This is a genomic window from Vibrio sp. 10N.247.311.51, from assembly GCF_041467855.1.
Classification (GTDB): Bacteria; Pseudomonadota; Gammaproteobacteria; order Enterobacterales; family Vibrionaceae; genus Vibrio; species Vibrio coralliirubri.
In genome coordinates this window covers 57,672-115,342 of the sequence record NZ_JBFSVK010000019.1, presented here as the reverse complement: position 1 = coordinate 115,342, position 57,671 = coordinate 57,672, and the positions used below count along the sequence as shown (strand labels likewise).

The window sequence follows — 57,671 nt, the reverse complement described above, 5'->3', positions numbered from 1 at the left end:
GTTCACCGTCGATGAAGGTGCCGATGGCGTTGTGAAGTATGAACTGGTTGATGAAGATTTAGTCTTGACCGGTTTAACCTCCGATGGAGAAAGTTTAGAGTGGCTAGCTGTTTCACAAAGCGGCACAAAATTCACATACGTTGCTCAAACTGTGACCAGCAATGAAGCGGTGTTTGAGATTGTTTTCGATACCTCTGATAACAGCTATCAATTCGAATTATTTAAACCACTGAAGCACCCTGACGCTGAAAACGAGAATACGATAAATCTTGATTTCTCCATCGTTGCTGAAGATTTTGATCACGACCAATCGAATGCGATCGATCTGAAGATCACGGTGACGGATGATGTTCCATTAGTGACAACACAATCGATTACTCGTGTTGAAGGTCAGGGTTATCGCGGTTCTATAGTCGATATGTTTGCTGATGCCACTGATGTAGGCGCTGATGGGGCGGCTTTAAGTCGAATCGAAGGAATTACTGATAATGGAGTCAATATTGTTTTCCGCTCTGGAACTAGTGGGCCTTACAGTAGTGGTTTCGATCTAAATAGTGGAACTCAGGAGATTCGAGTATACGAGCAGAGCAATGGCGGCGTTGATACTCGTGAATTGGGTCGACTTCAAATAAACTCAAATGGTGAGATAGAATTTAGAGCCAATAATTACTTAGAGCACGTTGGCGATGAAATCAAATTCTCTATTAAAGTGATTGCGACCGATAGCGATTTAGATACCTCTGAAACACCGTTAGATATCACCATCACAGACCGAAATTCGTCGAAAATCGCGCTGAAAGTGACCACTTTCGAGGATGCGGGTAGAGACTCAACGATACCTTACACAACGGGCGATGAACCAGATCTTGAGAATGTTCAAGACAACCAAAGTGGTCTGCCTAATGCGCCAGCGCAAGTTGCATTGCAAGTTAACTTATACGACCAAGATAACAATGAATCTATAGGTCAGTTAACGATAAAAAGCCCGAACGGAGGTGATAGTCACCAAGGTACGTTCTATTACTTTGATGGTACCTCTTACCATGAGTTAGTACCTGAGCCAAATGGGAGCATTATATTTGGTCCTCCTGAACTTGAACAAAGCTTTGCTCCAAATCCGAATGAATCAAGACAAACTATTGCGACGATAGACAACCTATTCTTCGTCCCTGATCAACACGCTAGTTCAAATGAAACTGGTGGGCGCGTTCGTTATGAACTCGAAATTGATAACAATGGCATGCTTGACCACAAAGTAAACTCAAACTTCAAAATCGAGATTGAAGCGGTAGCGGATATTGCTACTTGGGATGATGGTAACAGCACTTATCAGTATCAAGTCAATGAAGATGAAGACAACGTCACGTTGCAGCTAAACGCAGTATCACAAGATAGTAGCCAAACTGAAACGATCACTTATGAGTTGAAAGTTGTTGAAGGTGACGGAAAGTTTGAGCTTCTTGATAAAGACGGCAATGTGCTTACGCTGACGGCGGGTGGTGTATATAAAATAGCGGCAGAAGACATTAACACCACCGTGGTTAACCCTATTGATAATTTCTCGGGTCAGATAGAGTTCGAAGCAACAGCGGTTACAGAGGAAACACTGAATCCTTATGAAGATACTGCTAACGGTGGGGCAAATGATAAAACTAAGGCTCGTTCTGTAGAGCAAAACATCATTATTGATGTCACTGCTGACGCTGACCCTGGAAAGTTCAGTGTAAATCGCATTCAAATCAACGAAGACAATATTGATAATCCCGACTACCTTGGGCCTTTGGATAACAAAGATGCATTCACGCTAGACGAAGTCATCACCATGACAGGATCGGTCGATACGGATGGCTCTGAAGAACTGTTTGTTCGTATCAGCAATATTACAGAAGGCGCAGTGCTTTACTTTGTGGGTACAACCACGGTAGTTCCTATTGTCAGTGGTACCAATTACCACGAAATAGCGTATTCCGATTTGGCTAACGTTGAGGTGGTTCCAACTAAACACAGCAATGTCGATTTCACTTTTGATGTTACAGGTGTAGTGAAGGACACTGCAAACCTGTCAACCAACCCACAACAAGTCGATGTAGAAATACTCGGTACTAAAACGGTTAACGTTGAAGTGAAAGGAGTTGCTGACACACCTTATGGTGGGACGAATGGTACCGATTGGACCGCAATTACAGATGGTACTGCAAGCGGTGTTCAAACGACGATTCAAGAGAGTCAAAACGGCGACAGCTTTGCTCTGCTTGACTTCACGGTATTGTCGGGTGAGAGAAAGCCTGACACCGGCACTACACCATTACCGGACGATGGTTCCGAATCAATAACGGTTATCTTATCGGGTATTCCTGATGGCGTTATAATCGAGGATGGTGACGGTACGGTTATTGATCTTAACTTTGTGGGTTACGAAACCGGACCGGGTGGTAGCCCTGATTTATCAAAACCTATCTACGAAGCTAATATTACGGAGGCGGGTACAACGTCAGGTATTCGTATTCGACCTGTCGACTCTTCGACCGAGAATATCCACATTCAAGGCAAAGTGATCGTAACGGAAAACGACGGTCACACACTTTCTTTTGATCAAGAAATTCGAGTGTTGGTTGAGCCTATCATCGATACCTCAACAACCTACGACAACGTCACAAACGGGAACGAAGATACGGCTATCAACATCGATTGGCATCCTGAAGGCGTTGACTATATCGACTCAGATGAGCATTTCACCTCAATTAAGATTTTCGGTATTCCACCGGGTGTCACACCCACCGTAAATGGTGATGTGACTGTTGTGAATGATGGTGCGGGTACGTTAACGATTACCCCTAAAGACGCGAATCAGACGCCGGAACAATTTACTCAAATTGCATTAGCGAATAACTTTATTCAAATGACTCCGCCAACTGACTCTAGCGTTGATTTCACATTGACGACAGAGGTAGACGTTGAGGAGCGTGATCACGAATATGTGGACTCTTCTAACCCAGGTGAGGGTATTGCGACTGCGACGGTTAAAGGTACGATCAATGTTATCGTAAGACCCGTTGTTGAGACTCATGATGGCATCGATAATCAGCTTATCGTCGACGACGTGGCTGGAACTGGTTCTTTGGGTACGGTGAGCGCCGATCCTTTGACTGGTGTACTCAAGTTTACAACCAACAGCGACAATCCGTCCGCCACGGATGAATTTGTTATTCGATATCAAGAAACCGATGCATCATCTGCTATTGAGGAAGTCGACCAACTGGTTATTCAATTAACGAATAATGACCCGAATAAGACTCCATTATCAGATGACGTATTGAATCAATTACTCGTTATTGGCGCGGCTTATGAAGGCGATGGTCGTTGGGTTGTGACGAATGAGGACTTGTTTAGTATCAGTGCTCCTAATGGTCTTGGTTTCCCTCCTATTTCTAATCTTCCAGACGTATTCAATGACATCAAGATGACTATCTTTAGTACGGTGGTTGATCGCGGTGATGGTGTTGAGGTTGAGTCATCTCCTGCCGTTATTCGGGAAGGCGAAGTGACATTATCATTTCCAGAAGTACTTGTCGGGGGAGGTGAGGTCGCAGCAGATATTACGATGACACCAAACAGTGTTGTCGATGCCATCGAGGACACACAGCTAGATTTGGGAGCTGCGCTAGATAGTTTGATCACTTTCTCTGGAGAAGACGCTTCGGTAGACCAAGTGACCATTATCATTGATGACTCCGTGACCATTAACCCAGGAGGCACTTTCCCAATTAGTTTAGCGGGAAGCAGTGAAGTCGATTTTGTTAATGGAAAATATGTATTCGAAACAACCGTTGAACAGGGCGTTCCAACTGATTTCTCAGGGCTGTTACTTAACTTGCCGGCAGACTACTCTGGTGACTTTAGATTACCACTAACCATAGTGACCAAAGATACGCTCTCTGGTGATGAGAAAACGTTAGTTACCGACGTCGTCATCAAAGTCGCGCCAGATGCAGAGACGGACCCTACGATTGAGGTGAATGTCGTCGGTTCGCTTGATGATGCCTTTAATCCTGTTGATAACGACGGTCAGGCTGGACAAGATCAGGTGGGTTACGAAGACACCTACATTCAACTCGACTTCAATTCGACTATTTCGGATCAGGTATCAGGCGTCGAAGGGGGGCAAGAGGCGTTTGCATCCATTACTTTGACGTTGGATGACCCTTCAATAGGGGCATTCTATGACAATACGGGCACCTCACTTGGTACCTCAGTCACGTTTAATCAAGCTGAAATCGCGGCGGGGGCGCTCGATAATGTCCTCTTTAGGGCGATAGAAAACTACCCAATTGGAAATGATATTAACCAAGTGCAGATTAATGTAAGTGGTACAGTTACAGATACCGCAACCTACAATGATTCTGCTTTTCCGGTAGGCACTGCAACCGACTCCGATACCTTCAATACAAGTGTTCGTTTTGATGTTGTTCCGGTTGTTGATGATGTACATGTCTCTGGGCCGGGTAGTGATCCTGATGTAATCGAGATTACCGGCAACGAAGACCAGCTTATTTCCTTGTCAGGTACAGGACCTGTATCGATTGCACTGACTGACCTTGATGGATCAGAACAGTTTGTATCGATTAAGTTCACTGATGTACCTGATGGCTTCCAGATGCGTGTAGATGCTGGTTCTGCTTACACTGTGAAAAACAACGGTGGCGGTGAGTGGAGTGTTCAATTGCCTCAAGCTTCTGGGCTTTCATTCGACTTAAGTGAAATTTCGATTTTACCGCCTAAAAACTTCAGTGGTACTGCTGAGTTTGGTGTTGAAGTGTTCACTCAAGAGTCGCTACTTGGTGTACCGACTGCGGCTGCAAACTTACCAAGCTTCAAACTGCATGTGGTGCCTGTTGGTGACGATGTTGATACCAATCCTACGGACTCTGTAACAGGCAACGAAGGGCAGAATATTGATATCGAAATCAATGCGACTATTTTAGATAAAGAGTTGTCGGCCACAGGAAGCGGAACGTATACCGAAAATGCACCCGAAACCCTTCGAGTCGAAGTGGCTGGTGTTCCTCAAGATGCTTCTATCTACTACCCTGACGGAACCACTATAGGTAGCTATGATCCAGCGACGCAACTCTGGACACTAAACGTCCCAGCTCAGTCGTTAGATAAGATCGTATTTAACTCTGGCGAACATAATAGTGATACAGGTAATGCTTTGGGTATTAATGGTCCACTGCAGATTACCGTTCGTTCTGTGGATACAGATGCTGATAACACGGAGCATTTAGGCACACCAACGAGTTTCAATGTTGATTTAGTGATTGATCCGATCAACGATCAACCGACCTTTGTCAATGTGACTAACCTTGAAACGACAGAAGACTCTACTGGCGTGGCAATCAACAACTTTAGTATCTACGATATCGACGCAAACTTTGATAATCCAGATGCACCGTATGTACTGACGCTAAAAGTTGACCAAACACTGCCGGGTGCACAGGGCGAGTTTGTACTCCCAAGCACTCAATCCAATGGTGTGACATTTGTATTGCAGGCTGATGGCTCACTTGTCATGACAGGTAAAGAAGCTGACATCAATGCAGCGCTAACTAATGGCGAGGTTACGTTCAAACCGGACCCGGATCAGAACTATCTCAATCTGGGTGGGTTAGTGACCATTAATGCTACGATCGATGACGGTGGTAATAACGGTTTGATTGATGCGGGTGATCCGAATACCGCTCAAACGAATCAAACTACCTTCACTATTAAAGTGACGGAATATAATGATGCTCCGATAGCGGCCAATGTTGATTTGGGCTCGATTCCGGAAGATGGCCAAATCGTGATTGTTGAGGGTGACTTGATTACGGCAAGCTCTGATATCGAAAATCATAACCTTACCGTAACAGATATCAGCCTTACTCAAAATCAAGGTCAAGGTCAGCTTCAGAGGTTTGAGAACATTGCTGGGGCGGATGACAATTCGATTAATGGTCCATACTGGGTGTTCACGGCAGCTGATGATTATAATGGAGACGTCAAATTCAATTACTCCATTATCGATGATGGTACAACCGACGGTTCGCCGGACTTCAAAGTGGGCAGTGCGGAAATCAGCCTTGTAGTTACAGAAGTTAATGACCAACCAGTGGCAACCGATATTGATTTGGGCACCATGCTTGAAGAAGGTCAGCTAATCATCAAAGCTGAAGACCTGATTACAGCGACGACAGACCCTGAGGGGCATGCCATTACGGTAACTAAGGTCGAAATCGATCAAGGTCAGGGGCAAATTCAGAAGTTTGAGAACGTTGGTGGGGCGGATGACAATTCGATTAATGGCCCATACTGGGTATTCACGGCAGCTGATGATTACAATGGCGATGTTACATTCACCTATACCGTAGAAGATAACGGTACAACCAATGGCTCAAATGATTTCTTAACGGATACCGCGGAAATCAGCGTTGTGGTGCAAGGTGTCAACGATACGCCTGTTGTTAATGGTGACAGTGTCACCTCTCTTGTCGACGAGGATGCCGGTCAGCTATTGAGTGGTATCAATGTCAGTGACCCAGATTATGTGGATGCATTTTCGAATGACCTAATGACAGTCACACTGACGGTGGATTACGGCACATTGAACGTAGCTCTCCCGGCAGGGACGACGGTGATGGTTAACGGGAACAACACCGGTTCGGTCATCTTAGTCGGTACTCTGAGCGATTTGAACGCACTGATTGATACGCCAACCAGTCCAACTGGCGTTTACCTCGATGCGAGCTTGTCTCAAACCAATAGTATTGGATTAGAAGTCATCGCTAAAGACAGCGGAAACCCTTCAGGTATCTCGATTGAAACTGCGCCAGTGGTGTATAACATCGCGGTGACACCTGTGGCGAATACGCCAACCTTGTCTATTGACCCGGCATTCAACTATGTGAGAAACATTACGACCAGCTCATCTGTGGTCGCTAATAGTGGAGTCGCTTTAGTCGGAATTGTCGCTGCATTGACGGATATTACTGAAGAGTTGACGTTGAAGCTCAGTGATATTCCGGACGGCGTTGACGTAACCAGTGATGCGGGTACGGTTTCGCTGGTGGGTGATACTTGGATAGCGACGGCTGATGCGATTGATAGTCTCAGACTCGTCGAGCAACCATCAGCTGGTAAGCCGTTAACTCCGGGTAATTACACGTTGAAGGTTGAGGCGGTATCTGAAGAAACGGACAATAACGATATTGCGATATCTCAAAACATTGATCTAAACCTCAATATAGTTGCGAACCCAATAGATCTCGATCTGTCTTCTGAAACAGACGATGTGCAACTTTTAGCGAGTAACTTTGATACTAACCTCACTGGCGGATCAGGAAATGACCGACTTGTGGGTGGATCGGGTGACGATACGCTGGTTGGCGGTGACGGTAACGACACCCTGATTGGCGGTGGAGGCTCAGACATTCTGACTGGTGGCGATGGTATGGACTCGTTCGTATGGCTTAACATCGAAGATGGTGTTGAAGATACGATTACCGACTTTGATTTGTCGGAAGGGGACAGTATTGATTTGAGAGAAGTGTTGCCGGAGCTTAAAAATACATCTCCAGACATGACCGCGTTGCTACAACAGATAGACGCGAAAGTGGACGGGGATGACATTGAGCTTACGATCAACCCGGATGGCTTAGGTACTACGGAACAGGTGATTGTGGTTGAAGACCTTGCGCCACAGCTAACCTTAAGTGGCACCATGCCTTCAGACATCCTAGATGCGCTAGTACAGCAAAATGTGATAACTCACGGTTAAGCGAACCATTAAACCATAACGAAAGAGGCCAGCATTGCTGGCCTCTTTTTTGTTACGGTATAAACTGAAAAAGACGTTACTTAAGAGAGTTGTGGATCAGGAACTCTTCTTCAACACCTTTCAACTTCATTTCATCCATAATGAAGTTCACCGTGTTCAACAAACGTTGTTCACCTTTAGGAATCAGGTAGCCGAACTGACTGTTGGTGAATGGAGTTTCGCAGCGTGCCGCTTCAAGACGTTCGTCAGTCACTTGATAGAACAGGCCTTCAGGGGTTTCTGTCACCATCACATCAACTTTGCCTTCTGCTACTGCTTTCGGTACGTCGAGGTTGTTCTCGTAACGTGTGAAGCTCGCGTTTTGCAAGTTCGCATCGGCAAAGATCTCGTTAGTGCCGCCAATATTCACGCCCACACGCACAGAAGAGAGGTTCACCTTCTCAATGCTGTCGTACTGTTCTGCTGTGCCTTTCGCAACCAAGAAACACTTACCAAAGGTCATGTAGCCTTGAGTTTGTTCCGCGTTTAACTGACGCTGCATTTTACGCGTAATGCCGCCCATCGCGATGTCGTACTTATCGTCTTCTAGATCGGCCAGTAGATCTTTCCATGTGGTACGAACAATCTTCAATTCAACGCCTAATTGCTCCGCGATGTGCTGTGCAACGTCGATATCGTAGCCAGAGTAGCTTTTACCATCGAAGTAAGAGAAAGGCTTGTAGTCGCCAGTAGTACCCACACGAAGCGTGCCTGATTTTTGAATGTCTTCTAGCTGGTCAGCTTGTGCGACGCCAGAAAGTGCCAGAGCAATGGAAGCAAGTAATAGTGATGTTTTTTTCATTGTAATTGTCTGTTGTGTTTGTGTTGTCATTCAAAGTAACAGAAACAATCAGAGAAAGAGATCAAACCATTGGAAAGGTGGGAAAAGAAGATAAAACGAGGGCAGGAGATAGGTATTTCTACGGTTTGTGAGCATTGATCGAGATGCGTTTCATATTCTATTTTGATAAACCGAAGACAAACAAAAAGCCCATGTTATCGAATAACATGGGCTTCATTTTGGTTTAACTTGTTAGCTGCTTATTTAGCTATTTAGCTATTTGGCAACAGACTCGTTGTTCATCTTAGCCGGAGCTTTAGATGCGTTAACCAGTAGGATACCAACGGTTAGTACCATCGAACCACATAGTAGGAACAACAAGCGTCCTGTTGGTTCGTTTGGAATCAGAGCCATTGCTAGGATACCGAAACCTGCTGTGCTGATAAGCTTACCAAGCATTGAACGCTGTTTAGTATCTAGGTTTTGTTGCTCTTCACCTTCCGCTACAAGCGGCGTGTTCCAGTTAGTGAATAGTTGGTCAACTTCTTTCTCACGCTCTGGCGATAGGCCTTTGTAGAAGCGAGAAGTCATGATGAAGTAACCACCTGTGAACACTACGTGAGCAGCTAAGCTAAGACCTACTTTCAAGTCGCTCCATTCACGGCCTGTAAGCGCTGTTTCTAGACCAAATAGGTTCTCGATGTCTTCTGCTTGAAGAGAGATACCGAAGATGTAAGAAACGAAACCACCAACCACTAGAGTAGACCAACCAGCCCAGTCAGGTGTCTTACGAATCCACATACCTAGTAGTACAGGGATAAGCATTGGGAAGCCAATCAACGCACCTACGTTCATTACGATATCGAACAAGCTTAAGTGACGCAGAGAGTTAATGAATAGACCAATCGCGATGATGATAATACCCATCATGATAGTCGTTAGCTTACTTACAATAACCAGCTCTTTCTGAGTCGCATTTTGACGAAGAATCGGGCTGTAGAAGTTCATTACAAAGATACCAGCGTTACGGTTCAAACCTGAATCCATAGAAGACATCGTTGCAGCGAACATTGCTGACATAAGAAGACCAACCATACCTGCTGGCATTACGTTTTGTACGAATGCTAGGTAAGCAGCATCACCGGCTTTGTCGCCCATTGATGTGTATTGCTCAGCGAACTCAGGCATGAATGCACTAACGTACCAAGGTGGTAGGAACCAAATTAGTGGACCAACAACCATAAGGATACATGCTAGGCCTGCCGCTTTACGTGCGTTTTCACTGTCTTTTGCACATAGGTAACGGTAAGCGTTGATGCTGTTGTTCATTACACCGAACTGCTTCACGAAGATGAATACAACCCAAAGGATGAAGATGCTCATGTAGTTTAGGTTGTTACCTAACATGAAGTCGCCGTCGAAGTTAGCAACGATGTTAGTTAAGCCGCCACCGTGGAAGTAAGCTGCTACCGCACAAGTGATTGTCACGGCCATGATTACAAGCATTTGCATGAAGTCAGAAGCAACAACCGCCCAAGAGCCGCCCGTTACTGCCATCAATACTAGAACCATACCCGTTACCACAATGGTAGCTTCCATTGGGATATTGAATACTGCTGCTACAAAGATCGCTAGACCGTTTAGCCAGATACCTGCAGAGATAAGGCTGTCCGGCATACCTGCCCATGTGAAGAACTGTTCAGACGTTTTACCAAAGCGCTGACGAATAGCTTCGATCGCCGTTACCACACGAAGTTGGCGGAACTTTGGAGCGAAGTACATATAGTTCATGAAGTAGCCAAAAGCATTGGCTAAGAATAGGATTACAATAACGAAACCGTCATTGAACGCGCGTCCTGCGGCACCTGTAAACGTCCATGCTGAAAATTGTGTCATGAAGGCAGTTGCACCAACCATCCACCACAACATTTTGCCGCCCCCTCTGAAGTAATCACTTGTAGAGGTGGTGAACTTACGGAACATCCAACCAATCGCGATTAAAAAGAAGAAGTAGGCGAGAACAACAAAAGTATCAATAGTCATCTTTTCAGCCTTTTAAATATCATAATTAACTGGGCTTAGATTAACGCGTCCCAAGGTTTATTTGTACTACAATATGTCTTTAGTATGATCTAGGTCGCATTGATTTTTCGGGCTCTAATGTGTTTTAATGTAAGCATTTGTTTTTATTGAATTTAAATGTGCGTGTATTTTGTTTGAGATTTAAAATAAATTGAGGCTTAAATGTTTATATGTATTACAATATAAACAAAAGCACTTACTTTGCCGTATCTATAAGATTTTAATTATAACCGTAACAAATGTGCTACAAATTGGTGTGTTGTGCGACGACATTCACGTTAATTTGGAACCCTATACTGAAAACTTTTGTATTGAGATTTCAAGTGTAGCTCATTGTTTTCACTTCGCTATTTTCTGTTTATCTACGGCTATGAAGCCTTTCTATGCTATTTATTCATTTTTTCGTGCCATAGAGGTGCGTATTTGGAATTTTTGTCACTGAGTGGGCGTTAAACTGGGCGACGAGACACATTTTGCGGCTCACTTTGTCTATTGTGGTCTTCAGTGCATGCGATGAGAGATGCTTGATGACGTATCGAAAAGGAACATTGCTGGATAAGAAGCTGGATAGGCGACAGGGGCCACCAGTAACGCTTCGTTAGATGCGTGCTGAAGTCGATTGAAAGCTTACATTACTTGTTATTGCCTGTCTTAGTCGCGGAGCTGTGCGAACCCATAGAGAGAAAGGCGATAAGGTGTGGGGAAACAGAACGTTGATTGAGCGTGTTTTACGGTTAGTCAGCGCAATAAACGCCAGATAACAAAAAGCCCCACCGAGGTGAGGCTTCATCACTAAATCTAAAATAGATTAAGCGTTAACGTGATCAACTGCGTCACGAACCAGCTTGCCTAGCTCGTCCCACTTACCTTCGTCGATAAGGTTAGTTGGAACCATCCAAGTACCGCCACACGCAAGTACAGAAGGGATCGATAGGTATTCATCAACATTCTTCAAGCTTACGCCACCAGTAGGCATAAATTTAACAGGGTAAACCGCTGTTAGTGCTTTAAGCATGCCAGTACCGCCAGAAGGCTCAGCAGGGAAGAACTTCAACGTGCGAAGGCCCATTTCCATTGCTTGCTCAACTAGGCTTGGGTTGTTAACACCCGGTACGATTGCAACACCCTTATCGATACAGTATTGAACAGTGCGCGGGTTGAAACCTGGGCTTACGATGAAATCAACGCCAGCTTCGATAGATGCGTCAACTTGCTCGTTAGTCAGTACAGTACCTGAACCGATTAGCATGTCTGGAAATTCTTTACGCATGATGCGAATCGCTTCGATTGCACATTCTGTACGTAGCGTGATTTCTGCACATGGCATGCCGTTTTCAACAAGTGCTTTACCTAGAGGGATAGCGTCTTCAGCACGGTTGATAGCGATTACAGGAATTACTTTTAGGTTTGCTAGTTGTTCATTTAATGTAGTCATGAATTCTTTCTCACGTTAAATGTGGGCTTGCTTTCAACTAAGCAAACCCTTGATTAATAGTTAAAGTGCGTAATTATAGAGACAGATCAGGCGTCGCTTCTAGAGGAATGATAGCACCTGGATGCTGAATCACAGTCCCTGCCACAATATGACCTGCTAACGCTGCATCACGTGCATTGCCACCGCTTAAGCGCTTAGCTAGGAAGCCCGCGCTGAACGAGTCGCCAGCCGCTGTAGTATCAACAATGTTGTCTACTGGGTTTGGAGCAACGTACTGAGCGCTTTGGCTCTCAACCACTAGGCAGTCTTTAGCACCACGTTTAATGATGATCTCTTTCACACCAGATTCAGACGTACGTGCAATACACTGTTCAATGCTTTCGTCGCCATACAACTCTTGCTCGTCATCGAACGTCAGTAGAGCCGTGTCAGTGTACTTAAGCATCTTCAAGTACCAAGAAATCGCTTCTTGTTGACTTTCCCAAAGTTTTGGACGGAAGTTATTGTCGAAGAATACTTGGCCGCCTTGCGCTTTAAATTTGTCTAAAAAGTTGAATAGTTGCGTGCGTCCATTCTCTGTCAAGATAGCAAGCGTAATACCACTTAGGTAAACCGCATCAAAAGAGAATAACTTGTCAAGTAGAGCAGGTGTGTCTTCCTGATCAAACATGAATTTTGCTGCAGCATCATTACGCCAGTAGTGGAAACTGCGTTCACCAGTTTCATCGGTCTCGATGTAGTAAAGCCCTGGTTGTTTGTGATCAAGCTGAGCAATTAAGCTAGTGTCGATACCTTCCGCTTGCCACTTTTCTAACATGTCGGTACTGAATGGGTCAGTGCCTAGTGCTGTTACGTAGCTCGTGTTGATATCTTGCTCTTTTGTTAAGCGAGACAAGTAAAGTGCAGTATTTAGTGTATCGCCACCGAAACTTTGCTTAAGCCCGTCTTGTTTCTTTTGTAGCTCAACCATGCACTCGCCAATGACCGCGATGTTTAATGATTTCATATGCTTACCTTAGCAACTGAGGTTGCGCTGTTTATTATTTTAGGAAATCTTCACGCGCAGGGTTGAAGATATCAAGAAGGATGCTGTCTTGCTCTAGTGCAACTGCACCGTGCATCATGTGTTTACGAGCGAAGTAAGCATCGCCTTCTTTAAGGACTTTCTTTTCGCCTTCAATCTCAGCTTCGAAGCTGCCACGAACTACGTAACCGATTTGGTCATGGATTTCGTGAGTATGAGGGTGGCCAATCGCGCCCTTATCAAAACATAGGTGTACTGCCATTAGATCGTCAGTGTAAGCAACGATTTTACGCTTAATGCCGCCACCAAGTTCTTCCCATGGGTTTTCATCTAGGATAAAGAAAGAGTTCATTGTGTATCTCCTAATCTGTTTAAATCTTTTAAGTGTTACTTAACTTGCATCCATCATAAGGGAATGAGTTCAATTGTAATACAATATATCTAAATTTGTGTGATATTGATCAAGCGATACTTTATATAGCGTAAATAAATCAACAACTTAATAAATGGCTGATATTTACCATTAATCAGCTACATCAATGACTTATGGCTAATTGTGTGACTCTACTCATCATTTGGCGACGAATAGGTATAATTAAAGCTCATATTGTATTACTTTATATGGAGTTTGAAAATTTAATCAAAGTTTAAGCAGATAAACTCTTTATTGAGGGTGACAAAGAATATGACGACTAAACCAGTATTGTTGACTGAAGCAGAAATCGAGCAGCTTCATCTTGAAGTGGGCCGTTCTAGCTTAATGGGCAAAACCATTGCAGCGAACGCGAAAGATCTAGAAGCATTCATGCGTTTACCTATTGATGTCCCAGGTCATGGTGAAGCTGGGGGTTACGAACATAACCGCCATAAGCAAAATTACACGTACATGAATCTAGCTGGTCGCATGTTCTTGATCACTAAAGAGCAAAAGTACGCTGACTTTGTTACAGAATTACTAGAAGAGTACGCAGACAAATACCTAACGTTTGATTACCACGTACAGAAAAACACTAACCCTACAGGTCGTTTGTTCCACCAAATCCTGAACGAACACTGCTGGTTAATGTTCTCAAGCTTAGCTTACTCTTGTGTTGCTTCAACTCTGACACAAGAACAACGCGACAATATTGAGTCTCGCATTTTTGAACCGATGTTAGAAATGTTCACGGTTAAATACGCACACGACTTCGACCGAATTCACAATCACGGTATTTGGGCAGTAGCGGCTGTCGGTATTTGTGGTCTTGCTCTTGGCAAGCGTGAGTACCTTGAAATGTCGGTGTACGGCATTGACCGTAACGACACTGGCGGCTTCCTAGCGCAAGTTTCTCAGCTGTTTGCACCGTCTGGCTACTACATGGAAGGGCCTTACTACCACCGTTACGCGATTCGCCCAACGTGTGTGTTCGCTGAAGTGATTCACCGTCATATGCCTGAAGTGGATATCTACAACTACAAGGGCGGCGTGATTGGTAACACCGTTCAAGCGATGCTTGCGACGGCTTACCCGAACGGTGAGTTCCCGGCTCTGAATGATGCTTCTCGTACGATGGGTATCACAGACATGGGTGTTCAGGTTGCGGTAAGTGTTTACAGCAAGCATTACTCTTCTGAAAACGGCGTAGATCAAAACATTCTTGGTATGGCGAAGATTCAAGACGCAGTTTGGATGCACCCATGCGGCCTTGAGCTATCTAAAGCCTACGAAGCGGCTTCTGCTGAGAAAGAAATCGGCATGCCTTTCTGGCCAAGTGTTGAGTTGAACGAAGGCCCTCAAGGTCACAACGGCGCGCAAGGCTTTATCCGTATGCAGGATAAGAAAGGCGACGTTTCTCAACTTGTTATGAACTACGGCCAACACGGTATGGGTCACGGCAACTTTGATACGCTGGGTATTTCTTTCTTCAACCGTGGTCAAGAAGTACTGCGTGAATACGGCTTCTGTCGTTGGGTGAACGTTGAGCCTAAATTCGGCGGCCGTTACCTAGACGAAAACAAATCTTACGCTCGTCAAACAATTGCACATAACGCAGTAACGATTGATGAAAAATGTCAGAACAACTTTGACGTTGAACGTGCAGATGCAGTACACGGCTTACCACACTTCTTCAAAGTAGAAGACGAGCAAATCAATGGCATGAGCGCATTTGCTAACGATCATTACGAAGGTTTTGACATGCAACGCAGCGTGTTCATGCTAAACCTTGAAGAATTAGAATCTCCGCTACTATTAGATCTTTACCGTTTAGATTCTGAGAAAGGCGGCGAAGGCGAGCATCAGTACGACTACTCACACCAATATCAAGGTCAGATTGTTCGCACTAACTTTGAATACCAAGCAAACAAAGAGCTGAACACGCTAGGTGAAGACTTCGGTTACCAACACCTATGGAACGTGGCAAGCGGTGATGTGAAGGGCACAGCACTGGTAAGCTGGCTACAGAACAACACCTACTACACGTGGCTAGGTGCAACGTCTAACGACAATGCTGAAGTTATCTTTACTCGCACTGGCGCTAACGACCCAAGCTTCAACCTACGTTCAGAGCCTGCGTTCATTCTACGCAGCAAAGGCGAAACAACATTGTTTGCTTCTGTTGTTGAAACGCATGGTTACTTCAACGAAGAATTCGAGCAATCAGTTAATGCACGTGGTGTTGTGAAAGACATCAAAGTAGTGGCTCACACGAATATAGGTTCGGTAGTTGAGATCACCACAGAGAAATCAAACGTGACAGTGATGATCAGCAACCAACTTGGCGCGACTGACAGCACTGAACACAAAGTAGAGCTGAACGGCAAAGTATACAGCTGGACAGGCTTCTACTCAGTAGAAACAACTTTAAACCCAGAATTAGCAGAGCAGGGGAAATAATAATGAGCTATCAACCACTTTTACTTAACTTTGATGAAGCAGCAGAGCTTCGTAAAGAACTTGGCAAGGATAGCCTTTTAGGTAAAGCACTGACTCGCGACATTAAACAAACTGACGCTTACATGGCGGAAGTTGGCATTGAAGTACCTGGTCACGGTGAAGGCGGCGGTTACGAGCACAACCGTCACAAGCAAAACTACATCCATATGGATCTAGCGGGCCGTTTGTTCCTTATCACTGAGGAAACAAAGTACCGTGATTACATCGTTGATATGCTAACAGCGTACGCGACGGTGTACCCAACACTTGAAAGCAACGTAAGCCGTGACTCTAACCCTCCGGGTAAGCTGTTCCACCAAACGTTGAACGAGAACATGTGGATGCTTTACGCTTCTTGTGCGTACAGCTGTGTTTACCACACCATCTCTGAAGAGCAAAAGCGTCTGATCGAAGACGACCTTCTTAAGCAGATGATCGAAATGTTCGTTGTGACTTACGCACACGACTTCGATATTGTACACAACCACGGCTTATGGGCAGTGGCAGCGGTAGGTATCTGTGGTTACGCAATCAACGATCAAGAGTCAGTAGACAAAGCGCTTTACGGCCTGAAACTAGACAAAGTAAGCGGCGGTTTCCTAGCGCAACTTGACCAACTGTTTTCGCCAGACGGCTACTACATGGAAGGTCCTTACTACCATCGTTTCTCGCTACGTCCAATCTACCTGTTCGCAGAAGCGATTGAACGTCGTCAGCCTGAAGTTGGTATCTATGAATTCAACGATTCAGTGATCAAGACAACCTCTTACTCTGTATTCAAAACAGCATTCCCAGACGGTACATTGCCAGCTCTAAACGATTCATCGAAGACAATCTCTATCAACGATGAAGGCGTTATCATGGCAACGTCTGTGTGTTACCACCGTTACGAGCAGACAGAAACTCTGCTTGGCATGGCTGATCACCAACAAAACGTTTGGGTTCATGCTTCAGGTAAAACACTGTCTGACGCGGTTGATGCAGCAGATGACATCAAAGCATTCAACTGGGGTAGCCTGTTTGTAACGGACGGCCCTGAAGGCGAAAAAGGCGGCGTAAGCATCCTTCGTCACCGTGACGAGAAAGACGACGACACAATGGCGTTGATCTGGTTTGGTCAGCACGGTTCAGACCACCAGTACCACTCTGCGCTAGACCACGGTCACTACGATGGCTTGCACCTAAGCGTATTCAACCGTGGCCACGAAGTGCTGCACGATTACGGCTTCGGTCGTTGGGTAAACGTTGAGCCTAAGTTTGGCGGTCGTTACATCCCAGAGAACAAGTCTTACTGTAAGCAGACGGTTGCTCACAACACAGTAACGGTTGATCAGAAAACACAGAACAACTTTAACACAGCATTGGCTGAGTCTAAGTTTGGTCAGAAGCACTTCTTCGTAGCAGACGACCAGTCTCTACAAGGCATGAGCGGCACAATTTCTGAATACTACACTGGCGTAGACATGCAGCGTAGTGTGATTCTTGCTGAGCTGCCTGAGTTCGAGAAGCCACTTGTAATTGATGTATACCGCATCGAAGCTGACGCTGAACACCAGTACGACCTACCAGTTCACCACTCTGGCCAGATCATCCGTACTGACTTTGATTACAACATGGAAACAACGCTTAAGCCGCTAGGTGAAGACAACGGTTACCAGCACTTGTGGAACGTGGCTTCGGGCAAAGTAAACGAAGAAGGTTCTTTAGTAAGCTGGCTACATGACAGCAGCTACTACAGCCTAGTAACCAGCGCGAATGCGGGCAGTGAAGTGATTTTTGCTCGCACTGGTGCTAACGATCCAGACTTCAACCTTAAGAGTGAACCTGCGTTCATCTTACGTCAGTCTGGTCAAAACCACGTGTTTGCTTCTGTACTAGAAACGCATGGTTACTTTAACGAGTCTATCGAAGCCTCTGTAGGCGCTCGTGGTCTGGTTAAATCAGTATCTGTTGTGGGCCATAACAGTGTCGGGACTGTTGTTCGCATTCAGACTACTTCTGGTAACACTTACCACTACGGTATTTCAAACCAAGCTGAAGACACGCAGCAAGCAACTCACACTGTTGAGTTCGCGGGCGAGACATACTCGTGGGAAGGATCATTTGCTCAACTGTAAATGATTAATACCAATCACAGTAAGTAAGTGAGCAGAAATAGCGCAGGAAAAAAGCTTGAGAACAAGGCAGAATTTTTCGATAAGTAGTTATTCTACAACCAAAAATTCTAACGAAGTTATCGAGCTTTTTAACAAGCTAGGGTGGCCAGTTATTTACTACGATTGGTATCACACGCAAGTTATTTAACGATGGCTTGTGTTGATGTGGTGCTTTGCGGGAACGAAGCATCACATTGAATTCAGTCGTGATTGCAGAATCGTTCGTTGATACCAACAACGACTGAATACATCGGGAATAAGTCAAACCGAGTAACTCACTGTGAGTTGCTCGGTTTTTTATGCGTGCTGCTTTTATAAGAAGGGGTGAAGAGGATAGGGCAACGGAGCTTCCCTTTTCCTTCGAATCTTACAGAGTGGACTAAAGTATAATTTAGGATAAAAAAATGAAGGGATTCAAGGATGAAGTGGTTATTGGCAATAGTTACGATATCTGGCGTCGCATTGGCGGCAGAAAATAACAATGTTGAGGTGAGCAGCGAGCATTTCGTCCGTTATCAATACCAAGACAAAGTCAGCTATGGAATGCTAGACAATGACGTTGTGTTACCGGTCAGCGGCGATATCTTTGGAGAATATTCGGTAGCAAAAAATTCGATCCCGTTAGAGTCGGTTGAGGTGTTACTGCCGACAAAACCAGAGAAAGTTTTCGCTGTCGGGATGAACTTCGCTAGCCACTTAGCCTCACCTGCCAATGCACCACCGCCGATGTTTCTTAAACTTCCTTCTTCTTTGATTCTCACGGGCGAAGTGATTCAAGTGCCACCAAAAGCAAGAAACGTTCATTTTGAAGGCGAGCTGGTGGTTGTGATTGGTAAAGAGCTCAGCCAAGCCAGTGAAGAAGAAGCCGAGCAAGCGATCTTTGGTGTCACGGTGGGCAACGATATTACGGAAAGAAGTTGGCAAGGTTCGGATTTACAATGGCTCCGAGCGAAAGCTTCCGATGGTTTTGGCCCGGTTGGCAACACAATTGTGCGCGGCATTGATTACAACAATGTTGAGTTGACCACTCGTGTTAACGGCAAGGTGGTCCAACAAGAAAATACTTCGTTCATGATTCACAAACCACGAAAAGTCGTGAGCTATTTGAGCCACTATTTTACCCTCAAACCGGGCGATCTTATTTTTATGGGAACGCCAGGTAGAACCTATGCTCTGTCCGACAAAGATCAAGTGAGTGTTACGATTGAAGGGGTAGGGACTGTGGTAAACGAAGTGCGGTTCTGATGGTGAAAAATGTTTATTACGTTTCAACAAACGAAAAGCCTACTCACTGAGTAGGCTTTGGTCCTAACTAACCGTCTATTTGACGTTGTTTTTAGTATTTAGATAAGGGCTTTTCTTGCTTTGGCTGCCACCCATTCGGAGAAGATGACCGTCACTAGAATCGCACAAAAAATCACAGTCACTTGAGGCCATGCCAGCATCGCCATCGATTCTTGTAATTTCAAGCCGATACCGCCAGCGCCGACCAAGCCTAAAACCGTAGACTCACGAATATTGATATCCCAACGGAACAAGCTCGTGCCGATGAAGCTTGGCATCACCTGCGGAAGAATGCCGTAGTTCAACACTTGCAGCGGAGAAGCTCCGGTCGATTGGATTGCTGACATCTGTGTTGCGTTCACTTCTTCAATCGCTTCGTACATTAACTTCGCCACGAAGCCAATTGAACGTAGTGCTATCGCAATGATACCAGCCAACAAACCTGGGCCGATGATTGCTACCAACAACAACGCCCAAATTAACGAGTTGATTGAACGACTTGCTGCGATGATGAACAGCGCGATAGGTCTGATAAACGTCATGCTTGGCGTTGTATTACGTGCCGCTAAGAACGCAACTGGAAACGCGAGTACGATCCCTAACAGTGTGCCAAGTGTCGCGATGTTAATGGTGTCCCACAACGGACTCCAAAGAGACTCTAAGTAGCTCCATCTTGGTGGCCACATACGTGAAGAGATATCAGAAAATTGGTTGGGTGAGTCAGTTACAAAGTACCAAATCGTATCTTTGTTCATGACTTGCCATGCGAATACTGTCAAAGCAACAAAGCAAAGCCAGCCTAGCCAAAGCATTAGGCTCTGTTTACTGTCGTAACGCTGCCATTGGGTACGATTGATGGCGCTTGTCGGTGTTTCATTTAGCGTGCTCATTGGTCGTTCCTTACTGCACATGCTTACGGATGATGGTTGATAGGTATTCACACAACATCACAATCACGATAATAATCAATAGAATAGCAGCCGCTGCGCTGTATTCGTAACGGTCCATTGCTGTGTTTAAAGTTGCGCCGATACCACCTGCGCCAACAATGCCAATCACGGCTGACTCACGAAAGTTGATGTCGAGTCGGTACATCGAAAGTCCGATGAAGCGCGGCATCACCTGTGCTTGAATTGCGTAATTCACCTGTTGTAACCAACTCGCGCCCGTTGCACGCATTGCGGTGAGTGGTGCTGGGTCAATGGCTTCAATTTCATCGGCAAACAGTTTTGCGAGAAAGCCGATGGTCGCGAAGGTGAGCGTGACAAAACCCGCAAACGTACCAAAGCCAAATAGAGCAACACACAGAATCGCTACGATGATTTCTTGTAAGCTACGAGCAACCGAAATAAACGCACGACAGAATAGGTAAACGGGAGTAGGGGCAAGGTTTTTCGCTGCGCCTAATCCGAATGGGATAGAAAGAAGGACACCCGCCACGGTCGATGTCAGGGTCATGGTTAAACTTTCAATCAAACCTTGTGAGATGTTGTTCCAACGGCCACCAAAATCTGGATTCATGAAAGCCAAAATGAACTGCCAGCCGCGTTCGCTGCCTTCGTAAATTCGAGTCCAGTTGACGTGTACCGATTGAGTCGCGAGGTACAAGTAAACCGCGACAATGATGATTAAGCTCCAGCGTAGCCATGGGCTAGAAATCAGTGGCGGCTTTGTCCACTGTGTCGGGTATTGTTTGGAATTCTGTTTTCCTGACTTTAAATGCTGCTGAACTTGATTTGGATATGGTTGAGTCATATTGTTGCCTCAGACAGGCGAGGGCTCGTGATGATGAGGTCATCGGACTCTTCTTCTGCTTGTTGACTCCAGTCTTCCTCACCGTAGATTTGCGTTAAAACATCTTCAGTGAGCAGATTTGGTTTGTCATCAAATACGACACAACCTGCATTCAAGCCGACAACACGGTCAACAAACTGCTTTGCTAATTGAACATCGTGAATATTGATGATGGCAGGGAGCTGTTGCTCTGAACAAATCTCACTGATCAGTCGCATGATTTGGCGCGCAGTACGTGGATCAAGTGCGGCCGTTGGTTCATCAATCAACAGTAATTTCGGTTTCTGCGCAAGGGCGCGTGCAATACCAACACGTTGACGCTGACCACCCGACAGAGCATCGGCTCTTTTATTGGCGTGTTCTAACAATCCAACACGGTCGAGTAGCGCATAAGCGGCTTGGATATCCGACTCCGGGAAACGACGAGTAAAGCTTTGCCAGAAATTCACGTAACCCAAACGTCCTGAAAGTACGTTTTCCATCACCGTCAAACGCTCAATCAGCGCGTACTCTTGGAAAATCATACCGATCTCACGGCGTGACTGTCTCAGTTGTCGCTTAGACAGCGTTTCCAGATTGGTATTGGAAAAGATCACTTCGCCGCTGGTGGGTTCGGTGAGCCGATTAATACAACGGATAAGCGTTGATTTACCCGCACCAGATGGACCAATTAAACCAACCACTTCACCGGCATTGACCGACAAGCTAACGTTGGTAAGGGCTTTATCAGAACTGGAGTAGTGCTTGGTAAGCCCTTTAAGGGTAAGAGTAGACATAGAATTCCTATAAGAGCGGTGTACTAAGAGTTCGCCTGAGACAGGCATGGAAAGTAAACCGGAAAGAGTGGTGAATAACTGCAGGCGATTACACCTGCAGTTAGTTTTATCGGTGTGTGATTGGCTTTTTAGTTCGGTTGAACTTAGCTACACGTGTAAGAGACTTTGTTTGCCGTATCGATAGTGCGGATCACTTCCCAGTGCTCTTTGTAAGTAATAGGAACAAACTGCGCTTCGCCGTTACGTTCAAATTCTTCTTGAAGCTTTGTGCCTTCCCAATCGAAAGTGAAGAACGCTTTTTGAATCTTCTCTTGTAGCTCTGGCGTTAGGTTGTGCGCTGTGCCGTAAGCGGTAGTCGGGAAGGTTTGAGATTTGTAGATGCTCTTGATTTGGTCTTCTTTCACAACATCGCGTGAAAGCATGCGGTTCAATACTGAGTTAGCAACTGCTGCAGCATCGTAATCTTTGTGCGCCACACCCAAAATAGAGTTGTCGTGTGCGCCAGAGAATGCTGGTTTGAAATCTCGGTCAGGTTGAAGTTGGTATTCAGCGTCCAAAATCGCAGAAGGTGCTTTGAAGCCAGAGTTAGACGTTTGTGATGTGAACGCTAGGTTCTTATCTTTTAGGTCTTCCACTTTCTCAATGCCAGAACCAGGGTAAGTGATGATTTCCATTTCGTAACCGAAAGATCCATCTTCTGCAGCCATCATTGTGAATGGGGCAAAGCCTGCACAGTTAACCGCTAGTGGTGTAGAACCTGTGTTGAAACCTGCGATATGTAGGCGACCTGAACGCATTGCTTCAATTTGAGCAGCGTTATTTTGAACAGGGAAGAAACGAACCGTCTTTTCCGTTGTTTTTTCAAGGTGGCTCAAAAACTCGCTCCACACATCAGCGTATACTGCAGGATCTTCAACTGGCGTATAAGCAAAAATTAGCGTGTTTGGGTCAACCCATTGTGATTCATCTTGAGGAACATCAGCAACCAAGTTGCCAGAGCGATCTTCGTATCGTGTATCCATTGCTAATGCAGAACCAGAAAAAATCAGCGCAGCAGTAATAGCGCTCTTAAGCGTGAGATTTGTTTTTGTCGGTTTCATTATTTCAGTCCAATTGAGTTATGTCTTGGGAAGGGAGTATAGAAATCGAGGATGACAGAACCGATGCGTTTTGATGACGGATTTATGAATGGTGTAACATAATGTTTCTAGCTGTGCGGAATTGGATGCTTTGTAAGTGTTTGATTCATTGAGTAAATTAATAGAGCACGACTCGTTGCTATTTAACTCAATTGGCGCTAGGTTGAAATCCTGTTATAGTGATCCTTAAATAATACATAAACATAACATATAAAATAAGTGAACTTATGGTTAGCACTTTTAATTCAATCTCGGGCTCGAAGCGCAGCCTGCACGTGCAAGTAGCGCGTGAAATCGCTCGTGGAATCTTGTCTGGTGAACTGCCACAAGGTTCTATTATTCCTGGTGAAATGGCGCTGTGTGAACAGTTTGGTATCAGCCGTACGGCACTTCGTGAAGCCGTTAAACTACTGACTTCTAAAGGTCTGTTAGAGTCCCGCCCGAAAATCGGTACTCGTGTAGTAGATCGCGCATACTGGAACTTTCTTGATCCTCAACTGATTGAATGGATGGATGGTCTAACCGACATAGACCAATTCTGTTCTCAGTTTTTAGGCCTTCGCCGTGCGATTGAACCTGAAGCGTGTGCATTAGCGGCAAAATTTGCGACTGCTGAGCAACGTATCGAGCTTTCAGAGATCTTCCAGAAGATGGTTGAAGTGGATGACGCAGAAGTGTTTGACCAAGAACGTTGGACAGACATCGATACTCGTTTCCACAGCTTGATCTTTAATGCGACAGGTAACGATTTCTACCTGCCATTTGGCAATATTCTGACTACCATGTTCGTTAACTTCATCGTGCACTCTTCTGAAGAGGGCAGCACATGTATCAATGAACACCGTAGAATCTATGAAGCGATTATGGCTGGCGATAGTGAAAAAGCTCGTACAATGTCAGCCGCTCACTTGCAAGATGCTAACCACCGTTTAGCTACAGCGTAATAGAAGTGATTTAAAGTGTATCTGAGCCATCTCACATTGAGATGAATAGCCCACGTTCAGAAAAACGACTTATAAAGGTATGCCAAGTGCATGCCTTTTTTATTGTCTGTTTTTTGCAGAAATTGATTATTTATTGTGTACTAAAAAGCCAGAGACGTAGGTCTCTGGCTTTAGTTTTTTAACGTTTAGGTCATAAGTTAAATGCGATGTCTTAACCGCTATCCATTGAGCAAACAGTCAACTATAGACATTGTTCAGTTTCCTTTTGTTTCTGCTTCTTCTTCATTTTTAACGTTGAATAAACAGAGAATATAGCCAACACGATAAACGCGAGTGCAATAGGGCGTTCATAAAGGAAAGACCAACTGCCATCGTACATCAACAGTGATTTCCTCAGGTTTGTTTCTGCCATTGGACCTAAAATGATCGCAAGCAGAATAGGCGAAGACGGAATATCCAATTTAGTTAAGATAAAGCCCAACAGACCGAAACCGATCGCAATACCCACATCAAACATCGAGTTGTTAATCGCGTAAGCACCAACGATCGACAAGAAGACAATAATTGGGATCATAATGATCTTGGGTACTTCAATGATGCGGCAGAAGAAACGAATACCAAGTAAACCAATCACTAACATCACAAGGTTAGCAACCAACATCGAGCTAAATACGCCATAAACCACTTCTGGGTTTTGGGCAAACAGTAGAGGTCCAGGTGTTAAACCTTGAACAATGAGTGCGCCTAAAAGAACCGCTGCCACAGCATCCCCTGGAACGCCAAGTGTTAACAATGGAACCAACGAACCACCCGTTACACCGTTGTTTCCAGATTCGGCCGCTGCTAGACCTCGTACTGATCCTTTACCAAACTCTTCGGGGTTTTTCGATGAACGTTTTGCTTCGTTGTAACAAACGAATGCTGAAATATCAGCACCTGCACCCGGTACAGAGCCGATGGTTGTTCCCATCAAACCACTTTTTATTGCGGTTGGTAGCATTTCTTTAAGGTCGCCTTTGCTCAACAGTTTATGGTCAAACTTCGGCGCGACGACTTTCTTCTCAGAGAACAGTTTTTCTAACTGGTTTAATGCTTCAGATAGAGCGAACAGACCAATCAAAACAGGGATGACATTGATTCCGCTATAGAGATCCATGATGTCAAAAGTAAACCTTGGCACACTGCTGATTGGGTCGAGCCCAACGGTCGATACCAATAGTCCAATCGTACCCGCAAGTAACCCTTTAAAGATGTTGTTCGAAGAAACGCTCGCAATGATAGTTAAACCAAACAGAGCAAGTGCGAAGTACTCTGGTGCATTAAAACGCAGTGCAAAGGTCGCCAGTTTAGGTGCAATTGCAATAAGGACGATAGTACTGAGTAACCCGCCAATAAATGAAGCAACAGCCGAAATACTTAATGCTCTTGCTGCTTGCCCTCTAACAGCCATGGTGTGGCCGTCGAGTACACTTGCTGCAGACGCTGGTGTCCCCGGTGTTTTAAGCAGTATTGCGGCAATTGAACCACCGTAAATGCCACCAATGTATACACCAATTAACATCACGAGGGCTGACGTCGGTTCCATGCCAAAGGTAAATGGCAGGAGAATCGCAACGCCCATCGTCGCCGTTAGGCCGGGTAGTGCGCCTAGAATTACGCCACCCAGTACGCCAAAAACAAGGACAGGAAGCACTGCAAAACTAACAGCTGTTGCGAGACCATCGATTAGATATTCAAACATTATGACCTCCTATGACCAGGTTGCTTCAGGAAGCGCGATGTAAAACACCTCGCCAAACAAATAGTAAACCGCAAACACAAAGACAACGGCGACAACGTAGTAAATTGGCTTCTTAACTTTGAAGTAAACGAGGTAGAACATAAATGCAATCAAACTCGCGTAAAGGTAGCCAACCACACTGATGAGTAATGCGTATCCGATAAGAAAGACAACGCCGAAGATAGACATCTTGCTTATCATCGCTTCTTGTTGTTCTGAGACGCCTTTGAGTTTGTGTTGAACGATGAGAACAATACAGATAGCAATTTGGGCAATCACAATCATCATCGGGAAGAATTTTGCATCAACACTTGCATCTTGATACATCGGACGATCAAACTGAGTAATCAACGCGAGTGCGATTACGCTCAATATGATGATTATGGAAGGGAAAACGACATTCCGATTTAAGTTGGCGTTAGACATAGAATTTACCCCTAAAAAGTAAAGCAAGGGAAAGATACAAACTAATAACAGAGGCACAACTGATAAAAGTTGTGCCTCCGAACAAAGGTTATTGAATTAATTGAGTCAGTGATTTTGTATCTTCTGCGACAAACTCAGTGAAGGCTTTGTCATCAAGGTTGTGAATCGTCATTGCACCTTTCTCCATGAAAGATTTGAACTCTTCACTTGCCATTGCTTCATCAAATGCAGCACCCAGCTTCTCGATTACTGCATCAGGTGTATCTTTTGGAGCACCAATACCGCGCCATGTACCTGTTACTACATCAATGCCTTGCTCTTTCAAAGTAGGAACATCTGGAATGTACTGAATACGTTCTTCAGACATGACACCTAATGCTTTTAGTTGGCCTGAACGAAGTTGAGCGATAGCTTCACCCGGTGTCACCATGGTTATGTCTGTGTGGTGGCCCAGTACTGCAGGAATCGCTTCAGATGCACCGTTATAAGGGATAGCGTTGAGTTTAATATCTTGGTCTTTTTCAAGAGACATTAAGTAGAAGTTTGGTGCAGCGGTTGAAGCAAATTTTACGCTACCAGGGTTTTCTTTGGCTTCTTTAATCAGATCATTAATGGTGTTGTATGGGCTATCGGCTGCAACTAATACGACCGCTGGGTCCAGGTTTACTAAGCGAATGAGTCTAAAATCGTCTGCCGTATGGCGCATCAAACCCATTTGAGGAAGCGAAGCGATTTCACGAGTGACCACTGTTAACGTGTAGCCATCAGCACGCTGCTGGGCACCAAAGCTCATTCCAACGGCGCCAGCTCCACCCGTACGGTTCATGATTGAAATGTTCTGCCCTAGAATGTCTTTCGCACTATTTGCAAGGGTACGGCCAACGGCATCTGTACCGCCGCCCGCGCCAAATGGGACAACTAAGCGAATGTTTTTGCTTGGGTAGTCTGCTGCAAACGACGTTGCAGAAACAAGTATGCCGGCAGCCAGCATGATGGATTTCAATAATTTACTCATATTAAGTTCCTTCTGTTTCTAATTATTAGCGATATGTTTTTGTAGGGTTTTCTGCTTTTTCTGTTTGGTATTCGTGCATTGCTAGCTGTTCAATAGCTACAGCTATCCAGCCACTGATCAGCATGTCATACCATTGTTGTACGCCACTGCAGGCAACAACCACGTTTCCGTAAACAAACGAACCATAAAACAGTAAGTCTTCGTCACGTAATGAAGATGGGTGTTGGGAATGAAGTGTTAGATTGCTTGTTGATTCTCGCCATGCTTGCTGAGCTTTCTTACGAGCAAGGTGATCAAACTTGATAGTCCAGTTAACAGGGGTTCCTAAAGACTCTTCATAAAGAATGGCGTCTTCAAAAGAGGCTTCCCAAGGCTTGAGGTGTGGATTCATAACGACAATATGCAGTTCTTTTCTATTGGTTCTTTCAAACAGTTTGTCGATAGAGGGTTTAACGATATCGATAGCGTCTTGAGTGATATCTTTCATTGAGCGCATGCCACATGTCCTTATGTCTGGTTAGATATATAGAATATTGTATGACAATAATTTTTCAATTAACGAAAGCTTGGAAGCGGGGAACGATCACAAGTGAAAGTCTTCTAACAAGACGTCGGTCTTGTTTTGACCATGTTATGTCGGAAATAGTGTGATTCTGGTCTTTTATTGAGCTGGATATACATGCACTCAGATCCAGTTATTTTGGCGTGATAACAGAGCACCCTATAAAACAATGGGATACATACGAATATGCTAGCGAGCTAATCGGTTTGTTTTTAGGAAGTGTGTTGCACTGTTTTGGTTCAATCATTTTCCCATATTTCTTAAGCTATTCGGGTTGCTCACTACCCCTAATCTTTGCACGTTCTCTTTATCACTAACAGAAACAGCATCTTAAATCTCCTCTCTTAACTCATCGGAAATGGTCAAAAGAATCATTCGATTTAGGCGGTTTTTCATCCATTTATATTTAGATCTAAAGATAAGAGCACTACACAAATTTGAATTGAATTCTAACTAGAACAACTTATCAATCTGTCAAAAAACACTGGTTTATTGTGTGATAAATGAGGATGGTTCAGATCTGATTTGGCTTTTATTATTTTTGAGAATTTTATATTTATATGTGTTTGGTTGTATTTGTTAATAAGTGTGCAAAGTCTCACTTTTTTGTAAGTCTTTGATTTTAATGGGTGTGATGTTCTTTGGTCTTGGTTTTTTGAGTTTTCACCTCAAACACCAATAATTTCCTTAATGGATTGGCCATATTCCATCCTATGTCATATATATAATTAACTTAATCAATCAAAATAAGATCGCCATCACTTATTTGGATTATTGTACTACAAATAAAGTTTGAGATTTCCTATAGTCCTCGTAACAAAATACAACGGACAAAGGATACACGATGGAACTCAACACGATTATTGTCGGCATTTATTTCCTATTCTTGATTGCGATAGGTTGGATGTTTAGAACATTTACAAGTACCACCAGTGACTACTTCCGCGGGGGCGGTAACATGTTGTGGTGGATGGTTGGTGCAACCGCCTTTATGACCCAGTTTAGTGCATGGACATTCACCGGTGCGGCAGGTAAAGCGTATAACGATGGTTTTGCAGTAGCGGTCATCTTCGTAGCCAACGCATTTGGTTACTTCATGAACTTCGCATACTTTGCTCCAAAGTTCCGTCAACTGCGTGTAGTAACGGTAATCGAAGCAATTCGTATGCGTTTCGGTGCGACTAACGAACAAGTATTCACTTGGTCTTCAATGCCAAACAGTGTTGTTTCTGCAGGTGTATGGTTAAACGCACTAGCAATCATCGCTTCTGGTATCTTCGGTTTCGACATGACAGCAACTATCTGGATTACCGGTTTGGTTGTATTGGCAATGTCTGTAACGGGTGGCTCATGGGCGGTAATCGCATCTGACTTTATGCAGATGGTTATCATCATGGCAGTAACCGTGACATGTGCTGTTGTTGCTGTTGTTCAAGGTGGCGGTGTTGGTGAAATCGTGAATAACTTCCCAGTAGCGGAAGGCGGTTCTTTCCTTTCTGGTAACAACATTAACTACTTAAGCATCTTCAGCATTTGGGCATTCTTCATCTTCGTGAAGCAGTTCTCTATTACTAACAACATGCTTAACTCTTACCGTTACCTAGCGGCTAAAGACTCAAAGAACGCGAAGAAAGCAGCGCTACTAGCGTGTGTGCTAATGCTTTGTGGTGTATTTATCTGGTTCATGCCTTCTTGGTACATTGCAGGTCAAGGTGTCGACCTAGCAGCAGCTTACCCAGATGCAGGTAAGAAAGCGGGTGACTTTGCCTACCTATACTTCGTACAAGAGTACATGCCAGCAGGTATGGTTGGCCTTCTAGTTGCGGCGATGTTTGCAGCGACAATGTCTTCAATGGATTCTGGTCTAAACCGTAACTCGGGTATCTTTGTTAAGAACTTCTATGAGCCAATCGTTCGTAAAGGTGCGGCTAGCGAAAAAGAGCTAGTAACTGTTTCTAAGATTACTTCTGCCGTGTTTGGTATTGCTATCATCCTTATTGCACAGTTCATCAACTCGCTTAAAGGTTTGAGCCTGTTCGATACCATGATGTATGTAGGCGCACTTATCGGCTTCCCAATGACAATTCCTGCATTCCTTGGCTTCTTTATTAAGAAGACTCCGGACTGGGCTGGTTGGGGTACGCTAGTAGTTGGTGGTTTTGTTTCTTACTACGTAGGTTTCGTTGTTAACGCTGAAATGGTGTCTTCAATCTTTGGTCTAGAAGAGCTAACAAGCCGTGAATGGTCTGATGTTAAGGTAGCTATCGGTCTGATTGCTCACATTACGTTGACAGGTGGTTTCTTCATCCTATCAACTCTGTTCTACAAGCCATTAACTGAGAAGCGTCAAGCAGACGTTGATAAGTTCTTCGGCAATCTGTCTACTCCATTAGTTGCGGAGTCAGCAGAACAGAAAGTACTGGATAACAAACAGCGTGAAATGCTTGGTAAACTGATTGCGGTAGCGGGTGTTGGTATCATGCTAATGGCTCTACTTACTAACCCAATGTGGGGGCGCCTAGTCTTCATCCTTTGTGGTGTGATTGTTGGTGGTGTTGGTGTGCTATTGGTTAAAGCGGTCGATGACGGCGGTAAGCAAGCGAAAGCAGTAACCGAAAGCTAATATAGAGAAAACGTTTATAATAGAATGCGACGACTCGAAAGGGCGTCGCATTTTTTGTTCTGCGAAACGGAAAAACTGTCAGGTGGAAGATATCTGACCTAAATCACGAAAACTGTACAAAATGGTTCAATCGAACCGAAATAGATTCAATTGTCCTACAATAAGACGTATATTGTTGCTAATTCCTTTCAATCAACTTGAAAAATAAGTGAGTTAGAATGAGCGACCAAAAATCTCTTGATGCAATCAGGAAGATGAAGCTGGAGAATGATACTTCAGCAGGTAATCTTGTAGACCTACTCCCTATCGAAGTACAGACACGTGACTTCGACCTATCATTCCTAGACAACTTGAGCGAAGCACGTCCACGTCTTCTTGTTCAAGCAGATCAGTTAGAAGAATTCAAAGCGAAAGTGAAAGCTGATGAAGCTCACTGCATGTTTGATGATTTCTACAATAACTCGACAGTTAAGTTCCTTGAGACTGCTCCTTTCGAAGAGCCTCAAGCGTACCCAGCTGAGACGGTAGGCAAAGCTTCTCTATGGCGTCCTTACTGGCGTCAAATGTACGTTGATTGCCAAATGGCATTGAACGCGACACGTAACCTAGCAATTGCTGGTGTTGTGAAAGAAGACGAAGCGCTAATTGCTAAAGCAAAAGCTTGGACTCTAAAACTGTCTACGTACGATCCAGAAGGCGTGACTTCTCGTGGCTATAACGATGAAGCGGCTTTCCGTGTTATCGCGGCTATGGCTTGGGGTTACGACTGGCTACACGGCTACTTTACAGATGAAGAACGTCAGCAAGTTCAAGATGCTTTGATTGAGCGTCTAGACGAAATCATGCACCACCTGAAAGTGACGGTTGATCTATTGAACAACCCACTGAACAGCCACGGTGTTCGTTCTATCTCTTCTGCTATCATCCCAACGTGTATCGCGCTTTACCACGATCACCCGAAAGCAGGCGAGTACATTGCATACGCTCTAGAATACTACGCAGTACACTACCCACCATGGGGCGGTGTAGACGGCGGTTGGGCTGAAGGTCCTGACTACTGGAACACACAAACTGCATTTCTAGGCGAAGCATTCGATCTATTGAAAGCATACTGTGGCGTAGACATGTTCAACAAAACATTCTACGAAAACACAGGTGATTTCCCGCTTTACTGCATGCCTGTTCACTCTAAGCGCGCGAGCTTCTGTGACCAGTCTTCAATCGGTGATTTCCCGGGCCTGAAACTGGCTTACAACATCAAGCATTACGCAGGTGTTAACCAGAAGCCTGAGTATGTTTGGTACTACAACCAACTGAAAGGCCGTGATACTGAAGCACACACCAAGTTCTACAACTTCGGTTGGTGGGACTTCGGCTACGACGATCTTCGTTTTAACTTCCTTTGGGATGCACCTGAAGAGAAGGCACCATCGAATGATCCACTGTTGAAAGTATTCCCAATCACAGGTTGGGCTGCATTCCACAACAAGATGACTGAGCGTGATAACCATATTCACATGGTATTCAAATGTTCTCCGTTTGGCTCAATCAGCCACTCTCACGGTGACCAAAACGCATTCACCTTGCATGCATTCGGTGAAACGCTAGCGTCAATCACTGGTTACTACGGTGGTTTCGGTGTTGATATGCACACGAAATGGCGTCGTCAAACGTTCTCTAAGAACCTTCCACTATTTGGCGGTAAAGGTCAGTACGGCGAGAACAAGAACACAGGCTACGAAAACCACCAAGATCGCTTCTGTATCGAAGCGGGCGGCAACATCTCTGACTTCGACACTGAATCTGATGTGAAGATGGTTGAAGGCGATGCAACAGCGTCTTACAAGTACTTCGTTCCTGAAATTGAATCTTACAAGCGTAAGGTCTGGTTTGTTCAAGGTAAAGTATTCGTAATGCAAGACAAGGCAACGCTTTCTGAAGAGAAAGACATGACTTGGCTAATGCACACTACTTTCGCAAACGAAGTGGCAGACAAGTCTTTCACTATCCGTGGCGAAGTTGCGCACCTAGACGTAAACTTCATCAACGAGTCTGCTGATAACATCACGTCAGTTAAGAACGTTGAAGGTTTTGGCGAAGTTGACCCATACGAGTTCAAAGATCTTGAAATCCACCGTCACGTTGAAGTGGAATTCAAGCCATCGAAAGAGCACAACATCCTGACCCTTCTTGTTCCGAATAAGAACGAAGGCGAGCAAGTTGAAGTGTCTCACAAGCTTGAAGGCAACACGCTAATGCTAAATGTTGACGGTGAAACGGTTTCAATCGAACTGTAATTCGCTGAAGCAACAGAAGCTAGATATTAAAAACTCCGAGTGAAAGCTCGGAGTTTTTTTGTTTTGTTAGCTAGCAAGTTGGATACTCAGTTAAATTGTATTAGTTGGCAAAGTTGGGAACCCCATCAGGTTGAAAGGAAACTAAATGGCCAAGAGATCAATCGCTTCTCGATGCCAAGCCAATAGCTCGATGGCTGAACCTGGAAGCTGATACACACAAAGGCTGGGCATGTACTTAGCCACGATGTTCAATGAAATGTGAATGAGTCGTATACGAGACTCGCATGTATCGCTTTGTTAGAAGAATAGGGCGCCAACCCCTTTTTCGTAAAAACTGATATGACTTACTTCTGCGTGAACAGTCTAATCACTGGCTGATTACGGGAATAGTGCACTATACATAGGTAAAGGCGTAGCTTGTGCTTACTAATCGTATGACATTTAACGTATGTTATTTCATCAATAGACGGTTTTTAAAGTGGCAAATAGTTCCTGTAAGTACAAAGCGTGACCCATATTTTCTCGTAAAGTGAACCCCCGTCACAACTTACGTCTAACCATTAAATCAATGCCCTAAAACTATTGCGTAACGAGAAAGACGTAGTTATTATAATGAGCATATAATCATACAATACTATATTTGGAGTTTGAACATGACTAAACCTGTAATCGGTTTCATTGGCCTAGGTCTTATGGGCGGCAACATGGTTGAAAACCTGCAAAAGCGCGGCTACCACGTAAACGTAATGGATCTAAGCGCTGAAGCTGTTGCTCGCGTTACAGATCGCGGCAACGCAACTGCATTCACTTCTGCTAAAGAACTAGCTGCTGCAAGTGATATCGTTCAGTTTTGTCTTACAACTTCTGCTGTTGTTGAAAAAATCGTTTACGGCGAAGATGGCGTTCTAGCAGGCATCAAAGAAGGCGCAGTACTAGTAGACTTCGGTACTTCTATCCCTGCTTCTACTAAGCAAATCGGCGCAGCTCTTGCTGAAAAAGGCGCGGGCATGATCGACGCACCTCTAGGTCGTACTCCTGCACACGCTAAAGATGGTCTTCTGAACATCATGGCTGCTGGCGACATGGAAACTTTCAACAAAGTTAAACCTGTTCTTGAAGAGCAAGGCGAAAACGTATTCCACCTAGGCGCTCTAGGTTCTGGTCACGTGACTAAGCTTGTAAACAACTTCATGGGTATGACAACTGTTGCGACTATGTCTCAAGCTTTCGCTGTTGCTCAACGCGCTGGTGTTGATGGCCAACAACTGTTTGACATCATGTCTGCAGGTCCATCTAACTCTCCGTTCATGCAATTCTGTAAGTTCTACGCAGTAGACGGTGAAGAGAAGCTAGGTTTCTCTGTTGCTAACGCAAACAAAGACCTTGGTTACTTCCTTGCTCTTTGTGAAGAGCTAGGTACTGAGTCTCTAATCGCTCAAGGTACTGCAACAAGCCTACAAGCTGCTGTTGATGCAGGCATGGGTAACAACGACGTACCAGTAATCTTCGACTACTTCGCTAAACTAGAGAAGTAATCGACGTACGACCTCGCTAGGGTATTGCCTGTCTTTTTAGGCGGCGATACCTCAGCGAGGTTCGTTTTTATCTGCCATATCCAAACCTTTGTTCCCTCGTTAAACTCTTCTACTTCAACTTCCTCAGCTACACCTACTCAAAACTCTGTTTGACTATTTTACTGCTTCAATTCCTATTTTTTCTATATCTATTTGTAAATTCAAAGCCTTCTAGCACCCACTCGTTCACTTACTTTTCTACGTAAACTTAAAACCAGTGCACTTACAGGATTGTTGGTGATGACTTAACACCGCTCGTGTATCGGGCCTGAAAAGAAAGTAAAAAAAAGCCCACACAGCTGGTGACTGTATGGGCATGTTCGGACGAGCCGTCTGGAAAAACAAATGATCAATAGCAAGTGAAAAAACGAATAACGAGATCCCCCGACAGTTTCTACGTTAAACGCGTTCAATGACCTTAAAGCGGCTGCTTCAATTATCACTTTGAATTGAACAAAAGCATCCAGAAAGAACTTAAGTTATGATTCAAATACATCATAACTTAAGGCTTATTGTATTACAAATAAATTTTAAGATTGAATGCCTTTAGTGAATGGTTAGTTGGTAGAAGTGTGAGTTGAGACTCACTTTTTTACTCAGCTGATTGAGAGGAAGAAGAAGAGTTTCCGAAAAAGTGCTATCGGAGAAATGATGAGCTAATTATCTAAAATCGATCTATTTGAATGCGTTATGCGTCAATGTTTAACTTCGAACAAAATCCAAACTCATAAATGATACCTATATCACAGGGCGATTTTAGCCAGTTTTAATATATCAAGATCGCTCACAGAATAGTTGGTCAATTAAACATACAATATTAATTAAATTGATGGTTGTGACGATGGATCGGCATGAACGGGTTTCACTTCCCGTATCTTCGAAAATGCAAAAAATAACCATTTCATTCGGATAAAAATAATAGACATAGGTTGATATGGATGATGAGTTTTATGAATTCAAAATTGTCTCTAGGGTTTAAAGGAAAATTGATTTTAATGGTAGCGATCGTCAGCTCTAGTGCTTTGGCATTTACGAACTGGTTTACGCTTAACTTGGCCACTGAACAGGTAAACCAAACGATTTATAACGAGATTGATCACTCGCTTACGATAGAAATCAATCAAATAGAAAATACCGTTCAACGCACCATTGATACCGTTAACTCTGTTGCACAAGAGTTCATGAAATCCCCATACCAAGTGCCGAATGAAGCACTCATGCATTATGCTGCAAAACTCGGTGGTATTGACAAGATTGTAGTGGGTTTTGACGACGGCCGTTCTTATACCTCTCGTCCTTCAGAGTCTTTCCCTAACGGTGTTGGGATAAAAGAAAAATACAACCCAACCACTCGACCTTGGTACCAACAAGCTAAATTGAAATCAGGCTTGTCTTTTAGTGATCTGTTTTTCACTAAGAGTACTCAAGTGCCTATGATCGGTGTGACCTACTCATACCAAGATCGTGTCATCATGGCCGATATACGTTTTGACGATTTGGAAACTCAGCTTGAACAGCTGGACAGCATCTACGAAGCCAAAGGCATTATCATCGACGAGAAGGGGATGGTAGTCGCTTCGACAATCGAAAACGTACTTCCGCAAAGCAATATATCTTCTGCAGATACTCAAATGAAACTCAACAGTGCCATTGAACAGCTTGATCAATTCATTGAGGGTGTGATTGATGGCAACCAGAGAATTTTGATGGCCAAGAAAGTGGATATTGGCAGCCAGAAAGAGTGGTACATGATCTCTAGTATTGACCCAGAGCTCGCACTCAATCAGTTGAATGGTGTGATGTCGAGTGCACGCATTCTTATTGTAGCTTGTGTGCTTGGCTCGGTGATATTGATGATTTTACTTCTGAATCGCTTCTACCGCCCAATCGTGTCACTGCGCAAAATCGTCCACGATCTATCTCAAGGTAACGGAGACCTGACTCAAAGGCTTGCTGAGAAGGGGAATGATGACTTAGGGCATATCGCCAAAGACATCAACTTGTTCATCATTGGCCTGCAAGAGATGGTTAAGGACGTCAAATTTAAGAACTCGGATCTCGATACTAAGGTACTGAGTATTCGTGAAGGTTGTAAAGAAACCAGCGATGTACTGAAAGTTCACACTGATGAAACGGTTCAAGTGGTCTCTGCAATTAACGGCTTATCTGAAGCATCAAACGAAGTCGAGAAGAGTTCTCAGTCGGCGGCAGAAGCAGCAAGAGAGGCAGCCGTGTTCAGTGATGAGACGAAACAGATTAACACGGTGACGGAAACCTATATCAATGATCTTGAGAAGCAAGTCTGCACCACTTCTGATGACATTCGCTCAATGGCGAATGAAACGCAGAGCATCCAGTCTATCGTGTCTGTGATTGGCGGCATTGCGGAACAAACTAATTTGTTGGCATTGAATGCGTCTATTGAAGCGGCGAGAGCGGGTGAGCATGGTCGAGGCTTCGCGGTGGTTGCTGATGAAGTCCGTGCGTTAGCCAACCGAACGCAAATCAGTACTTCTGAAATTGATGAAGCGCTGTCTGGCTTGCAGTCTAAATCAGATGGTTTGGTTAAATCGATTGAGTTGACTAAAAGCAACTGTGAAATGACTCGTGCTCAAGTGGTTCAAGCGGTAAATATGTTGGCGAAGCTAACGGAACAGATGGAAACGGTGAGTCGTTTTAACAATGACATTTCGGGTTCGTCTGTTGAGCAAAATGCACTTATTCAGAGCATCGCTAAGAACATGCATAAGATTGAAAGCTTTGTTGAGGAGCTTAATAAGCTAAGCCAAGATCAGTTGACTGAATCAGCAGAAATCAAAACACTTAACGGCAGCGTTAGTGAGTTGATGAGCAGCTTTAAGGTTTAAGTTTTTTAATATTTATATATAAAAATCAACACACTAAGTTTAGTTTGTGATCTGAGAGCCACTCAATAACTTGCGAGTTTAGAGTGGCCTTTCTGCGTTGTTCTTGAGTCTAACTCTACGTAATATCCGTTCATTTCACTTCATTTGCCGCATCTCATATTCTGATAAATAGGCAATTGACATAAAATAGTACAAATATACATTATCACTCTACTCTTATGGATAAGTGAGATAAATGTGAATAAACCAATCTTCGTCGTAGTACTCGCTTCGCTTACGTATGGCTGCGGTGGAAGCAGTTCCAGTAACTCAAGTGACAGTAGTGATCCTTCTGATACCAATAACCCAGGAACGTCTTATGGTGTTGTTGCTCCCTATGATATTGCCAAGTATCAAAACATCCTTTCTAGCTCAGATCTTCAGGTATCTGATCCTAATGGAGAGGAGGGCAATAAAACCTCGGAAGTCAAAGATGGTAACTTCGATGGTTATGTCAGTGATTATTTTTATGCTGACGAAGAGACGGAGAATCTTATCTTCAAAATGGCGAACTACAAGATGCGCTCTGAAGTTCGTGAGGGAGAAAACTTCGATATCAATGAAGCTGGCGTAAGACACAGTCTACATGCGGAAATAAGCCTGCCTGATATTGAGCATGCAATGGCGAGTTCTCCCGCTGATCATGATGAAGTGACCGTGCTACAGATCCACAACAAAGGCACAGACGAGAGTGGTACGGGTTATATCCCTCATCCACTATTACGTGTGGTTTGGGAGCAAGAACGAGATGGGCTCACAGGTCACTACTGGGCAGTCATGAAAAACAATACCATTGACTGTAGCAGTGCCGCTGACTCTTCGGATTGTTATGCCACTTCATATAATCGCTACGATTTGGGAGAGGCGGATCTCGATAGCTTCACCAAGTTTGATCTTTCTGTTTATGAAAACACCCTTTCGATCAAAGTGAACGATGAAGTTAAAGTCGACGAAGACATTACCTACTGGCAGCACCTACTGAGTTACTTTAAAGCGGGTATCTATAATCAATTTGAAAATGGTGAAGCCACGGCTCACTTTCAGGCACTGCGATACACCACCACACAAGTCAACGGCTCAAACGATTGGGATATTAGCGATTGGAAGTTGACGATTCCTGCGAGCAAAGACACTTGGTATGGAAGTGGCGGTGACAGTGCTGCTGAACTAGAACCTGAGCGCTGCGAATCGAGCAAAGACCTTCTCGCCAACGACAGTGATGTCTACGACAGCGATATTGGTCTTTCTTATTTCAATACCGATGAAGGAAGAATGCACTTTAGAGCTGATATGGGTTATGGCACTAGTACACAAAACTCTAACTATATTCGCTCTGAGTTAAGGGAGTTGTATCAAAGCAGTACTCAGCCGGACTGCAGCACCAGCGATGAAGACACAAGTTGGTATTTGAACGATACAAGAACCAATAAAACTAACCATCAGCTCATCGCTACCTTGCGAGTTGAAGATTACCCGAACATCAACAATCAAGATCCAAAAGTGGTACTTGGACAAATCCATGGTTGGAAGATCAATCAAGCATTGGTGAAACTATTATGGGAAGGAGAGAGCAAGCCAGTAAGAGTGATACTGAACTCTGATTTTGAGCGCAACAACCAAGACTGTAATCATTGTGACCCGTTCAGTGTCGAGTTAGGGACTTATTCGGCAAGCGAAGAGTGGCGATATACGATTCGTGCCAATCAAGACGGTATCTACTTGGCGACTCATGATTTAGATGGAACCAACACCGTTTTTCATTTAATCCCTTGGGGACAAGATTACACAGATAAAAATGGGGACACGGTCTCGTTAACATCAGATTGGACATCGACAGACATCGCTTTCTATTTCAAAGCGGGCATCTACCCACAATTTAAGCCTGATAGCGACTATGCGGGTGAAGTGTTTGATGTGAGCTTTAGTTCTCTTAGAGCCGAACATTATTGAGTTAGCTGACGTTTGAGTAACAACAATGACTGCTTTAAAGACCATATTGATTCCTAACAATGTGGTCTTTTTTTAACTGCTGCGACACTGGTGAATGAGATGTTCTGAACGACAAATGCTCTGTTCGAGTGATGCAAATTCTCACCATTACCGCTCGGGTTTTTCGCCCTTGATAGCCCATTTCGCATTCTAAATTTTTATATATTGTCTTTTATCAATAGGAAGTGTGATCCAGTTAAAGTATGGAAAAAGCGGAAAGTGTTCCCAGTCTCATTTATTCAACGAAGTGTTTTATTTGTATTATAAGATTACGTAATATTTTTATGTTGTCGCAAATGCTGAGAGAAGAAACGCCTTATAGCTCGTGTTTGCCAATTTTGCTTTCACTTACAAACGCTGCCTTTGTAATATAATAATGGATTAAATATGAAACAAATCACTCTAAAAACCTTACTCGCTTCTTCTATTCTACTTGCGGTTGGTTGTGCGAGCACGAGCACGCCTACTGCTGATTTTCCAAATAACAAAGAAACTGGTGAAGCGCTTCTAACGCCAGTTGCGGTTACCGCTAGTAGCCATGATGGTAACGGACCTGATCGTCTCATTGACCAAGACCTTACAACACGTTGGTCATCTGCGGGTGACGGTGAGTGGGCAACACTAGACTATGGTTCAGTGCAAGAATTTGATGCGGTTCAAGCATCTTTCAGCAAAGGTAACGAGCGCCAATCTAAATTTGATATTCAAGTGAGTGTTGATGGCGAAAGCTGGACAACCGTACTTGAAAATCAACTGAGCTCAGGTAAAGCGATTGGCCTAGAGCGTTTCCAATTCGAGCCAGCAGTGCAAGCACGCTACGTAAGATACGTTGGTCACGGTAACACCAAAAATGGTTGGAACAGTGTGACCGGGTTAGCTGCGGTTAACTGTAACATTAACGCTTGTCCTGCTAGCCATATCATTACTTCAGACGTGGTCGCTGCAGAAGCGGCAATGATCGCTGAAATGAAAGCGGCGGAAAAAGCACGCAAAGATGCGCGCAAAGATCTTCGTTCTGGTAACTTCGGTGTAGCAGCGGTTTACCCTTGTGAGACCTCAGTTGAATGTGACACACGCAGTGCACTGCCAGTTCCGACAGGCCTGCCAGCAACACCGGTTGCAGGTAATGCACCGAGCGAAAACTTTGACATGACGCATTGGTACCTATCTCAACCATTCGACCATGACAAAAATGGTAAGCCTGATGACGTTTCTGAGTGGAACCTTGCAAACGGTTACCAACACCCAGAGATCTTCTACACAGCTGACGATGGTGGCCTAGTATTCAAAGCTTACGTGAAAGGTGTTCGTACCTCTAAAAATACTAAGTATGCGCGTACAGAGCTTCGTGAAATGATGCGCCGTGGTGACCAGTCTATTAGCACTAAAGGTGTTAACAAGAACAACTGGGTATTCTCAAGCGCGCCTGAATCTGACTTAGAAGCAGCAGCTGGTATTGATGGCGTTTTAGAAGCAACGTTGAAAATCGATCACGCAACAACGACAGGTAATGCGAACGAAGTAGGCCGCTTTATCATTGGTCAGATCCACGATCAAAACGATGAACCAATTCGTTTGTACTACCGTAAACTGCCAAACCAAGCAACGGGTGCGGTTTACTTCGCACACGAAAGCCAAGATGCAACTAAAGAGGACTTCTACCCTCTAGTGGGTGATATGACGGCTGAAGTGGGTGAAGATGGTATCGCACTTGGCGAAGTGTTCAGCTACCGTATTGACGTTAAAGGCAACACGATGACTGTGACGCTAATGCGTGAAGGCAAAGACGACGTTGTACAAGTGGTTGATATGAGCAACAGTGGCTACGATGCAGGCGGCAAGTACATGTACTTCAAGGCCGGTGTTTACAACCAAAACATCAGCGGCGACCTAGATGATTACTCACAAGCGACTTTCTACCAACTAGATGTATCGCACGATCAGTACCAAGGTAAATAACTCGCAGAGATTATTATTAAACAACATAATCTAATAATGAATGGCCGGTAAATTAATAGAGTAATAATATTACTTTGTTAATTTACCGGCTATTTTTTTATTAATGTCGCTACCATATTAAAAAATTAGTTTGATTATATATTAGTTAACCACAAAGTATATGAGCTTAGTTTTGTATTGCTTTGTATTAATTAAAAGTATTCTGAACTAAAGGAGGGACTAGTTTTTTCTATCACTTGATTTGAGCTCCAGAGATACTTAATCTGAAGTGTTTTTGTGAGTTAATAATCATATTATATACTTTCTATTGGCTAGCATAAATGGAAAATAAAACGTCAAATTTAAATATTAATGTGATGTATGCATTAGTTCTCTAACCTAAATGGCGGTGACTGTGAGAGAGGTCATCATATTAAATATCCATGATTGCTGATTAAGCCCTTTTGTCTGACAATATCATTTAAGGGATTAATGATTAATGTGAAAGAGAGTAAATTATGCAAATTTCTAAAATTGCACTTGCAGTAACTATGTCTACAGGTTTGTTGTTCGGTTGTGACACAGATGTTGAATTCATTCCAGAGGATGTAGCAACACCACCTGCACCTACATCACCTCTTGATGGTGGTATGTGGGAAATAGGTACAGCGACGGTCAGCACCAGTGCGTTGCCTGCAGCAATGTCTACCGACCTACCCAATGTCTATGTATTTGCTGATGGCACACAAAAATATTACTACGATGATGCTGTCCCAGGTACGTACGAAATTAAAACCGCAACGTATGCAGAAGATCTAGACGCTGAAACAATCTCGTTTACCTATTACGGCGCAGATGCTAATGGTGCAGTTGTTGATGGTGGTTACTCTGTAACGAATGGCGAATTAGTGGTTGATACTGCAACTGAAGGTGAATTAGTAGGGGTTGATGAAGCGACTAATACATCTGTAAGTGACGCTGTTAAAGATGCGAATGAAGAGTCTGGTGTGAACAACTATGTTCAAATTATTGATACTTCAACTTCTGACACAGGTGAACTTAGATTAAAGCTTTCTGATAATAACCTTGATAACATTACTTCAGGTCGCTTAACAGTAGATCTTGTTTACCAACTAGATGAAGACTCTGTTGGTGATGATAACAGCAAAAATGCGTATGTTTCGGTTTACGCTTCTGATACATCAACAGCAAACTTACATGGTGAAATCGCTTTTGAAGCAGGTGTTATTAAATACCGTGATAGCGCAAAACAACTGAATGCTATCGATGGCAGTTATACTGAAGGTGAAACATTAACAGTAGAAGCAACTTGGAGTGATGGTGTATTTAGCTTCAAAGTAAATGATGTTGAACATTCTTACCTAGCCGATGAGATCCCAGAAAGTGGTCCTGTCCAAGTGATTGCATTAAGATTGGGTGATAACGGCAGTACGAATAACTTTGAGTTACTTGCCGATAACCTAAAAGTATATTCAAGTGATAGTGGTTCTGAAGAGTTAGTATTTGAAGATGACTTCAATGGTTACACTATTGGTAAAGTATTAAATACAACGCCTTACAACAGCAGTAGCTCTGAAGCAACGGTAGCTGGTGATGGAGACACTCCAACAGATCCAGATCCAACAGGCAATCAAGTTGCGGCAATTACGGACCAAGATGATAGCGACACAGGCGAATTGCGTTACAAGTTTGCACAAGGCATGACTACTGGTACACATAAAGTATCTATGTACTACGATGCTGCAGAAACAGAGTCAGCTTACGTTTCTCTTTTTGATACTAAAAACTCAACATCATCTTTGATTGGTGAATTGAAAATTGATGAAGGTGCAATCACGCTACGCGGTGAAGACGAGCAAGTAACAACGTTTACCCCTGGTACTTGGATTGACCTTGAAATGTCTTGGAATACATCTTCGACGACTGAAACTGGTACTTATACAGTTAAAGTCGATGGTGTGGAGTTTGGTCCTTATGACTCTCAGAACGCAGGTAATGACGCAAATCACTCAGATTCTAGTGTTCCAGTAACGGCAACTACCATTAAGTTCTCTTCAAATAGCGGAATGGCAGAAACAACATTATACGTTGATGACTATGAAGTTTATTCTGATGAAGCGGGTCAAGAAGAAGTCTTTATTGATGATTTTGACTCTCGTTCTATCGGGGATGTGTTAGGTGGTGTGGATTACAATTCAAGTACATTCTCTGTAGTTGTTGCAGCAGACCCAATGGACAAATAATCTTACTTACCTAAAAGTAACTCATACATACAAAACGAAAATCTAGCGCCGTTCATTGACTGAACGGCGCTTTTTTTGTGACGCATTCAGGCCATTCTTGAGCGCTTAGTAATAGGTACCCATGTATATTGATACCCATAGAAACAACTATTAATCTAAATATCTATGTAAAAGGGTTTATATAAACCCTTTTACCGTTCCTTTATGCAAGAGGCGTTTAATACCTCTGTTAATCAACTATGAAGCTGTTTAACGGCTCTTTATATATCTGCTAGTCAATGTAGCCTTTACTTCAATGTCACCCTAGAGAGGCCGGTACATAAGCTACTCAAATCTCTTAATTCGTGTATAGAAGCCTTCTTGCTAGTTTAATAATATAGCGCTTTTGTAATCTCTTTTAAGTACAGGCTTGTTGACGAGTGTTTAACAGGTTAAAGGGCATTCATCCTTTTAAACGGACATACACGTCTTAAAAAGACCATAATCTCAATGGTACGAGTGGAAGTAATGCGTTATCAAGATAGCGGTCATTGAGGGTTAATAAAGTTAGATTGAAGTTAAATAATGGTTTCTCAATACGCAGGCCGCGGTTGTCTACGAAACCTTTGGAGCGGTAACCAAACCACTAGTATTGATCATTCACTTCAGGGTGCAGCAAGCGGAAGCTGTCTACAAAGCCCCAGTCCATCGGTGTTTTTAACCATCCGTGCTCTTCTGGTTGGAAAAAACATTTACCTGTTTTTAGCCTACGATCTTTCTAGATAACAAAAAAGGCTTAGCGCAGTGCTAAGCCTTTTTTAACCAAGTCTAATAATACTTAGAAGCTGTATTTAAGACCAAAACGTGTTTTTAGTTGACGTTCATTCTCAGCAGATGAACCATAGTCAGATGACCAGAATTCCATATAAGGAGTGAAGTCACCCATTTTATAGCCAACCTTAAGACCAAGATCCCATTCCCAGTTCTTATCGTTTGCGAGACGAACATCATCATAGTTCACGTTGTAGTTTGCTTCGTAACTAAGCTTTAGGTTTTTCCAAGCTTCGTCACTAAACTTGTATGAACCAGTCAGCGTTACTTTACCTTGTTGCAGAGTTTTGCCATCACGCACAATACTACCGCCGCCCGCTGCGCTTGTTGTGCCCGTGCCAGTTTCAAACGTTTGTAGCTCATGACGATAGCGTAAAGCAGTAGTTAGACCGAAATCAGCTTTGTAGCCAACGCGGAACTGAGGTTTATACGTTGTTTTAGTTTCGGCAAAAGTAATCGGCATACCAGGTTGGATGTACCACTTATCATTTAGACTGTAAGTCACGTCCCAGCTAAACTCAGAATCGCCGCGAACCACTTCTTTCCAAAAATCTGTTTGATCACTACTTTGGAATTTTTGTTCTACACCAAAAGAAAGTTTCGCTTGGTCATCAAGAATTTTAGTATTTGCACCAATTTTAATACGGTGCGCGTACTTTTCGTCTTCATGCTTGTACTCGCCACGGTAATCAATGGTAGCGGCAGCGGCAGTGCCCGCCAAAAGTGTGGTTGTAACGAATAGTGCAATTTTTGTTACTGGTTTCATACTTATCATCTCGCTATGATTTATAATTATGGATACATCCTTAGTACCCTTTTTTTTCATCAAACAACAACAATGTTATTGAATTAATGTATGACAAATATGGTATGTATTATCGTGTTTATATTCTGTGATACCAATCAAAAAGTTCCTATCAACCCGCCTTAATTATAACTAAACGTTATGATTGTCTCATTTTTCGTAAAGTGTTGAGCTCTAAGCTTGATGATGATCTCATTACTCAAAATGTTACTTTATTTGCTTGTTGTAAAGTAATACAAATGTTGTTGTGTCATGAAGATAAGATCAACTTGGTCTACTCTCTAGATAGAAATTACTGATCACGCATATTTCTTTGGTGTGTGGGCATTGGTAAGTATTAGTATGCCTTGATGTGTATATCTCTGATTGTTTTTATTGTGTTAATAGTATGTTGTCTCCTATGGTTTTCTGGCATATGGATATGACTATGAGTACGAATATATGTACAGATAACGGGCTAGTTAAATATTTAATGAATTATTTAAAAATAGTTTCTATAGAGTTATTTGAAAAATTGACGTCGAGGTAAATATGCATTACATGATAAAGACGACCTTATTATCATTGGCCGCTTCAACTGCGTATGCGTCCGATTTAGGAGTCCCTACTAATTCCTCTCAATTCAAAGAGATTTTGAAAGTTTCTAAGCTGCAGATGTCTGACCCTAGGGGGAAGCCCGGGAATAAAACGGACTATGCGAGTAAAGGTGAGTTCGATGGGCTGGCGTTTATAACCAATTTAAGAATGGTGAAAGCGAAGCTCATTTCTACAAGTTAGCTTATTCAATAAAAAATAAACCTGTTATTACAGATTAGGGTAGTACTGCCTAGTTTAATATTAATGGGTCTACAAATACTCGTTTGTTATTAAGGATAATTTGGATGTTCAAAAAAAATATGCTTGCTGTAGCTTTGCTATCAGCAGTACCTATTGTGTCGTTTGCAAATAATGGTGTGTCTTACCCCGTACCTGCCGATAAATTCGATATGCATAATTGGAAAATAACCATACCTTCAGATATTAATGAAGATGGTCGCGTTGATGAAATAGAAGGGGTCGCTATGATGAGCTACTCACACAGTGATTTCTTCCATCTTGATAAAGACGGCAACCTTGTATTTGAAGTGCAGAACCAAGCGATTACGACGAAAAACTCGAAAAACGCGCGTTCTGAGTTACGCCAGATGCCACGTGGTGCTGACTTCTCTATCGATACTGCTGACAAAGGTAACCAATGGGCATTGTCTAGCCATCCATCAGCAAGCGAATACAGTGCGGTTGGCGGCACACTAGAAGCGACACTAAAAGTGAATCACGTTGCGATTAACGCTAAGTACCCAGAAAAGTACCCAGCTCACTCGGTGGTTGTTGGTCAGATTCACGCTAAAAAACATAATGAGCTAATCAAAGCTGGAACTGGTTACGGGCATGGTAATGAACCACTAAAGATCTTCTATAAGAAGTTTCCTGACCAAGAAATGGGTTCAGTATTTTGGAACTATGAGCGTAACCTAGAGAAAAAAGATCCTAACCGTGCCGACATCGCTTACCCTGTGTGGGGTAACACTTGGGAAAACCCAGCGGAACCGGGTGAAGCGGGTATTGCTCTTGGTGAAGAGTTTAGCTACAAAGTGGAAGTGAAAGGCACCATGATGTACCTAACGTTTGAAACAGAACGTCACGATACGGTTAAGTATGAAATCGATCTGAGCAAGGGCATTGATGAGCTTGACTCACCAACGGGTTATGCTGAAGATGATTTCTATTATAAAGCGGGAGCATACGGCCAATGTAGTGTAAGCGATTCTCACCCTGTATGGGGCCCAGGTTGTGGCGGTACTGGCGATTTCGCTGTCGATAAAAAGAATGGCGACTACAACAGTGTGACTTTCTCGGCACTTAAGTTGAACGGCAAATAGTATATAGCTAGTAGTCTAGCTAGACACAGCCCTTAAGGAGTGTTTTCGAAGACCACATTAACTGAATGTTGAGTGGTCTTTTTGTTTATTTAAAAGCACGGGGATCGAAGTGCTTCTTATATGACTTTAAATATTTCATCCAGAGAGAGTCGTGCTTTTGGTAGCCCGTGGTTGTAGTCTTCGCCCTCTAAGAAGTAACCCATTGCCAACGCAACTTCACAGATGTGCCCATCAAGCTCTTCGCTAAATTCTTGTCCGATTAAGTCCATATCGACTCCTTCCATCGGTGTAGAACCTATTTCAAGCCTCGCAAGAACGTGTAGGGCGTTACCTAGCGCTAGGTAAAGTTGCGCTTTGGTCCAGTTACCATTAAAGCCGTTATCATCAGTATTGAGGTCTGCAAAAGCGTAACCGCCATTGAGCATGTTGTCGTACATTTCTGCAGGTAAGTGACCAGATTCAACTTCAACATCCACGCGGTGAGCGTATTTGTCTTTGGTGTAGTTTGGGTCGTAGGCAAAAAGAATGATGTGCGATGACTCAATTGCGTGATGTTGATTGAACTGGAACTTGATAGCGAAAGTGTCGTGGAAGCGTTGCTTGGCTTCTTCGCTCTCTATCAGAATGAATTTCCACGGTTGTGAATTAATAGAAGAAGCAGAAAGGCGGATAGCTTCTTTGATGATCTCTATTTTTTCAGAAGAAATTCGTTTGCTAGGATCGTATTTTTTGACTGTGTAGCGCTTGTGAAGATCTTGAATAATGTCATGCATAGTGTGTTCACCCAATTCTCTTAACGATTAATCTAAGCTGGATTGATGAGTCTTTTGTTGCTGAGATGTGTTAGCCACTGACCCAATAAATGCCTACCTTCAAAGTAGTACAACCTTGCCAAAGGACAAGGTTGTATTTTGGAGATTTTGTGCGAACTCTCTTTATTTCAAAAGCTTAGTGTTAAATGTGATGTCTGGACTCATCCAAAATGATTTTGGACTTAGTCATACATCAACTCTTTGGCTTTATCGGCATCAAACTCTTTAAGAGACTTACGAGCTAAGTGACGGAATGGGAAAGCTTTAACGACTTCTTCGAATGGTTGGATAGCAAAGGCCCAAAAGATAGAGCCATCTAAACCAAAGATGATCAATGCACACAATGGAATTGAAATTACCCATTGACCAGTAAAGTTGATTTTGAAGACTGCGGTCGTTTTTCCTAGTGCTCTTAGTACATTCCCATGAACCGTGTTGTAGCCACGAACAATTGGCAAGAAAATGTAGAGTGGGGCGATAACGGCCAATGCTTGATAGGTAGACTCATCCAAGTTCGGGTAAATGTCACCAATGACCAGACTTAATCCTGCGAACAAGAGTGCACAAACGAAAGAAATGACGACTGCAATATCGATACTGGTATCGACGTTTTTGACTAGGTCATCCATCTTTTTGGAGCCAATCGCTTGGCTGATAGTAATCGCGGAAGAGTGAGCCCAAGCGGTAATAAATTGAGAGACAGCCCTGATCCAAGGCATCACCAAAGTAATCGCTACGTAAGCGTTGATGTTAAGTTGCGAATACAACAATTGATATATCGTTGCGCCAATCAAAAGCATGGTCACGTTCGCTGCTACGGGGAATATTTCGATAAAGTGACGGCGAACGTTAGTAAAGAATTCAGATCGCTGAGCGTCTAATTTGAGTGAAATCGCAGAGCTTAAATGCACGCACAAAACCAAATACAGCAAGCGGATCGTTATTGCAATAATGCTGCCTAATGCAGCACCTTGTACTCCAATCCCTTCAAAATTAGAAAAGCCATGAATCAGCACATACGAGAGTACAGCATTGATAGGCAGTTCAATTAAGTAACCTTTGAATGGGACTTTAGTTCTGCCTAGTGCATTAAATAAAGCAATGATCACCTGCGTTAACGCGGTAAAAATAACGATGTATTTCGAGATATCTAGATAGCGGCTGATTTCTAAGTGAAGGGAAGCGTCGTCTGTTAATGCTTGAATCAAGGGTTGTTCGAAAAAAGTAAGTAGAAGCCAAAACAGTGTTGCTACGCCAAGGTTGATAAATAACCCTGCCCAAAATGCTTTAGATAATGACGCGGCGATGCCAGAGCCCACTGCGCGGCTTAATACTAACTGAGTACCGTTTGCCAACGCCATTTGAATTCCCAGTACAAAGGCAACGATAGTCGTCGCAATCCCCATTGCAGCTAAAGGGATTTCACCAAGAGGAGATACAAGCAGTGTGTCGATCATCAACATCGACTGCATTAAGATACCGTTTAAGGCGAGGGGCCAGGCGAGAGAGAAATTTTTCCTTACGTACGATTGCGAAGACACAAACAACACCTTATGTGTATAACCGTAAGCTTTCTCTGAGGTGACGGAGTAGAGCGTTTAAAGAAAACACTACGGTAGTTGATGGTTAAAAAATGGGTGCTAAAACAAGACTGACTTGTGTCTTTGAAACACAAGTCAGTTTGGTTAATCTCAGTTATGCGATGGCTAATTCAACCCTAGAGAGTTTTTGGTTCTCATCGTCTAGCAGGACTTGAGAAGCAATTCGAGCTTGCTTGGCATCGCCTGACATTATCGAGTCGTAAATCGCTTTGTGTTGTTCTAAACAGAAGCGACCGCCTTCAGCGGAGTGGTCGATAAACTGCTTGAAGATAGTCGACAGAATATTGGCGAATGGAATGTAAAACTGATTACCTGTTGATAAGAAAATCGTTTGGTGAAACAGGTGATCGTTGGTCGTCCACTCTTCATAATCGAAGTTATTTGCCGCGATGGTCATTTTCTGGAAAAGAATCGAAAGCTCTTTGCGTTGCTCAACGGTTGCATTGGTTGCAGCGAGTGCACACGCTTCCGGGTCAATCGCTTTTCTTAAGCCTAAAAACTGAGACAAGAACGGCTTGGTATCTTCTAAATCTTGAATCCAGTACAGCAATTGCGGGTCCAAGAAGTGCCACTGTGTTCTCGGCTTGATACGAGTGCCCACTTTTGGCTTCGACTCGATTAAACCTTTTGCCGAAAGTAGCTTAGTTGATTCTCGAAGGGCAGTTCTGCTCACTCCAAAGATATCGCACAGCTCCATTTCGCTGGGTAACTTTTGATTTTCTTCTAACTCGCCTGACAAGATCTTGCGAGCAATTTGTCTCGCCACTTGAACATGAATTCGGCGGCTTGAATCTTCCACCAATGTAAATATTGACATTTAAACCACCTGAAATTGAAACTTTGAAAACACCAAAAACCAGACGAATCTGGCGTTTAGTGTCAGTGTATACGTCGAATTTAGCGTGAGGTTTTCCCTCATCTACTCGGGTCTGTTGACCTTATATAGTGTGGCGAACTTAAATCGCTGAGATAGCTTATAAAAACCAGCTAACTAAGGCGTTATTTGTCCGCCATTAACATCTAGGATTTGACCTGTGATGTAACCGCTGCAAGCGTGCGATGCAAAGAAAGCAAATGAAGGAGCAACTTCATCAATATTGCCAAAGCGTCCCATTGGAATGTTGTTAGCAATGGTCGCTTTCAAATCGTCGCTCTTGTCATCGTGAAATACGGTGTCGATAGTGCCCGGAGAAACAATGTTGAAACGGATATTGTCTTGCGCGAACTCTTTCACCCAATTACGGTGAATGTCGTGTAACCAAGCTTTAGATGCGGCATAGATGCCAGCACCAACACCACCGCCTTCGCGAGCGGCAATAGATCCTGTGCTAATCACACAAGATGTTTGCCCGGACTCAGCAGCAGAGGCGCGTAAGTGCGGGATAGAGAACTTAGTTGTCATCAGTGCAGAGCGAACATTAAGGTTCATTACGCGCTCATAAAACTCATCATCGATATTTTCTAGATTGGCGCGACCACCAAGGCCACCGGCGTTGTTAATCAACACGTCCATGCCACCAAAATGATCAGTAAACTCTTTGACTAACCTTTCGCACTCTAATGTGTCCATTAGGTTTGCAGGGAAAAAAGCAACATCGCCACCCAGTGCGGTAAGTTCAGATAGAACGTCATCGACTTTTGGGCTGAAAGCACGACTATTGATGCCGATTTTTGCGCCGTATTTTGCAAAGACACGTGCGGTAGCTAAACCCATACCGGCAGTAGAGCCAGTAATTAGAATGCGTTTGCCTTTTAAATCGTTAAACATCAGAGCCGCCTATATTGTAGATTATTTACATCAATAAATCATACAATAACACTTGCTATATTCAAGGGTGTTCATCTAAAAACGGGTTATTACCGACATAAATAGTGAGAGTAAGGGTGGTTTTGTGAGTTCACGCATACATTGAAATTGTAAATGAGAACTATTTGTATGAATTAATGGGTTGAATTGGTTTTATAAACCTAAAGATGAGCAGGTTTGTGAAATATTGCTCCAGCCTTTATTGGTAGTGACCTCACGTTATTCTGATGCTGTGTTGGTGAAGATATAAATCAGTGCTATAGTCCGGGTTAAATAATACATATCTAATAAGTAAGTAGACACATGGCTGGCTCTTTCAATTCTATTTCAGGCTCTAAGCGAAGCCTTCATGTGCAAGTTGCACGTGAAATCGCCCGTGGTATTTTGTCGGGCAATTTGCCTCAAGGTTCTATTATCCCTGGTGAAATGGCTCTGTGTGAGCAATTTGGTATCAGTAGAACAGCATTTAAGAGAAGCGGTTAAGCTTCTGACTTCAAAAGGCCTATTAGAATCTCGTCCTAAGATCGGTACTCGCGTTGTTAACCGCGCGTTCTGGAACTTCTTAGATCCACAATTGATCGAATGGATGGACGGTTTGGCCGATACAGACCAATTCTGTCATCAGTTCTTGGGATTACGCCGCGCGATTGAACCAGAAGCGTGTGCTTTAGCTGCTCAGTTCGCGAGTGCAGAACAACGCATTGAGCTCTCTGGTATTTTCCAACAAATGGTAGAAATCTCTAGCGAAGAAACGCTTGATCAAGAGCGTTGGTTAGATATCGATATGAAGTTCCATAGCCTGATCTTCAATGCAACAGGTAACGACTTCTACCTTCCATTTGGTAACATCTTAACGACCATGTTTGTTAACTTTATTTCTCACTCTTCTGAAGAGGGAAGTACTTGTATTAACGAACACCGCCAGATTTATGAAGCAATCATGGCAGGTAATAGTGACAAAGCACGCCACGCGTCAGCAAGTCATCTGTTAGAAACAAACCACAGATTACCAGCCGCTAGTTAATTGTTTTCACTGTTATTTTAGCTTTGATCGTTTTGCATTATCGACGAGAGGTCATTCTCGTAAAACTAGGGTAGTCAAAGTTAAAATTACGGTTGTACAGAAGCTCACTTCAGTAGCGACCTCTAAAAAGCACGTTTCATACGTGCTTTTTTTGCATCCAAATTTGATGAAAACCTGACTGGTGTCCAATATTTAATCTATTATTTGCTGTTTCGTTAAAAGCACTAGTAACCAGTATTTTAAGTTATATAATAATACTAATTAAATTATTGTGAGTGTGATTATGCCCCAGTCTCTACTGCCAAATATTCTTCAATTCATAGGTCAAATCGACCCATTCGATAAGATCCCTAAACAAGCACTTCGCGAACTTGCCTCTAACGTTCAAATTACTTATCTCGGCAAGGGAGATGTGGTTGATTTGTGTGAGTCGGGGAAAGAAAAATCGCTCTATATCATTCGAACGGGCTCTATGGAGCAACGAAAATCTGATGGTGTGCTTCGTGCTCGCCTAGGCAGTGAAGATTTGTTCGGCTTTACGTTCTTAGATTCTGAAGTCAACGATGAAAAAGGCTACAGAGCTGTCGCAATAGAAAACACCTTACTTTATGTGATTCCACACTCGGCACTTCAAACGCTTTTCAAAGCCTTTCCAAGTTGCGCAGAACACTTTGCTTCACAGGCGCAGGTTCGCTTGAAGTCGGCACTGGATGTGGTTTGGTCAAATAAAGAGAAAGGCCTATTCATTCGTAAAGTCGAAGAAGTAGCAAGCGGGCAGGTTGCGATTGTTAAGTCTGAGCAAACCATCCAGTCGGTTGCGGTTGAAATGCTTCATCAACGCTCACCTTGTGCCGTGATCTATGAAGGTGAAACCATTGTTGGTCTGATCACCGACCGAGACATGACGAAGCGAGTGATCGCCCACGGCGTGAGTACTGATAGTTTGATCTCTGAGGTCATGACGCACTCTCCACTTACAGTAAAACCGGATGATTTAGTGCTACATGCGGCCTCTATCATGATGCAATTTAATATCCGTAACTTGCCCGTTGTGAAAGAGAATAAGGTTGTTGGTCTTCTTACTACGTCTCATTTGGTTCAAAACCACCGTGTTCAAGCGATATTCTTGATCGAGAAAATCAAATACGCGGGCAGCGTGAAAACCATGTCTTCGTTCACCTCAGAGCGACAAGCTATTTTTGAAGCGCTGGTGGAAGGTAAAGTGGCGCCTGAAACCGTCGGCAAGGTAATGACCATGATTATGGACGCCTACACCCGTCGATTGATTCAAATAGCGATTGATAAGTTAGGCCCACCACCGTGTGATTTCTCTTGGATCGTAGCCGGATCGCACGCGCGTAATGAAGTGCACATGCTATCGGACCAAGACAGTGCGATTGTTCTGGCTGACGATGCAACAGACAGTGACCGTATTTACTTCAAGCACTTAGCGATGATGGTGACCAACGGCTTAGCAAGCTGCCACTATCCACTATGTCCAGGTAAATTCATGGCCGCGACGCCGAAATGGTGTCAGCCACTCAGTGTTTGGAAGCACTACTACAAGAAGTGGGTGGCTAACCCAGAGTATGAACGCTTACTTAACATCAGTGTGTTCCTAGAAATTCGTACTATCTACGGCAACAGTGAGTTCGAAGGCATTCTTCGCGATGAGCTGCATAGCAATATTCGCGGTAACCGTGAGTTTTTAAGCACGTTAGTGAAAGACGCGGTTAATACCAATCCACCACTTGGTATTTTCAATAGCTTAGTGTTAGAGAAGTCAGGTGAGAATAAGAAAACGTTGAACGTGAAGAAGTACGCGATCAACTTGATTATCGACTTAGCGCGTATCTATGGCCTTGCTGTGGAGTGCGATTTGTCGGCGACTGACGAACGTTTCGCTGCTGCCAATGAAAAAGGTATGCTGAGCGACGACGCATTCAAGAACATTCTGGGTGCTTACCAGTTCATTCTCTCTTTCCGTTTTGGTCATCAACTTGAAGCGCTGAAGAACGGGGATGTGCCTGACAACAACATCAACCCAGATAGCTTTGGTAGCTTTGAGCGTAAACACTTGAAAGATGCCTTTAGGATCATTGCTGACCTTCAAGAAGCGGCGAAAATTCGTTTCGGAGCACGTTAATGAAAGCCTTGTTAAACTATTTTCACCCGCTTGAGCGAATTAAACGTAAACGTAAGCAATATTTGGGAACGGTTAAGTTGCCAGAGGCGTTACATGATCTCGTAGAGCAGCCTTGTCCTGAAATGACGGACTTGGCCAAAGACAGCGAATACATTATTTTAGATCTCGAAACCACGGGCTTAGACAGCGAGCAAGACCTTATCTTATCTATGGGGTGGGTCGATGTGGTTAAAGGGAGAATCGATTTAGCGTCAGCCAAACATATTTATCTGAATAACGATTCGCAGATCAACGCTGAAACCGCTGTTATCAACCATATTACGCCGCAAATGTTGGAAGAGGGCGCGTCTATTCATGATGCGATGCTGACATTTTTCGAAGCAGCAAAAGGCAAGATCATTGTCGCGCACGCTTGTGTGGTCGAAGAGAAGTTCATTAGCCAATACCTTCTTCGCTGCTACGGTTTACGAGCGATTCCTCTGCTTTGGCTTGATACCTTGTGTATTGAGAAAAGCATGGAGAAAGCGATCAGCAATCATGAAGAAGTCGATTTAACTCTGGCAGGGACTCGCGAAAGGTATGGGCTTCCTGAGTACAACAGCCACAATGCATTAGCCGATGCCGTTTCGACAGCGGAATTGTTTTTGGCTCAGCAGAAGCGAGTTGTGCCTAACGATAATGTGACCGTTGCCTTTCTCTATCGGATCAGTCACTAGGAAAAAGAGCTGCAAGTGCGCGGCTCTTGTTTTGCTGATTTTAAAGGAAAAAAAGCCAGCGATTAAGCTGGCTTTTGTTTAGGTCTTAGAAAATTAGGACAGTAATTATCTTAGATCATTCATATAGCTATCGATTAGAAGCTGTAAGTTAGACCAACACGGCTACGCAGTTCACGAGTCGCTTTAGTTGATGAAGTGCTCACATCACCAAACTCTACATATGGTGCCCATTGACCCATAATATGGCGAATGCTTGCGTTTAACTCGTAGTTAGTATCATCGTTGTCGTAGATATCGTAGCCATCAGCTTTGTAGTAGTTACCTTCAAAACCAAAGCGCCAGTTGTCCATTGAGTAGTTAACGTTTGCCGTTAGACGGTGACGACGTTGGTTTTCAATGTTTTTCTCAACACCGACAATTTCACCATCACCGTCGATCTCGTACTCAGTTGTGCTAGTGTTCTGTCTCATATCGTAACGGTAACGAGCACTTAGGCTTAGGCCATCAACGCTATCCACTTTGTATGTTGCACGAACTTGAGGCTTGTATGTAACGCCAGATTCACGACCTTCAATTGGCATACCGTAAGTCATTGTCCAGTTATCGTTTAGTACATGACGGTAATTTAGACCAAGCTCCCAACCATTGTTCTTCAAATCTTCCATGAATTTACCGTCTTCTCCCTTGAATTTCGCTTCGATATCTACAAGGAAGTTGCCAATGCTATCGCCAAGTTTTACACGAGTAGCGTGTTGATCTGTATGACTCTTGTATTCGTGTCTCATATCGAAAGACGCAGCAGATACAGAGCCAGCAGCGAGTACAGATGCCACAGCAATCACGATTTTAGTTTTATTCATGGTATTAATTCCATATTTATAGGTTGAGTATTGGCCATAATTACGAGCCAAATAGAGTAGTTCTTGTCTTCAATGCATTTTGTTTTTGAAATTATTTCTTGGTTATTTCAAACTTGTTTTGCATTTAAATAATACAAATATGATAACGATCCGAAGCGTGATGATCTGTGAATTTGATCGTGTTGTTAGGACAAAACCACTATTTACAAAGGGTTACAAAGTTGAGTTGTTTCATTAAGTTGATGATTTTTAGTGATTTATTTGGCTGTTAATAATGATTTTGAAGAGTTTTGTTCGTCAATAAATGTGCGCTACAGCAAAAAATTGAACCTTTAGATATCATTTTTATTTGTAATACATTATTATTTACTAACTTTCTGTAGCAACACATAACTTTGCTGTGTTGATTGGATACACTGACGGTGTGAAGCCGAATAAGTAAGAATGTTCTTGAAGCTAAATGGATTAAATCCAATCGCTTTAAGAACATGAGACATTTACTTGAGGTGATTTAAAGCTCAATCAGAGAAGGTTTGAAATGTAGTAGGCAAGGCCGTGACATAGCCTGCTATATGAGTACGAACTTGATAGGAATGAACAGGGTTCGAATAGTTACCCGTTGTTCTCATCAGCGACAAAGAAGAAATCGTTGAAGTGCTTGCGAAAGCATTTTGATTATTGCTCCCAACTATTCTAATTATAACTTCTGCTTTCGTTTAGAAAGGTAGGAGACGGTAGTCGAAGATCTGCCCTTGCGCTCATGTTGATACAGGCAACATGAGCGTTTTTTTATCTGAAATTTGAGTAGAGAGTCGTTTGAGGCTCAATAAGCGTGTAAACCACGGCTTAATAGCTAGGCTTTTAGGTTGATGACAGCGCGTTCAAGTGAGTCTGTTTGCTCTACGACTGAAGTTGCAGAAGCTGCGTTTTTTGAAGCACTTTTCACATTGGTCATTGTCAGCTGTTTGATGGCGTCTACGTTTTCGATGATCTCTGATGTGACCTCACTTTGCTCCTTCATGGCATTGGATACCTCTAAACTGTTATTTAGAATGGTTTCCATATCTGCGATAACCGATGTGATTCTTGAATGTGCCTTCTCACAAGAGTCGACACTGGTATTCCCTTTGTCACAGCAATTTTGAATCGTGTTAACCACCATTTGGGTCTGGTCTTGCACCCCTTGAATAATGGTTGATATCTCTTCGGTTGAAAGTTGTGTTCTGCCTGCCAAGGTTCTCACCTCATCCGCAACAACCGCAAAACCACGACCTTGCTCTCCAGCGCGCGCTGCTTCAATGGCGGCATTCAAAGCGAGTAGGTTGGTTTGTTCAGCAATGTCTTTAATCACCTCTAGCACGGTATTGATCTTCTCGGAATGAACAGAAAGACGATTCACTTCTTCACTCGCGCTAACGAGATCGGTTGAAAGGGTATTGATTGTGTCTCTGGTGAAGGCTACATCGTTCAGGCCATCATTCGCGGTGGCGAAACTGGTTTGTGCATTTGATGACGCGTTTTCACTATTGGTAGCCACATTTTGGATATTGCTGCCCATCTGGTTTATCGCGGTCGCAATATTCTCTGTTTGTTGTTGCTGCTTGTTCAACGCGCCT

General features: G+C 43.6%; 35 protein-coding genes and 2 pseudogenes (2 of these 37 cut by a window edge). 16 read left to right on the top strand and 21 right to left on the bottom strand.

Annotated elements, in window-relative coordinates:
* Positions 1-7,813: part of a cadherin-like domain-containing protein coding region (locus AB6E85_RS17040; RefSeq protein WP_372143327.1), annotated on the top strand (this coding region is incomplete at its 5' end). Its footprint begins 1,609 nt before the window's first position; the window shows 7,813 of its 9,422 annotated nt.
* A 76-nt stretch (positions 7,814-7,889) separates the two neighbouring features.
* On the opposite strand, the gene AB6E85_RS17035 is transcribed toward AB6E85_RS17040, so the two are convergent.
* The 5 genes from AB6E85_RS17035 to AB6E85_RS17015 form a co-directional block, all read right to left on the bottom strand.
* Positions 7,890-8,654, bottom strand: a complete 765-nt coding sequence (locus AB6E85_RS17035) for a transporter substrate-binding domain-containing protein (RefSeq protein WP_061039640.1) — start codon at positions 8,652-8,654, stop codon at positions 7,890-7,892.
* Between the two features lie 255 nt (positions 8,655-8,909).
* On the bottom strand, positions 8,910-10,676 hold the full coding sequence (locus AB6E85_RS17030; RefSeq protein ID WP_048613936.1) for a sodium:solute symporter family transporter: 1,767 nt from the start codon (positions 10,674-10,676) through the stop codon (positions 8,910-8,912).
* Between the two features lie 847 nt (positions 10,677-11,523).
* Positions 11,524-12,150 (bottom strand): bifunctional 4-hydroxy-2-oxoglutarate aldolase/2-dehydro-3-deoxy-phosphogluconate aldolase, encoded by a 627-nt coding sequence (locus AB6E85_RS17025; protein WP_017069898.1) that lies wholly within the window; start codon positions 12,148-12,150, stop codon positions 11,524-11,526.
* A gap of 73 nt (positions 12,151-12,223) precedes the next feature.
* Positions 12,224-13,156 carry a sugar kinase gene (locus AB6E85_RS17020; RefSeq protein ID WP_017061485.1) on the bottom strand — a complete coding sequence of 311 codons (933 nt, stop codon included), beginning with the start codon at positions 13,154-13,156 and terminating at the stop codon, positions 12,224-12,226.
* Between the two features lie 34 nt (positions 13,157-13,190).
* A complete protein-coding gene (locus AB6E85_RS17015) occupies positions 13,191-13,526 on the bottom strand; it encodes a cupin domain-containing protein (RefSeq protein WP_009846518.1) in 336 nt (111 codons plus the stop codon).
* A 333-nt stretch (positions 13,527-13,859) separates the two neighbouring features.
* Between AB6E85_RS17015 and AB6E85_RS17010 the strand changes: the two genes are divergently transcribed.
* The 3 genes from AB6E85_RS17010 to AB6E85_RS17000 all read left to right on the top strand — a co-directional run bounded on the left by AB6E85_RS17010 (position 13,860) and on the right by AB6E85_RS17000 (position 19,489).
* Positions 13,860-16,049: a heparinase II/III family protein gene (locus AB6E85_RS17010; RefSeq protein ID WP_086969640.1), complete on the top strand. Its 2,190-nt coding sequence runs from the start codon at positions 13,860-13,862 to the stop codon at positions 16,047-16,049.
* A 2-nt stretch (positions 16,050-16,051) separates the two neighbouring features.
* Positions 16,052-18,205 carry a heparinase II/III family protein gene (locus AB6E85_RS17005; protein WP_372143325.1) on the top strand — a complete coding sequence of 718 codons (2,154 nt, stop codon included), beginning with the start codon at positions 16,052-16,054 and terminating at the stop codon, positions 18,203-18,205.
* A gap of 459 nt (positions 18,206-18,664) precedes the next feature.
* The gene (locus tag AB6E85_RS17000) at positions 18,665-19,489 is read left to right on the top strand and encodes a fumarylacetoacetate hydrolase family protein (protein ID WP_372143324.1); all 825 of its coding nucleotides are present in this window, start codon (positions 18,665-18,667) and stop codon (positions 19,487-19,489) included.
* 98 nt (positions 19,490-19,587) lie between these two features.
* Here AB6E85_RS17000 and phnE (AB6E85_RS16995) read toward each other — a convergent pair whose 3' ends face one another.
* From phnE (AB6E85_RS16995) to phnD, 4 genes are all read right to left on the bottom strand, one after another.
* Entirely contained in the window at positions 19,588-20,418 is an 831-nt protein-coding gene (gene phnE, locus AB6E85_RS16995) for a phosphonate ABC transporter, permease protein PhnE (protein WP_050644757.1), read from the bottom strand.
* Between the two features lie 10 nt (positions 20,419-20,428).
* On the bottom strand, positions 20,429-21,283 hold the full coding sequence (phnE, locus tag AB6E85_RS16990) for a phosphonate ABC transporter, permease protein PhnE (RefSeq protein ID WP_052878558.1): 855 nt from the start codon (positions 21,281-21,283) through the stop codon (positions 20,429-20,431).
* Positions 21,280-22,098 carry a phosphonate ABC transporter ATP-binding protein gene (phnC, locus tag AB6E85_RS16985; protein ID WP_372078816.1) on the bottom strand — a complete coding sequence of 273 codons (819 nt, stop codon included), beginning with the start codon at positions 22,096-22,098 and terminating at the stop codon, positions 21,280-21,282. Before phnC ends, phnE (AB6E85_RS16990) begins: the two co-directional genes overlap by 4 nt.
* Before the next feature lie 143 nt (positions 22,099-22,241).
* A complete protein-coding gene (phnD, locus tag AB6E85_RS16980; protein ID WP_048607068.1) occupies positions 22,242-23,198 on the bottom strand; it encodes a phosphate/phosphite/phosphonate ABC transporter substrate-binding protein in 957 nt (318 codons plus the stop codon).
* Between the two features lie 266 nt (positions 23,199-23,464).
* Here phnD and AB6E85_RS16975 point away from each other — a divergent pair, with 266 nt between their 5' ends.
* Entirely contained in the window at positions 23,465-24,181 is a 717-nt protein-coding gene (locus AB6E85_RS16975; RefSeq protein ID WP_122081665.1) for a FadR/GntR family transcriptional regulator, read from the top strand.
* 241 nt (positions 24,182-24,422) lie between these two features.
* Here AB6E85_RS16975 and AB6E85_RS16970 read toward each other — a convergent pair whose 3' ends face one another.
* From AB6E85_RS16970 to AB6E85_RS16955, 4 genes are all read right to left on the bottom strand, one after another.
* Positions 24,423-25,922, bottom strand: coding sequence for a tripartite tricarboxylate transporter permease (locus tag AB6E85_RS16970; protein ID WP_122081664.1), 1,500 nt, complete (start codon positions 25,920-25,922; stop codon positions 24,423-24,425).
* Positions 25,923-25,931: 9 nt separating this feature from the next.
* The gene (locus AB6E85_RS16965; RefSeq protein WP_372143322.1) at positions 25,932-26,387 is read right to left on the bottom strand and encodes a tripartite tricarboxylate transporter TctB family protein; all 456 of its coding nucleotides are present in this window, start codon (positions 26,385-26,387) and stop codon (positions 25,932-25,934) included.
* Positions 26,388-26,475: 88 nt separating this feature from the next.
* Positions 26,476-27,402, bottom strand: coding sequence for a tripartite tricarboxylate transporter substrate binding protein (locus tag AB6E85_RS16960; RefSeq protein WP_372143321.1), 927 nt, complete (start codon positions 27,400-27,402; stop codon positions 26,476-26,478).
* A gap of 25 nt (positions 27,403-27,427) precedes the next feature.
* Positions 27,428-27,898 (bottom strand): hypothetical protein, encoded by a 471-nt coding sequence (locus AB6E85_RS16955; protein ID WP_059020525.1) that lies wholly within the window; start codon positions 27,896-27,898, stop codon positions 27,428-27,430.
* A 910-nt stretch (positions 27,899-28,808) separates the two neighbouring features.
* Between AB6E85_RS16955 and AB6E85_RS16950 the strand changes: the two genes are divergently transcribed.
* The 7 genes from AB6E85_RS16950 to AB6E85_RS16920 all read left to right on the top strand — a co-directional run bounded on the left by AB6E85_RS16950 (position 28,809) and on the right by AB6E85_RS16920 (position 43,555).
* Positions 28,809-30,587, top strand: coding sequence for a sodium:solute symporter family transporter (locus AB6E85_RS16950; RefSeq protein WP_048613949.1), 1,779 nt, complete (start codon positions 28,809-28,811; stop codon positions 30,585-30,587).
* Positions 30,588-30,805: 218 nt separating this feature from the next.
* Positions 30,806-32,884, top strand: a complete 2,079-nt coding sequence (locus AB6E85_RS16945; RefSeq protein WP_048616501.1) for a DUF4962 domain-containing protein — start codon at positions 30,806-30,808, stop codon at positions 32,882-32,884.
* Positions 32,885-33,537: 653 nt separating this feature from the next.
* Positions 33,538-34,419 (top strand): NAD(P)-dependent oxidoreductase, encoded by an 882-nt coding sequence (locus tag AB6E85_RS16940; protein WP_048607064.1) that lies wholly within the window; start codon positions 33,538-33,540, stop codon positions 34,417-34,419.
* 1,034 nt (positions 34,420-35,453) lie between these two features.
* Positions 35,454-37,325, top strand: a complete 1,872-nt coding sequence (locus AB6E85_RS16935) for a methyl-accepting chemotaxis protein (RefSeq protein WP_372143319.1) — start codon at positions 35,454-35,456, stop codon at positions 37,323-37,325.
* A gap of 237 nt (positions 37,326-37,562) precedes the next feature.
* On the top strand, positions 37,563-39,314 hold the full coding sequence (locus AB6E85_RS16930; RefSeq protein WP_372143318.1) for a polysaccharide lyase family 7 protein: 1,752 nt from the start codon (positions 37,563-37,565) through the stop codon (positions 39,312-39,314).
* Between the two features lie 426 nt (positions 39,315-39,740).
* Complete coding sequence (locus AB6E85_RS16925) at positions 39,741-41,312, top strand: polysaccharide lyase family 7 protein (protein ID WP_372143317.1); 1,572 nt, start codon at positions 39,741-39,743, stop codon at positions 41,310-41,312.
* A gap of 497 nt (positions 41,313-41,809) precedes the next feature.
* Entirely contained in the window at positions 41,810-43,555 is a 1,746-nt protein-coding gene (locus AB6E85_RS16920; protein WP_372143316.1) for a hypothetical protein, read from the top strand.
* Between the two features lie 628 nt (positions 43,556-44,183).
* Here AB6E85_RS16920 and AB6E85_RS16915 read toward each other — a convergent pair.
* A pseudogene (locus tag AB6E85_RS16915) lies at positions 44,184-44,306 on the bottom strand (exodeoxyribonuclease III); the annotation flags it as partial.
* Positions 44,307-44,372: 66 nt separating this feature from the next.
* Positions 44,373-45,131, bottom strand: coding sequence for an oligogalacturonate-specific porin KdgM family protein (locus AB6E85_RS16910; protein ID WP_248639751.1), 759 nt, complete (start codon positions 45,129-45,131; stop codon positions 44,373-44,375).
* Between the two features lie 920 nt (positions 45,132-46,051).
* Between AB6E85_RS16910 and AB6E85_RS16905 the strand changes: the two genes are divergently transcribed.
* Positions 46,052-47,089: a polysaccharide lyase family 7 protein gene (locus tag AB6E85_RS16905; protein ID WP_372143315.1), complete on the top strand. Its 1,038-nt coding sequence runs from the start codon at positions 46,052-46,054 to the stop codon at positions 47,087-47,089.
* Positions 47,090-47,205: 116 nt separating this feature from the next.
* Here the strand turns inward: AB6E85_RS16905 and AB6E85_RS16900 are convergent, their stop codons facing one another.
* The 4 genes from AB6E85_RS16900 to AB6E85_RS16885 form a co-directional block, all read right to left on the bottom strand.
* Complete coding sequence (locus AB6E85_RS16900) at positions 47,206-47,862, bottom strand: nitroreductase family protein (protein ID WP_372143314.1); 657 nt, start codon at positions 47,860-47,862, stop codon at positions 47,206-47,208.
* A 221-nt stretch (positions 47,863-48,083) separates the two neighbouring features.
* Entirely contained in the window at positions 48,084-49,451 is a 1,368-nt protein-coding gene (locus AB6E85_RS16895; RefSeq protein ID WP_081322222.1) for an MATE family efflux transporter, read from the bottom strand.
* A gap of 145 nt (positions 49,452-49,596) precedes the next feature.
* Positions 49,597-50,319: a FadR/GntR family transcriptional regulator gene (locus tag AB6E85_RS16890; RefSeq protein WP_372143313.1), complete on the bottom strand. Its 723-nt coding sequence runs from the start codon at positions 50,317-50,319 to the stop codon at positions 49,597-49,599.
* A 174-nt stretch (positions 50,320-50,493) separates the two neighbouring features.
* Positions 50,494-51,270 carry an SDR family NAD(P)-dependent oxidoreductase gene (locus tag AB6E85_RS16885; RefSeq protein WP_372143311.1) on the bottom strand — a complete coding sequence of 259 codons (777 nt, stop codon included), beginning with the start codon at positions 51,268-51,270 and terminating at the stop codon, positions 50,494-50,496.
* A gap of 342 nt (positions 51,271-51,612) precedes the next feature.
* Between AB6E85_RS16885 and AB6E85_RS16880 the strand changes: the two are divergent.
* From AB6E85_RS16880 to AB6E85_RS16870, 3 genes and pseudogenes are all read left to right on the top strand, one after another.
* Positions 51,613-52,333, top strand: a pseudogene (locus AB6E85_RS16880) (FadR/GntR family transcriptional regulator).
* Between the two features lie 283 nt (positions 52,334-52,616).
* A complete protein-coding gene (locus AB6E85_RS16875; RefSeq protein WP_017069961.1) occupies positions 52,617-54,479 on the top strand; it encodes a DUF294 nucleotidyltransferase-like domain-containing protein in 1,863 nt (620 codons plus the stop codon).
* Complete coding sequence (locus AB6E85_RS16870) at positions 54,479-55,195, top strand: 3'-5' exonuclease (protein ID WP_086969655.1); 717 nt, start codon at positions 54,479-54,481, stop codon at positions 55,193-55,195. The genes AB6E85_RS16875 and AB6E85_RS16870 overlap by 1 nt, the downstream gene beginning before the upstream one ends.
* 134 nt (positions 55,196-55,329) lie before the next feature.
* On the opposite strand, the gene AB6E85_RS16865 is transcribed toward AB6E85_RS16870, so the two are convergent.
* Positions 55,330-56,055 carry an oligogalacturonate-specific porin KdgM family protein gene (locus AB6E85_RS16865; protein WP_052878547.1) on the bottom strand — a complete coding sequence of 242 codons (726 nt, stop codon included), beginning with the start codon at positions 56,053-56,055 and terminating at the stop codon, positions 55,330-55,332.
* A gap of 853 nt (positions 56,056-56,908) precedes the next feature.
* Positions 56,909-57,671 carry the final stretch of a methyl-accepting chemotaxis protein gene (locus AB6E85_RS16860; RefSeq protein ID WP_372143309.1) on the bottom strand. Its footprint extends 791 nt past the window's final position, so 763 of the gene's 1,554 nt are visible here — the last part of the coding sequence; the start codon falls outside the window, past its right edge — the gene reads right to left on this strand; it ends in the stop codon at positions 56,909-56,911.

Coding starts and splice junctions, on each gene's coding strand:
- AB6E85_RS17035 (WP_061039640.1), bottom strand. CDS start 8,654: ATGAAAAAAACATCACTATTACTTGCTTCCATTGCTCTGGCACTTTCT.
- AB6E85_RS17030 (WP_048613936.1), bottom strand. CDS start 10,676: ATGACTATTGATACTTTTGTTGTTCTCGCCTACTTCTTCTTTTTAATC.
- AB6E85_RS17025 (WP_017069898.1), bottom strand. CDS start 12,150: ATGACTACATTAAATGAACAACTAGCAAACCTAAAAGTAATTCCTGTA.
- AB6E85_RS17020 (WP_017061485.1), bottom strand. CDS start 13,156: ATGAAATCATTAAACATCGCGGTCATTGGCGAGTGCATGGTTGAGCTA.
- AB6E85_RS17015 (WP_009846518.1), bottom strand. CDS start 13,526: ATGAACTCTTTCTTTATCCTAGATGAAAACCCATGGGAAGAACTTGGT.
- AB6E85_RS17010 (WP_086969640.1), top strand. CDS start 13,860: ATGACGACTAAACCAGTATTGTTGACTGAAGCAGAAATCGAGCAGCTT.
- AB6E85_RS17005 (WP_372143325.1), top strand. CDS start 16,052: ATGAGCTATCAACCACTTTTACTTAACTTTGATGAAGCAGCAGAGCTT.
- AB6E85_RS17000 (WP_372143324.1), top strand. CDS start 18,665: ATGAAGTGGTTATTGGCAATAGTTACGATATCTGGCGTCGCATTGGCG.
- phnE (WP_050644757.1), bottom strand. CDS start 20,418: ATGAGCACGCTAAATGAAACACCGACAAGCGCCATCAATCGTACCCAA.
- phnE (WP_052878558.1), bottom strand. CDS start 21,283: ATGACTCAACCATATCCAAATCAAGTTCAGCAGCATTTAAAGTCAGGA.
- phnC (WP_372078816.1), bottom strand. CDS start 22,098: ATGTCTACTCTTACCCTTAAAGGGCTTACCAAGCACTACTCCAGTTCT.
- phnD (WP_048607068.1), bottom strand. CDS start 23,198: ATGAAACCGACAAAAACAAATCTCACGCTTAAGAGCGCTATTACTGCT.
- AB6E85_RS16975 (WP_122081665.1), top strand. CDS start 23,465: ATGGTTAGCACTTTTAATTCAATCTCGGGCTCGAAGCGCAGCCTGCAC.
- AB6E85_RS16970 (WP_122081664.1), bottom strand. CDS start 25,922: ATGTTTGAATATCTAATCGATGGTCTCGCAACAGCTGTTAGTTTTGCA.
- AB6E85_RS16965 (WP_372143322.1), bottom strand. CDS start 26,387: ATGTCTAACGCCAACTTAAATCGGAATGTCGTTTTCCCTTCCATAATC.
- AB6E85_RS16960 (WP_372143321.1), bottom strand. CDS start 27,402: ATGAGTAAATTATTGAAATCCATCATGCTGGCTGCCGGCATACTTGTT.
- AB6E85_RS16955 (WP_059020525.1), bottom strand. CDS start 27,898: ATGCGCTCAATGAAAGATATCACTCAAGACGCTATCGATATCGTTAAA.
- AB6E85_RS16950 (WP_048613949.1), top strand. CDS start 28,809: ATGGAACTCAACACGATTATTGTCGGCATTTATTTCCTATTCTTGATT.
- AB6E85_RS16945 (WP_048616501.1), top strand. CDS start 30,806: ATGAGCGACCAAAAATCTCTTGATGCAATCAGGAAGATGAAGCTGGAG.
- AB6E85_RS16940 (WP_048607064.1), top strand. CDS start 33,538: ATGACTAAACCTGTAATCGGTTTCATTGGCCTAGGTCTTATGGGCGGC.
- AB6E85_RS16935 (WP_372143319.1), top strand. CDS start 35,454: ATGGTAGCGATCGTCAGCTCTAGTGCTTTGGCATTTACGAACTGGTTT.
- AB6E85_RS16925 (WP_372143317.1), top strand. CDS start 39,741: ATGAAACAAATCACTCTAAAAACCTTACTCGCTTCTTCTATTCTACTT.
- AB6E85_RS16920 (WP_372143316.1), top strand. CDS start 41,810: ATGCAAATTTCTAAAATTGCACTTGCAGTAACTATGTCTACAGGTTTG.
- AB6E85_RS16910 (WP_248639751.1), bottom strand. CDS start 45,131: ATGAAACCAGTAACAAAAATTGCACTATTCGTTACAACCACACTTTTG.
- AB6E85_RS16905 (WP_372143315.1), top strand. CDS start 46,052: ATGTTCAAAAAAAATATGCTTGCTGTAGCTTTGCTATCAGCAGTACCT.
- AB6E85_RS16900 (WP_372143314.1), bottom strand. CDS start 47,862: ATGCATGACATTATTCAAGATCTTCACAAGCGCTACACAGTCAAAAAA.
- AB6E85_RS16890 (WP_372143313.1), bottom strand. CDS start 50,319: ATGTCAATATTTACATTGGTGGAAGATTCAAGCCGCCGAATTCATGTT.
- AB6E85_RS16885 (WP_372143311.1), bottom strand. CDS start 51,270: ATGTTTAACGATTTAAAAGGCAAACGCATTCTAATTACTGGCTCTACT.
- AB6E85_RS16875 (WP_017069961.1), top strand. CDS start 52,617: ATGCCCCAGTCTCTACTGCCAAATATTCTTCAATTCATAGGTCAAATC.
- AB6E85_RS16870 (WP_086969655.1), top strand. CDS start 54,479: ATGAAAGCCTTGTTAAACTATTTTCACCCGCTTGAGCGAATTAAACGT.
- AB6E85_RS16865 (WP_052878547.1), bottom strand. CDS start 56,055: ATGAATAAAACTAAAATCGTGATTGCTGTGGCATCTGTACTCGCTGCT.